This window comes from Desulfobacterales bacterium (assembly GCA_030066985.1).
Taxonomy (GTDB): domain Bacteria; phylum Desulfobacterota; class Desulfobacteria; order Desulfobacterales; family JAHEIW01; genus JAHEIW01.
In genome coordinates this window covers 1-57,671 of the sequence record JASJAN010000035.1, presented here as the reverse complement: position 1 = coordinate 57,671, position 57,671 = coordinate 1, and the positions used below count along the sequence as shown (strand labels likewise).

The following is a 57,671-nucleotide window of genomic DNA, read 5'->3' as shown; positions in this document are numbered from 1 at the left end:
TGCGCAGCCGACTGACGATCGCCCGAACCACTTTTCGTTTTCCCTTTAAAGAGCGGCAGTCATGCAGTCTAAAGGTAATCGTTCCAATTCCTACGACCATAGTCTTTTTATTCTCTGAAAGGGCCGCTGTGTTGTAAACTTAGGTTTTATCTTTAAACTCCCCACAAGAGGATCTCTGTCAGAAGCAATTTTTTAATATAAGTTAAAACTGTTTCAAGGCGTTTAGGTTTTGTTCGCTGGCAAGGCTTGATATGGTTCAAAAGCGGAGCGTACACGATAGTACGCGAGTATTTTGAACCAAATTATAACGCAGTCCAGCGGACAAAACATGAATGGCTTGAAACAGTTTTTATTCTATTTCGGGCCTAATCTCCTTCATATAATAACAATCAATCGTATCGCCGACTTTGATGTCATTAAAATGCTCTATGCCGATGCCGCACTCATAGCCGGCCTGGACTTCTTTGACATCATCTTTAAAGCGGCGCAACGAAGAATTTTTGCCTTCAAACACCACAACGCCATCTCTTAAAAGGCGCAGGTTTTGGCCGCGTTCAATCTTGCCATCGGTTACATAACAGCCGGCAATATTACCAATTTTGGGAATCTGAAAAACTTCGCGGACTTCCGCCGTACCCAATACCTGCTCCTCATATGTGGATGCCATCATTCCAGCCATTGCGCTTTTGACATCTTTGATAACATCATAGATGACACTGTAAAACCGCATGTCCACTTTTTCATCGTTGGCCAGAGCCTGGACTTTTGGCGTTGGACGTACATTAAAACCGATAATAATGGCATTTGAAACCGTCGCCAGGGAAATATCGGATTCGGCGATCGTACCACTGGCGGAATGAACAACGTTTACATTAACCTCATCATTGGAAAGTTTCGTCAGCGAATCGTTTAAGGCTTCGATTGAACCGTGAACATCGGCTTTAATGATGAGGTTTAAATCTTTGATTTCACCTTCTTGCATGCGCTCGTAAAGCTTATCGAGGCTCAAGCGGTTCGATTGGGCCAGCTCCTTTGATCTTTGTTTTTGCTGTCGATTTTCACTGACCTGCTTGGCATTTTTTTCATCATCTAGTGCAAAAAATTCGTCGCCGGCCATGGGCACACCAGACAATCCAACAATTTCAACCGGTATCGAGGGCCCTGCGGATTCAATCAAGCTGCCTCTGTCATCAAGCATTGCCCGGATTCTGCCATAATGCATACCGCAAACGACCGGGTCACTCGCGCGCAGCGTACCTTCTTTTACCAAAACGGTTGCGATGGATCCCCGACCTGAGTCGACTTTAGCTTCAACAACATGACCCGTGGCCAGTTTGTCGGGGTTGGCTTTGAGTTCAAGAACTTCAGCCTGAAGCGAAATCATTTCGAGTAGTTCGTCAATTCCTTCAGCCTCTTTAGCCGATACTTTGACATAAATTGTATCCCCGCCCCAATCTTCAGGTGTCAGACCGATTTCGGCAAGTTCACGCTGTACTTTATCGGGTTCGGCATTCTGTTTGTCTATTTTATTGATGGCTACGATGATGGGGACATCCGCGGCCTTGGCATGATTTATCGCCTCGTTGGTCTGCGGCATGACACCATCATCGGCTGCAACTACCAGAACTACAATATCGGTCACCTGGGCCCCGCGTGCTCTCATTGCCGTAAAGGCCTCGTGCCCCGGGGTATCTAAAAAGGCGATGTGCCCCTTATCCGTGTCTACAAGATAGGCGCCGATATGTTGCGTTATTCCGCCGGCTTCCATTTCTGATATTCGCGATTGACGAATGACATCCAGCAGAGACGTTTTACCGTGATCGACATGTCCCATGATGGTAACAACCGGTGGACGCGGTATCAGTTTGGCAGGGTCATCGGTTTCTTGCTTTATCAGGGCCCCTTCCTCGAAGCTGGCGCGCTCCACTTCATAATCAAATTCATTGGCGATGAGTGTGGCGGTATCAAAATCAATGGTTTGATTGACCGTGGCCATGGAGCCCATCCCCATCATAAACTTAATGATCTCACCAGCTTTAATTCCCATGCGTTTTGCCAGTTCCGATAGAACAATGGCATCATCAATTTTAATGCGTCGCTTGATCGCTTTGGCAACCGTTATCTGAGTCTTTTGACCGCCGGTAGGTTTCTTACCTTTACCCATCTTGCGCTGCTTGCGTGGTCGATATCCTGCCCCGTAAAGATCCTCTCCCTCGATTACTGCTTTTCGGCGGAATGAAATTTTCTTCTTAAGAAACTTCTTGTCGACTTCGGATTCTTCATACTTTTTCTTGCGTTTTCTTTTCTTTTTATCCGCCGTCGAAGGCTCATCTCCCCTCGCTGGAGTTTCAGCTATATCTTTGCGGGAAGGCAATGCTTGAATTTTTGCTTTCTGCGGAGCGGCCTTTTTCTCTTTTAATGGCTTTGCGGGCGGTTTGATTGGCAGTTTTATAATTTTAGCCGAAGGTTCTTTCTTGCGAACCTTGGGGGGTTTGGCCTCTTCTTTGACGACCAATTTTTCCTCAGAGACCGGTTCTTCCACCTTTTCGGGTTCAACCGTTTTCTCAGCAATCTCTTCTGGAGCAGCCTTTGCGTCCGCTTCTTCAGATACGGTATCCGCCTGGGTTTCAGCCGCATCAGTTTCCTGCGCCTCTGCCTCTGCATCTAAAGACTCGACCACTTCGACTTTAACTGTTTTGCGACGCCGCCGAATGACTGTTGGTTTTACCCGTGTTTCTTCAACGGTTTCTTCTTTGGCACCAAACAGAGAAGATTTGATTTTGGTAATGATGTCCTCTTCCAAGGCACTCATATGGCTTTTTACGTCGATATCCAAGTCATTGAGCTTGGCAATCAACACCTTGTTGGTCATATTCAAATCTCTGGCAAGTTCGTACACCCTGAGCTTGGCCATTGTTTCCCCCAAAAAGTTAGTTCTGTACCGCTATGTGGCTACTGTTTGGCAGCCGCACCCGGCGCTATAGTTGTTGGTTCAGTAATCGATCCATTCACTATTAATGGATGTTCTTATTTCTTGACGATCCTCACTAACGATCTTTGGTATCCGTTTAAGCCTTATCGGTTTCTTCATCGGAGCGCTCAGTATCGCTGGCACTATCGGTCTCGGAAATTTCAGCTGCATTACCAGGCGTTTCGTCGACCTCCTCTGATGCGGACTGATTATCCTGTGCTTCAGCATCCAACGGCACTTCGTCGCTGGAATCGTTGGTTTCGCTTGTATCCGTTTGGTTGACTGCTTCGGCTTCCCTATTGGCTGCTTCTTCAGCTTGCTCGCTCTCCTCAACAGGCGCCTGGTTAGCAGCATCGGCTTCATCGCTCTCGGTCGCATCTATTTCGGCGGTGTCCGCATCGTTGCTTACGGTGTCCTCTTCCAGTTCTTCAGCTTGCTCGGTTTCTTCGACAGCTTTTTGAGCGGCGGCAATCAATTTTTTGGCCGTTTCTTCTCCGATCCCCCTGATCTGAATCAAATCTTCCGGCGTAGCATTGCCGACCTCTTCGGCTGAATAAAAGCCTAATTCATAGAGCGCATCCGCCATACTGATGCCAACGCCCGGCAAAGCAACCAGTGAATCATATCCGCTTTGCATAGCAATCGTGTATTTGGTTTCACTTTTGACATCCAAATTCCAACTGGTCAATTTTGACGCCAATCGGACATTCTGTCCTTTTTTGCCGATGGCAATCGACAAAAACTCATCCGGCACAATGACCTCCATGGTCTGATTGGCTTCATCGATAATTACCCTGGAGATTTCAGCTGGCGCCAGCGCATTGCATACGAATTTGGCCGGATCGACATGCCAAGGGATGATATCGATTTTTTCACCTCTTAGCTCCTGGACGACATTTTGGACGCGGCTGCCTTTCATGCCGACACAGGCGCCGACGGGGTCGATATCTGAGTTATTGGAGGCCACTGCAATTTTGGCGCGGATGCCCGGCTCACGAGCTGCTCCCATAATGGTTACGATTGATTCCCTGATTTCAGGCACTTCAGTGCGAAACAGATGAATCAGAAAATTCGGATGGGTCCGCGACAGAATGATCTGTGGTCCGCGAGATTCATGCAGGACATCTAAAATGTATGCCCGGATGCGGTCTCCGCGTCGATAGGATTCTCTGGGAACCTGCTCGCGAACGTGAACGATACCTTCAGTGTGCCCCAAGTTGACAATGATGTCCCCTCGATCAATACGCTGCACAATACCGTTGATGGTTTCACCTTTGCGATCAACAAAACTGGAATAAACAGCATCTTTTTCGGCATCTTTCATCTTCTGGATAATGACTTGCTTGGCCGACTGCGCCGCTATACGGCCGAAGGTGCTGGTGTCCATTTTTGTGCCCAGGCTGTCTCCGATTTCACATCCCGGATCCAGCTTGCGGCCTTCTTCCAGACTGATTTCAAGGGCCGGTTCAGTCACGACTTCAGCAACATCCTTGAATTGAAAAACTTCAATCTCTCCGGAATCTTCATTATATTGGACCTCTATATCCATTTTGTTGCCGAATTTTTTCCGCGCGGCAGATTTTAATGCCTCTTCCAGGGCTTTGATCAACACTTTTCGTTCGATACCCTTATCCCGGCTGACCTGTTCAACAACACGTTTGATATCTGAAATTTGCATCAGATTTCTCCATCAGCATCGACAAGCCGCGCTTTGGCGATATAACCAAACGGGATGTCGACGGTTTTTTCATTAAATAACAATTTTATTTGTTCAGCAGATGTTCCCACAATAACACCGGTAAAGTTCCTTTGTTCATTAATCGGCAGCTGTGTCTTTATCTTCGCCTTGCGGCCTTTAAAACGCTCATAATCCTTTAACTTAGACAGAGGCCGCTCCGGTCCTGGTGATGTCACTTCCAATGTGTAAGGTCCGATATCATCAAGCTTCACATCGAGCAGATCATTTAACTGGCGACTGACATTGACACAATCGTCGAGGCTGACGCCTGCAGGTTGGTCAATATACAAGCGTAAGATCCTGCCACCGGATTCGCGCTGAAATTCGATGTGCACCAGCTCTAAACCCTCGCTGTCACAAAGCGGTTCGGCCAATGCCCCTATCTGCTTGATGATCTCTTTCTCGTTTTTGGGCCCGAATGACCTGTTCCGGTTGTCCGATTTTTTTTTCTTAAATTTACGCTGTTTCGTTTTCACCGAATCTATTTAGCTTAGCCTGAAAAAACAAAAAACGGGCTGACGCCCGTTTCCTTAACTCCAGGTAGACCTTTGCCTTTGCGCGGTAAAAGTTATCAGTTCATGACACCGACCATAAGGTAATAGTTAATTCCATCTCACAGTCCCTAAAAAGTCCTACCCTCGCCAACTAAAAGGAAACGAACCAAACTGGAGCGGGCAACGAGATTCGAACTCGCGACACCAAGCTTGGGAAGCTTGTACTCTACCAGCTGAGCTATGCCCGCTCTTCACCTTAAATGATTATGACAAAATCGGGCCGTTGTCAATATAATTCAATAAATATGAAACGGTTTACTTGGAATGAGGGCCGGTTTGAGGTAATACAGTTTAAAGCCAACCTCGAAAACACGAAATTGAGAAAGCGCGAAATTTTTTTATTTTTCGTGCTTTCGTGGTAAATTCGTTGCTTTCAGATTTTAGCGAAAAAACATTCAGAGCTCGAATTCAGTCGAGCATATCCCTGATGGATTTGAGTTCTGCATGCAAATCCGCCAGCAAGTGCTTTTCGGCTGCCTCATTTTTGCGCGATCTGACAGATAAATGCTGTCGGGCGCCCTGAATGGTAAACTTTTTCTCGTAAAGCAGTGTTTTGATTTTTAAAATCAGCTCGATATCAGCCCGGGAATACAATCGCTGACCTGCGGCGGTTCGTTTCGGTCGAATCCGAGAAAATTCACTTTCCCAAAATCGTAAAACATAAGCGGGGATTTGGGCTATTTTGCTGACTTCGCCAATCCTGAAATAAAGTTTGTCGGGTATGTCCATAGGCGTTGATTTTTGATCTTGCATTTTTAAGACCCTGTAAGGATTGTTGCGATCAGGTCGGTAAACTGGCATTAAATGTCTCAACCAACCTATCCGCAATTGATTGATGGATGGGCGTTACATCTTCGTCTTCAAGTGTTTTGTGAGCTGACCGATAGGTCACTCGCAGCGATACACTTTTATTGCCCGGAGCAATAGGAGCTCCCTCGAATACACTTAGCAAGTCGATGTCTTCCACCAGCTCATGTGGCTGTTTCCCGGCGGTGCTGACAATTTCTTGGGCTTCAAGTGCCTTGTCTACGATGATGGTGATGTCCCTGAAAACAGCCGGAAATTTGGGAATCGGTCTGGAAACTGTTGAATCCTTAAGCAGTGGTATCAGATGGTCGAAGTTGAGCTCAAATAAAAATGCTGTTTGCTCCAAGTCGAAAGTGGCAAGCACCCGCGGATGAATTTGCCCCACCAACCCCAACGGGATCTGGTTGCACAAGATTTGCGCGCTGTAGCCGGGTTGGGTATAGCTGCATTCATTATCAGACAGTCGACTGAACCGGACATCATCGATCTGCAGTGCGTTTAAAAAGCGTTCGACGACACCCTTGATGTCATAAAAATCACAGGCTGTCTCCTGACCATGCCAGGACGCATCATAACGGGATCCGGTCCACAGCCCGGCGACCATCTCCGTTTCTGTCGGTAGCTGTTGCGAATCTTTATGGATAAAAATTTTGCCAATTTCAAAAATTTTTAAATTTTTGATCTGCTGGGCCAAATTATAATGTGTGGTTTGCAACAATCCGGGCACCAAAGAGGTGCGCATGGCGGCCTGATCTTCGGTCAGCGGGTTCAAAATATGCACGAGCTTTCGGCGCGGATCAGCGTCAGCCACTCTCAAATGGTCACCCGATTGGAGATGGGCAAAACTGTAGTTAACCGTTTCGCGGAAACCAAACCCTTCCATAAGCTGACGGGCCCGGTTGCGCAATTGGATCTCTTTTGTAGATGATCGCCCGGTGGCTGGCATTTGCGGAAATGTCGTTGGAATATTGTTATACCCGTATAGACGGGCGACTTCCTCCATCAGGTCCTCGGGTCTTGAAATATCCACCCGGAAAGTCGGAGAGGTCACCTTGAGGGTATCTTTTTCAGTATCGCTGGGCTTTACCGCAAATTCTATGGACTTGAGAAGTTTTTCAATTTGCCTGCGTTGCAGACGTGTTCCCAACAAGCGGTTGGTCTTTTTGGTGCTGAGCTTCAGACTTTTGACAGTCTGTCGATTTGGATATTCGTCGATCAAACCAGAGATAATTTTTGCGCCACTGACTTCAGCCATCAGCTTGGCGGCCCGGTTGGCCGCCGCAATGGTTCCCCCCGGATCAACCCCGCGTTCGAAGCGATAAGAAGCGTCAGTACTCAGACCAAGCTGTTTTGATGTCCGACGAACACTGACCGAATTAAAATAGGCACTTTCCAGCAATACCCGGGTGGTATCGTTTTCAATCTCGGAATTGAGACCTCCCATGACCCCGCCGATGGCCACCGGTTTTTCGCCGTCACAGATCATCAGCATTTCTGCGTCCAGCAGACGCTCTTTTTGATCCAAGGTAATAAAAGTTTCGCCTTTGTTGGCGGTTCGCACCACAATTCTGTTTTGCGCCAGACGGTCAAAATCAAAGGCATGCAACGGCTGACCGGTTTCCATCAAAATAAAATTGGTCACATCCACGATATTATTAATCGGTCGCAGTCCAACAGATAAAAGTCGCTGCTGTAGCCAAAAGGGGGATGGTTTTATTTGAATATCCGCAAGTAAGCGGGCGGCATAGCGCGGGCAGTGGTCCGGTGCTTCAATTTGTATGGATGTTAGTTGGGATATGCGGTCGTCGGCATCATTGAGTTGAAAATCCGGATACCTCAGACGACTGTTTTGAATGGCTGCGATCTCGCGCGCCACGCCGAGGACACTCAGACAATCGGGGCGATTGGGGGTGATTTCGATTTCAAAAACGGTATCTGTCAGTTCCAGGGCGGAGGCCAACGGGTCGCCGACCGACAGCTTTGGGTCAAGCTGCATAATGCCGCTGCGATCCTCCCCCAGTCCCAGTTCACCTTCACTGCAAAGCATGCCCTCGGATGTTTGTCCACGGATAACGCTCAGTTCTAAAATAAAACCTTCCGGAAATTCGGTGCCCGGCAGTGCAATCGGTGATAACATTCCGAGCTCAGCATTGGGCGCGCCGCAGACGACCGTAACTTTTCCGCGACCGGTATCAACCCGACACAGGTGCAGTTTGTCCGCATTGGGATGCGGTTCGATCGCTTCAATTCGACCGACAAAGACCGTATCCAGATAACGGTAGCGTTCGGATACCGACTCAATTTCGAGTCCAACCATCGTCAGTGCATCCGCCAATTCCGACGGTGCCATTTTGATGCCTACATAATCATTGAGCCAGCTGAGACTAACTTTCATTTATTCAGTTCCTAAAAGAAGGGTCAAGACATCATCTAATGTCCGATAGCTGTGTTACCCAGGATAAATGGATTACACATCTATTTTTTATGAACACTAAGGTGTGCATCAAACCGATTCGAAATGCTCGAATACTAATCCGCCTGAGGCGGACTTAACTTTCGAATCGGTTTGCGCCTTGCTATCGAACATATTCTAATACCTTGAACCCGCTTTTGAGATTATTTTCTAAAACTTCTATTCCAGATTGTATGTTGTACGTTTTGTTTAATATTGGGATAGGAACCGCACATCATTTTCAAAAAATTTGCGGATGTCATCTATTCCGAATTTAAGCATGGCGATGCGGTCCACACCCATCCCGAAGGCAAAACCGGTATAGCGGTCGGCATCATATCCTACATTTTCATACAGGGCCGGATGAACCATTCCAGAACCGAGAATTTCCAGCCAGCCGGTTCGAGAACATACGCGACAACCTTTGCCCCGACACATCACACACAAAATATCGACCTCGGCACTGGGCTCGGTGAAAGGAAAGAATCCCGGCCGAAAACGCAGGCTTGTTTGCTCGTCAAACATCTGATGGACAAAGGCGGTCAGTGTGCCTTTCAGATCCCCGAATGATACATTCTCATCCACCAACAAGCCTTCCACCTGGTGAAACATAGGTGTGTGGGTCAAATCCGAATCGCAACGATAGACCTTGCCAGGCATGATGATCCGTACCGGTGGTTGCTGTTTTTCCATGGTGCGAATTTGAAGCGGAGATGTATGCGTCCTCAGAACAATATCATCGGAAACAAAAAAGGTGTCTTGCATGTCCCGGGCCGGATGATCTTTGGGAAAATTGAGGGCCTCAAAATTATAATAATCCAACTCAACCTCCGGCCCTTCAGCGATGTCAAATCCCATTTGGGTAAAAATGTCGCAGATGCGCTGATTGATTTGGGTAATCGGATGCGTTGAGCCGGACGGTGCCGGTCGGCCGGGCAATGAAACATCAATGCCAGCCTCGGCGGCTTTAGCGGTGCTTTCAAGCTTTTGGGCGGTCTCTTTACAGGCCTTCTCCAGCAGATGTTTAACCTGGTTTGCCTGCTGGCCGGCTGATGGGCGCTGTTCGGCGGGTAGGTTTGAAATGTTCCTTAAGAACTGAGTGATAACCCCTTTGCGTCCCAGATAACGGACGCGAATATCCTCAACTGCCTGGCGGTCTGTTGCCGTGTTAAGCCCGTCCAGGGCTTCCTGATAAATTTGATCAATGGAGTTATCCATTTTCAAAATTTGAAACGATCAATCATGGTTTAACCTGAAGTTTGCACGGGCCAGAGGTTTTTATGTGCGAGGCATTTAAGGGCGAGGTTATAGTTAACTATACCTCGGTCTTAATAACACAGCACATGAAAGCCTCTGGCTCGCCGCGTTGTTTTTAGGGTGAAAATTAATGAGATAAAATGATTTTTCTCCATGTAATAACCGGTATAAGCGACTACTTTACCGTTTTGTTTCTCATGCTACCAGCCAAAAGAATGGCAAGTTCTCATTAATTTTCATGCAAATTCAGGTTAAAGTTTTTGTGCAGCCAATTCCGCAATTTTAGTAAAACCGGCCGGATCCGTAATGGCCAGGTCAGCCAGAACTTTGCGATCCAGATCAACGTTTGCCAGTTTGAGACCGTGCATAAATTTGCTGTATGACAGCTTGTTCATCCTCGCGGCTGCATTAATACGCGCTATCCAGAGCCTGCGAAAGTCGCGCTTACGTTGGCGCCGGTCGCGATAGGCGTACATTAGGGATTTATCCACCGCGTCTGCGGCTGTGCGAAACAATTTGCTGCGACCACCGCGAAATCCTTTGGCTAATTTTAAAACTTTTTTCCGTCTTTTTCTGGCTTTGAAGCCGCGTTTGATTCTCATTTTATCCTCTCTATCGATAAATCATAAAAGCTATCGTCAAACTATTAACTTTTATAAAAAAGTAAAGTGGTTTTATAAGCCGCTCCCATGTTCGAGAGCCCCGCCCAGGTAACGGCGGGATTTCACATCTTGATCCTAAACATTAAGGTGTTCAACGAGGCGCCTAATCACTTTCACTGAAGTGAACCTGAAACACAAATTCTCTGATATTGGTTTAATTTCTAATTTATAAATGAGGGCTTTTTTCGGTGAGCAAGGCCGCACAAGGTTTTTTGCCTTCGGCGTACTTGAAGTACGTTGAAGGCGGAAAATCGCGGAGAACGAAGCTCATCGGGAAAAGAGCCATTTAGAAATTAGAAATTTTAGCCGTTGGGTAGCAATAATTTTATGGCCTTAGCATTGGTTCTGTCAACGATTCTGCCTTTGCGCAAAGAGCGTTTTCGTTTGGTCGTTTTTTTGGTCAATAAATGACTGGCAAAGGACTTATTATAAACGATTTTTCCGGTGCCGGTTTTGCGGAAGCGTTTGGCGGCAGCGCGATTGGTTTTTATCTTAGGCATCTAGGACACTCCTTTGGTCTTACTATTTTAAAAATAGATGGCGTGAGCAATCACACATCTCGGCTCACGCCACCCTGAGAAATATTCAGTTGGATATAGGGGCAACGCCCTTTACGGGTCGTATTTAGAACACTTTTGATATAAGATCAAGCTATTTCGGTGCCAGAACCATGACCAGGATTCGACCTTCAAATTTGGGCTCCTGCTCTATCATGGCAATTTCTTCGGTTTCATCAATTATTTTTTGAAGCACCGTTCTTCCCAGCTCTGAAAGTGTTATTTCGCGCCCTCTGAAGATAACACTGACTTTGACCTTATCTTTTTTGCCAATGAATTTTTTTATATGGCCGATTTTAACCTGCAGGTCATGCTCACCGGTTTTGGGGCGAACCTTTATCTCCTTGAGCTGAAAAGTACTTTGTTTTTTCTTGGCCTCATGTTTCTTTTTGGTTTGCTCGTAACGATAGCGGCCATAGTCCATTATTTTACAGACCGGGGGATTCGCATTCGGTGATACTTCAACCAGATCCAGGCCTGCTTCAGCTGCAGCTTCAAGGGCTTCTTTGGTTGGTATGATACCGACTTGGTTGCCTTCAGAGTCAATCAATCTGACTTCTTTTGCTCGAATTCTTTGATTAATGTTTGCTTTGTTCGTGCGTCTGGGTCTCTGAAATCTTCTGGGAACAGCTATGCGTGCACCTCCTCATCTATGGTTTCATTTGGGATGACGCCAGGTTGCAGTCAACACAGAATGGCACAAATCCCCATTCTTATTCAGGTTGGCAATCAGCCTGCCTTTATACCCGCTGGGTCATCTACATATTAAGTTTTAAATTCCTTCAAATCCAGTATTTTTAAAATCTCCAATATATAACAACATTAAGAAATGCAAGAAAAAAATGCAAGAAAAACGTGCTGTGATTAAGTTGAAATGTTGATCAAAATAACCCCATTTGCAAAGCGGTTTTCATTGGTCCAGGGTATAGGCGGCCAGGAAGCTGTCTTTTAAATAGGTATGTTCGGTTTGTGAAAAATAGGATTTCAATAATTCAAGACTGTCACTTCTCAATATGCCGGATATAATTTCGATCTGATTTTCTTTATACAATGGCGGCAGAGGGGCACAATCGCAACGGGTGCCCCCGCCCATCGCATCTTCATAGGCATAAACAATCCTGCCAATGCCGCTGATGACCAGTGCTCCAAAACACATCAGGCAGGGCTCGAGGGTTGAAAACACCGAGACCTCTTTCATATTTACGTTTCGATCCAGGCGACTCAGCTCTCGCAGGGCCATCATTTCGGCATGATCGACTTCATTAACGCTATCTCCGGTGGTGCCTTCCCGGGCGCCGGTCACCAGGATGTTGTTACCCAGCGCCATGACGCATCCGACGGGAAACTCGCCGTTTGACAGCGCCATGCGAGCCTGCTCCAATGCTTTGTTCATATAGAATTCGTCATCCATCAAGACATCCTTATGCTTGTGTGCCGGTTTTCAGTTCTTAGATCTTATCAAATAGTTGGTTTCAGGTTTCAGGTGTCGGGTGTCAGGCCTTCGGCAGCTATCTTCAAGTTCTTGCTACTCAGATGAGGTAACGGTTGCATGTTTTCGATGTTTCCTGACACCTGAAACCTAATAAAGCAACATTAGTGACTACTCCGGTTAAAAAATCATAACGAGTGACATGGGCATCTACAACCGACAGATATCCTCATCACATTCGCAGCTGTCATCAACTTCATAACAATAAAGGATTCTGGACTCCATTTCGGCTCGGTGTTTTGTTATCGATTCAAAGGTCTTGCCGGCCAGACGCTGTGTTAATTCCCGTTTAGAGGGGATCGCATCCAGACCCGAGTCGATGACGTCACCAGATGGCCCGCTGATGATTTCAGCATCCTGACCGTTGGTCATAACAACCACCGGAACCTGATACGGAGCAATCAGCCGCGATACGGCCAGTGCCGATCGCCGACGGGTGACTAAGGATCCGGGTGCATACTTGACGACCATCAAGATCTGTCCTGCTAGAGTGATGATAAAATCAACTTTCAAAACCGCCTTTTTGTCATCGGCTTGAGCCACCAATGCTTTGCGGGGCTCGATATCTGTTTTGGCATACCCATTTTGCTCGACAAGTCGGCGTGCGATATCCTGACGGTGGCGCTCGTCGTGAGTATCTTTTAAGACCTCGCCGGAGATATAATCGACCAGTTCGCCCAGTATGAGGTGATGACCTTCCATAGTTTATGCCTGACCCGATCTCAATATGGAAGCTATTGTTTCCAGTTAACAGGTAAATTAAATATTCCTTTACAAACCACTATACAGATATTTATATTAGCTTTTTGCTTAAAATTTCAAGGGTTCAAAGACAACTTGGCGAAATTATCAAATTCGCAGATCTTAAACGCCAAACCTTTTAAGGGTTTTTATATGTCCATTCGCGAAGAATATGAGCGCCGCGAGGAAAAATTCATGGCTCCTTTCGGGTGTTTGAGCTCCGATTCAAAGGGACGTGCTGTTGACGAAAAATCCTGCTCGGTTCGAACCGCATTTCAGCTGGATCGGGATCGAATTGTGTTTTCGAATGCCTTTCGACGCTTAAAGCATAAAACACAGGTTTTTCTGGCACCTTTGGGTGATGATTACCGCACCCGGCTGACGCATACGCTGGAAGTATCACAGATGGCAAGGGTTATGGCCCGAGCATTGTTTTTAAACGAGGATCTGGTTGAAGCCATCGCTTTAGGGCATGATCTTGGCCACACGCCTTTCGGTCATAGCGGTGAAACGGTTTTAAGAGAGATATATTCAGCTGATTTTTCCCACAATGTTCAGAGTCTGCGGGTGGTGGAGGTTCTTGAAAACAACGGAAAAGGGTTGAATCTCACATATGAGGTTCGCGATGGTATTTTAAAGCATTCCAAGGGGTACGGAAAGATACTGCCCGATGACCCGGACAAGATGGCCATTACGTATGAAGGTCGCATTGTCCGCATAGCCGATATTATGGCTTATCTAAACCATGATCTGGAGGATGCCATTCGCAGCGGTGTTATCCGCTCCGAACAGGTGCCGGGGATCTGCATGGATACGCTGGGCCGCACGCATTCCCAGAGGGCGGAAACCATGATTCGAGGGCTGATCACTTCCAGCAAGGCCCACAATGGAGAGCTGCATCTAAAGATAGATGATAAGATCTATGCCGCCATGACAGCATTGAGGCAATTTCTTTATGAAAACGTTTACCGCTCCCCGCAGGTGCATCAGGATTTTGAAAAAGCCAAAAAAATGCTGTCCGATCTGTACGCCTATTTTTTGGAACATGAGGAGATGCTCCGTCAAAAATTAAGCGAATTGCAGATGCTGGGGGGCAACAACAACAATCAGAGCAAAGAGCGCACCGTTTGTGACTTGATTGCCAGCATGACTGACCGCTACGCCATGAACCTTTATCAGAGTATATTTTTTCCATCTCCCGTCGTTTAGAACCCAGATATCTATGAAAGTAATGAACTTATCTCATGGAATAGAGCGTATTGAAGCCCCTGATCTGGCTGTTTTTATTCAACGGCTGCAGCAGATCTATGCCAGCATGGACGATGCTTATAACCGAGCGGCCAAACAATACGGCTTTACCTGCGATGGATGCCAGGACAATTGCTGCCGGACGCGGTTTTATCATCACACCGTCATTGAGGTTGCCTATCTAAAACAAGGCCTGATGACCCTCAAGGCCGATGTCGACGAACAGGTAAAACAGCGGGCTTTAACCGTGATTGATGCGATTGAAAAAGCCCACGACAACCCGGCAGCGATTAGAATGATGTGCCCCCTTAATGTTGATACGCGCTGTATCCTGTATTCTTATCGCCCCATGATTTGCCGCCTGCATGGACTCCCCCACGAGCTGCGAAAACCCGGTCAGCCAAACATTATGGGCCCGGGCTGCAGCACTTTTGGCGAGCGCTGTGGTCACCAGCGTTATGTTGGGTTTGATCGTACACCCGTCTATCGTGAGATGGCTAAACTTGAGCAGGATGTCAGGCGCTCAATGGACTTCACAACAAAAATTAAAATGTCGATAGCGCAAATGATTGTCTTGCATGCAAATGGCGCGGGGACTGGGGCACGGGGATAAGAGTTTGCGATTAAATGATTCCTTTCTCCATGCACCGGGCACTATGGGCCATGTGAGTCGCAAATATGAAGTATATCGATATAGATAAAAAAGATGATCTGCCGGGCAGACAGATTGACGAGAAGGATACGTTTTCATTTCGCTGCTATCCGGAAATTGGCTGTTTTAACCGCTGCTGCCGAAATTTAAACTTGTTTTTGTATCCTTACGACGTGTTGCGGTTAAAAAATTTTTTAAAAATTTCCTCGGATGAATTTTTAGAGCAGCACGTGGATGCCGTCCTGTGCCCGGGCAATTTTTTCCCGGAAGTGCTGCTGCGGATGTCTGAAGACCAGGAGAAAACCTGTCCTTTTCTGACGAATTACGGCTGCTCGGTTTATGCCGACCGCCCGGACACCTGCCGCTCCTTTCCCATCGAGCAGGGCGTTCAGTATGATGCCACCCGCAAAAAAGATACCCCGATCTTTTTTTACCGGCCGCCGGAATTTTGCCTGGGGCAGCACGAGGATGACCAGTGGGATGTTGCCAGCTGGGCCGAGGATCAGGATGCCCAGAGCTATCAACGGATGACAATCCGCTGGGCGCAATTTAAGCGACTGTTTATAGATGATCCCTGGGGTGTTGATGGACCGGAAGGATCCCGCGCCAAAATGGCATTTATGGCCACCTATAATATTGACCGCTTTCGTGAATTTGTCCTTAACAGCAGCTTTTTGCAGCGTTACAAGGTTAAATCCGCACTGCTTAAAAAAATAAAAACAGATGATGTGGCGCTGCTTAAATTCGGCATGGATTGGGTGCAGCTTTTTTTGTGGGGCATTAAAACCAAAAAAATCAGATTGCGTTAGAGACGACCTAAAAAAAATTAAAGGAATTCTATCGTTTTTATTTTTTCTCACGCAAAGCCGCCAAGTCGCAAAGAAAAAATCACTAATAGAAAAACTCTTGGCGTCTTTGCGCCTTTGCGAGAGGTTTATTGCTTTTAAAGGACGCCCTTGGGCATATCGGGCACGACCTCACCGCCGAGAATGTAGCCGCCATCAAGCCGTATAACGCTGCCGGTCATAAATGGGGCATCTGTGATGATAAAATTGACGGCCTTAACGACATCCTCAATGACGCCGGTACGCGCTAAAAGCGTGTGATCGATAATCGCTTTTTTTTGATCGGCTGTGAGCAACCCCCAGCCTCTGGTTTGCCGGGCGTGCCGGGTTTCAACAAAGCCGAGCATGATTTCATTAACCCGCACCTGTGGGGCACCCATGCGTGCCCAGGTCTCGGTTAGCAAAGACACGCCACGGTTGGCGGCAGCGTAGCCCTCGTTAAAGACCATGCCGGCAGGACCGGACCGACCGACAACACCGGCGATGGAAGACAGATTGATAACAACCGCATCGCCGCTGGCTTTTAAATGCGGCAGGGCAGTATCAAATACCCAGCGTTTGGCGCGCAAGGTGGTCTCCATTTCCAGATCCCATTGCTGCTGCTGATAAGGTCCATGCACCACCGGCCAGCCGCCGCGCTCAATATTGTTGATTAAAATATCCAGGCGTCCGAAACGTTCGATTACCGCATCAATCATTGCGGGTATGGCTGCGGTTTCAAGCAGGTTGGTCTTCAAGATGAGGTGATCGCTGCCTTCAGCGGTCAAATTCTTTTTCAACGCTGGCAGCTCTTCTTCCCAGTCAAAGTAGGTTAAGGCGACCTTCACCCCGGCCTGTGCCAGGGACAGAGCGATACCTTTACCGATACCCTTGATGGCGCCCAGCACTAAAGCCACTTTGTTCTGAAGTTCCATTTCGTCCACCGTGTTTATTTTATGTTTGTTAGGTGTCAGGTGTTACATATGTTTAATTAGTTTGATTTGTTTTATTGGTTCGGTTTTAACCAACCAATTCAACCAATGAAACAAATCAAACTAATGTAAAAAATCCTTGAACCTCTGAACCTATGAGTTGAACAACGCCTGCTTAACATAGGCCATGCCGATTTCCAGCAAGGCCGTATCATCGGTCCTGGCCGAAGCCAGTTTTTGCGGGTCCGCCTCAATCTGATCTAAAAGTTTGTTTTTAAATATCTGGGTTCTGAATCGGTCCAGATCGTAAAGCGCCATATAAAACAGCCGGCGGGATTTTAGATCCAGCCGGCCCGGCCGCAGCTGGTTTTTCAGACGGATGATATCCAGCATCTGATCATTGAAATGGTTGTAAATGGCAATTTCCTGGTCGTCTGTCCATTGCCTCGCGGTCTGCGATTTAGAGGCTTTAAAGCCCAAACAATGCAGCTCTTTAATCAACACGAAATGTTCGGTGACTTTTCCGGTTTCACGATTGCTGGCGATGGCCCGCGCCAGCGGATAAGTGCGGCAGGATGCGGGACGATCCGGATAGACATGGCATCCTTTGGGGGTAACAAACGGGCATATCCGCCGGTGCTCATCTGAGGCTTTCAGTGTCACCATTGGCAGCCCGGATTCGGGCCCGATGTGCTGGACTGTGTAGCGCTCCAGAAATTCACTGGACGATATTTCCAGTCCTTTTTTGAGGCGTAAGATATCGTAAGGGTATAAAAATTGATTCAAGTTCCGGCAGCATTCATTAAAACAAGCCACTTCAGGAGAACAAGCAAACCGGAATTTTCCGTCCGGCGGTATGGGATACAGGTGGTCGTCCAAAATATTCTTAACCTCCAATCTTATAGCATTAGCTTTCAGGTGTCAGATATCATCTGGGATCTTTTTTCCTCTGTTTAATTGGTTTGATTGGTTAAATTTGTTCAATTGGTTCGGTTTAAGCCAACCAATTCAACCAATTAAACAAACAAAACTAATTTAACATTTTCCCAAACCCCTGAACCTTGCGATATCAGGTTTCAACAGTGTATCAAAGGAATTTCTGATTTGAATTTTTTTTCAGCTGGATTTAGGGAAGCGAATACAACATATAGTAATAGATTAACCGGCCAAATACAGCCGATAGAAGTTACGAACATTGTCTCATAACTGTCTGAAATTTTGGTTTTTGCGGGGCCAAAAACCCTTGACAAGGTAAAAGTTCAATGATATGTTTTCCCCTTTGGACAAACTGTATCTTGCTGATTTTATAGGAAATATTTACTGCCTTTGGCCGTAAAAATCCCTGATTTTTCTCAAATATTAACCGGTGGGTACCGGTTCAACCGATAAATAGCCCATTAAATTCAATAAAAACTTAGCTATATGAAGGGAGGTGCAACCACGTAATTCTTCTTGACGGTTAAAGTTTGCCACAATTACTTACCACATTAATTTTAGGAGGTATGATAAATGCCAAGTTATGTAATAGACGAAAAATGTGATGGATGCAAAGGCGGGGACAAAACTGCCTGCATGTACATTTGTCCGAATGACCTGATGGTTCTTGAACCCAACGAGATGAAGGCTTATAACCAGGAGCCGGATCAGTGCTGGGAATGCTTCTCATGCGTCAAGATCTGCCCCACCCAGGCAATTGAAGTCAGAGGCTATGCCGACTTTGTTCCCCTGGGAAGCAGTGTTATGCCGATGCTGGGAACCGAAGATGTTATGTGGACCTGCAAGTTCCGTAACGGAACCATCAAACGCTTTAAGTTCCCCATCCGGACCACTCCCGAAGGACAGGCCAATGCGTATGCAGAGCTGAAAGGCAAGGATCTGGAAAGCGGCTTGCTGTCAACCGAAGAAGCCGACGGCTATACCCTTCCGACGCCACAAGCAACTGTCTAACGACGCGTGGTTAGTTAAATTAAAGTAAATGATCAATTAGCACTATAAATCAAGGAGGATAAGATATGGCATTACCGAATAAACCATTGGGGGAACTCAAAGCTGTAAGGGACCCTGAAGTTGAGGAGCGTGAAGTTGATATTTTGATCGTCGGTGGCGGTATGGCTGCCTGCGGCTCTGCTTTTGAAGCTAAAAAATGGATGTCTGATGACCAGAGCGTTCTGCTGGTGGATAAAGCGGCTTTGGAAAGAAGCGGCGCCGTTGCCCAGGGCCTTTCGGCCATCAACACCTATATCGGCGAAAACACGCCTGATGATTATGTGCGCATGGTCCGCAACGACCTGATGGGCATCGTGCGCGAAGACCTGATATTTGATCTGGGCTGCCACGTGGATGACTCCGTGCATCTGTTTGAAGAGTGGGGCCTGCCGATCTGGAAAAAAACCGAAGACGGCAAAAACCTGGATGGTAAAAAAGGCCAGAAATTGGGCACCCTGAAAGCGGGCGCCACGCCGGTGCGTACGGGCAAATGGCAGATCATGATCAACGGCGAATCTTACAAACGCATCGTGGCCGAAGCAGCCAAGCTGGCCATTGGTGAAGAAAATATTCTGGAAAGGGTCTTCATCGTTGAGTTGCTGCTGGATGCCAACAAAGAAAATCAAATCGCCGGTGCGGTGGGTTTCTCCGTGCGCGAAAACAAAGTCTTCATCATCAAATGCAAGACGATGATGGTAGCCTGCGGCGGGGCTGTCAATATTTATCAGCCGCGCTCAGTGGGTGAAGGAAAGGGCCGCGCCTGGTATCCGGTCTGGAATTCCGGTTCCACCTACACCCTGTGCATGAAAGTCGGCGCCGAGCTGTCCATGATGGAAAACCGTTTCACCCCGGCCCGTTTTAAAGACGGTTACGGCCCGGTGGGGGCCTGGTTCCTGCTGTTCAAGGCCAAAACCCTCAACGGTCTGGGCGAAGCCTTTGCCGGCAGCGATGCCGCCAAAGCCGAGCTGGAAAAATATGCGCCTTATGGAACCGCAGCCATTACACCGACCTGTCTGCGAAACCACCTGATGCTTTTTGAGATGAAAGAGGGCCGCGGGCCCATTATCATGGATACCGTTACCGCTCTGGCCGAGCTCGGCAAGACCATGGACAAAAAAGAGCTCAAGCATCTTGAATCCGAAGCCTGGGAAGATTTCTTGGATATGACTTGCGGGCAGGCCAATCTGTGGTGCGCCACCAATACCGAGCCTGAAAAGAAAAATTCTGAAGTTATGCCCACCGAGCCTTATCTGCTCGGATCCCACTCCGGTTGCTGCGGTCTGTGGACCTCCGGCCCGGATTTTGACTGGGTACCGGATGCATACAAGATCAAAGCTGCCAATGGTAAGGTTTACAACCGTATGACCACAGTAGATGGCCTGTTCACCGCCGGTGACGGCGTGGGCTGCTCCGGTCATAAATTCTCCTCCGGTTCCCATGCCGAAGGTCGAATGGCTGTCAAAGAAATGGTCCGCTATGCCAAAGACCACGCCGATTATTCCCCGGCCATCAGCCAGTCAGCTGACGAGCTGGTCGACATTGTCTACAAACCCGTACGCCATTATCTGGATAATTGTGCCTACACCACCGACGATGACATCAATCCCGAATACATCAAACCCAACGGCATGATGTATCGTATGATGAAGGCCACCCACGAGTATGGTGCCGGAACCTCCACTTACTACCAGACGACCTCCAAGAACCTTGAGATCGTCATGGATCTGCTGGCCACCATGCGGGAAGATAACGAAAAACTGGCTGCCGGTGATCTGCATGAACTGATGAGAGCCTGGGAGATTCAGCACCGCATCTGGACGGTTGAATCGCACCTGCGTCACATTCAGTTCCGTAAAGAGACCCGTTATCCGGGCTTTTACTATCAAGCCGATTATCCGGGCCAGGATGACGAAAATTGGTTCTGCTTTGTCAATTCCAAGTTTGATCCCAAAGAGCAGAAATGGGATGTCTTCAAGAAAGATTATGTCAAGATCATTCCGGATGCCTAATGGATCAGCTCAGAAGTAGACGAATCAATAATAATTAACCAACAGATGCCTCCAGGTGTCATCTGACACCTGGAGGTTTTTGTTGTTGGCGCTCGTGTGGCATTAATGCAATGCGAGAGGCTGACAGCATTTCTCTTTACTTCACACTTCATTAATAGGTTTCAGTGTTCAGGTGTCAGGTGTCAGTGAACAGATGTCGGAGAACAGAAAACAGAGGACAGATAAAGCGTCTCCATTACAAATTTTTCAATCTGTCTTCTGTCGTCTGACCTCTGTCTTCTGAAGACTGATACCTGACACCTGACACCTGAAAGTTAACATCAAATTGGGACACACAGAGAAGAAATTGGAGTTTATGTGGTGAAGGTTTGCCACACATAATCGAACTTTACTAAAAGTGCGGAGGGAAGTATGACTGACGAAAAAGCAGCTCCGGCAAGCGGAAGCATATTAGTCGTTGGCGGCGGTATCAGCGGTCTGACCACGGCAATTGAAGCTGCCGAAGTGGGGTATGAGGTGTTCCTGGTCGAGAAAAATCCGTATCTGGGAGGAAGGGTCGCACAGCTGAATCAATATTTTCCCAAGTTGTGCCCGCCCACCTGCGGCCTGGAAATTAATTACAGACGGATTAAAGATAATCCCCGAATCAAGGTTTTGACGTTGGCGGAAGTCGAATCGGTTTCCGGCGATGCGGGCAATTATGAAGTGGCCGTCAAAGTCAATCCCCGGTATGTAAATGAGAACTGTACCTGCTGTAATGCCTGTACCGAAGCCTGTCAGGCGGAAATCGACAGCGAATACGATTTCGGGATGCAAAAGATTAAAGGCGCATATTTGCCGTTTGAGATGGCCTTTCCGGCCCGGTATGTGGTGGCGCCGGAGATCATCGGCACCTCCGATGCCGCCCGGGTTCAGGAAGCCTGCAAGTATGATGCGATCGATCTTGAAATGGAAGCCAAAACCCTGAATTTGAACGTCGGCGCCATTGTGTGGTCCACCGGCTGGCAGCCTTATGATGCCGCCCAGATCGACAATCTGGGTTTCGGCGAATATCCGAACATCGTCACCAATATGATGATGGAAAGGCTGGCCGCGCCTAACGGGCCCACCCAGGGCAAAATTCTGCGCCCCTCGGACAACAAAGAGCCCAAAAGTGTTGCCTTTGTCCAGTGCGCGGGCTCCCGGGATGAAAATCATCTGCCTTACTGTTCCTATATTTGCTGCATGGCATCTTTAAAGCAGGCCACCTATGTGCGCGAGCGCTATCCGGATGCCAAGATATACATTTTCTATATCGATTTGCGGACCCCGGGTTATCGTTATGAACGCTTTTATGAATCGATTAAGGAGGATGAAAACATCTTTTTGATCAAGGGCAAAGTGGCCGAGGTCAGTGCGGACGCGGGTAACCAAAATGTAACCGTAGTGGCCGAAAATGCGGTAACTGGTGAAAAAGTCCATCAGGAAGTGGAGATGGTCGTTCTGGCCACCGGAATGCAGCCGACAGTGGCCGCTGGCAAACTTCCGGCTGATTTAATCTACAATGATGATGGATTTATCGTCAATGATTTCGAAAAGGGCGGTATGTTTGCAGCTGGCTGCGCCAATAAACCGGCTGACGTGGTTTCATCCAACCAAAATGCTACCGGAATGGCCCTTAAGGCGATTCAAACCCTGGTGAGCAGATAGGAGGAAAGTTAGACATGGATAAAAAATACGGTGTATATATCTGCGAAGGTTGTGGGATCGGAGACGCCATCGATATTGAAAAGCTGGGCGATGTCGCCAAGGAGGAAGGTCTCGCGGTTAAAACCTGCCCGATATTATGCGGTCAGACCGGGGTTGAACTCCTTAAAAAGGATATTGCCGATGAAGGCGTCAACACGCTGGTCATTGCCGCCTGTTCCCGTCGGGTGCTGTACGATGTTTTCCGTTTTGACGGCTGCATCGTGGATCGGGTCAACCTCAGAGAAGGGGTGGTTTGGACCCATCCGCGATCGAAATATCCGGCTCCCACCGAAGAACAAAAAGACGATGAAAATTTCGTCGATCACGTTCAACTGTTGGCTGAAGACTATTTAAAGATGGGTATGGCGCGGGTTGAAAAAATAGAGCTGCCTGAGCCTTATCTGCTGGAGGCGCTGAATAAAAAGATCCTGGTGATCGGCGGTGGTATAACGGGCATCTCCGCGGCTATCGATGCCGCCAAAATCGGGTATGAGGTCACTATCGTTGAGAAAGAAGCGTCTTTAGGTGGCAATGCCAACCGTTGGCGAAAACAGCTACCCGGCGCATATCCCTATGAGAATTTGATCCCACCGGCGATCGAATCAAAAATCGAGGAACTGGGCCAGTATGCCAACATCACCGTCAAAACCGAGACCGTGGTCGGCCGCATCGCCGGGGAACCGGGTGATTTTTTAGTAACCCTTAAAAAGCCAGGTGATAGGACCGAATTCGACGTTCCGTTCCCCCTGCCGGATGAGATGAAGGTCGATGAGAAGGGCCAGGAACTGGATGCCGAAAAAATGCACGAAGCCTTTATGGAATACAACAAGGGCAAGCAGGACATTTTGCAGCTGGATCCCAATGGCGAAAAATTCGGAGCTGTCATTCTGGCGGCCGGCTGGCGCCCGTATGAACCGGAAGATGATGAATTTGCCCATCTGGGCTATGGCCAGATGGCCGATGTGGTCACCAACCACCAGTTTGAAGAGATTGCCGCTGCCGGTAAAATTGTGCGGCCGTCAGACGGCAAAGAGGCCAAATCCGTTGTATTCATTCAGAGCCCCGGTCAGGGAGACGACAAAGACTTTGGTTATGCCGGTGCGGTGACCAGCCTGGTGGCGCTCAAACAGGCCAAGTATCTGCGCGAAGATTATGAAGACGCCAAATCCTATGTCTTTTACCAGCATATGCGTGCCGTGGGTTTGACGGAAAACTTTTACAAAAACATTCAGCAGGATCCGGGAATCTTTTTAACCAAAGGAGAGGTCACCAGCGTTTCGCAAAACGGTGGCGGTCTCATTGTTGAAGCCGACAATACCCTGCTGGGTGAAAAGGTTCAGGTCAAAGCCGATATAGTGGTGCTGGGAACCGGTATGGTTCCGGTAACCGCCGATGACCCGGTGATCAATCTGGCTTACCGCCAGGGACCCGGATTTCGTGATAACGCACTCTTTGACGAGTATGCGGATTCCAATTTTATCTGTTTCCCTTACGAAACGCAGCGAACCGGTATTTACGCCGCCGGGGCCATTCGGCGCAGTATGACCACCGAAGAAGCCGTAGAGGATGCCAGCGGAGCGGCCTTGAAAGCGATTCAATGTCTGGAATCGGTCAACCGCGGTGTTTCGGTTCATCCGCGATCAGGCGATATGACCTTTCCCGACTTTTTCTTTCAGCGCTGCACCCAGTGCAAACGCTGCACTGAAGAATGTCCCTTCGGCGCCATCGATGACGATGAAAAGGGAACGCCCAAGCCGAATCCGGCACGCTGCCGTCGCTGCGGCACCTGTATGGGCTGCTGCCCGGAGCGCATTATCAACTTTTCCGATTACAGCATTGACAGCATCGGATCGATGGTCAAAGCTATTGGCGTGCCATCTGAAGACGATTATGAGGAGCCGCCGTTGCGTATCCTCGGGCTAATCTGTGAAAATGATGCTTACCCGGCCCTGGATATTGCGGCGCTCAACCGGCTCTCATATTCAGCCGATGTGCGCTTCATACCGGTACGGTGTCTGGGATCGGTTAATGTGATCTGGATTAAGGACGCGCTGGCCCAGGGTATGGACGGTGTGTTTCTGCTGGGCTGCAAACACGGTGACGACTACCAGTGTCATTTCGTCAAGGGCAGTGAGTTGGCCGAAATCCGCATGAAGAAAATCGGCGATGCCCTGTCGAGCCTGGCGCTTGAAGAAGAACGCGTGGCCCAATTCCAGGTGGCCATCGATGAATATGACAAGCTTCCGCAGATCATTGATGATTTTGTGGCCTCTGTTGAGGAAATGGGTCCGAACCCCTTTAAGGGATTCTAATATTTGATGATGTTCGATTGAAAATGCTTCAATCGGGTTTAAACAATTTTTATAGGGTACAATCAATTTTCAATTGGTTGAGGAGGTAAGAATATGGCTGAACCTTATGTTATCGAGCCTGATTTGGAATTTATTAAAGAAGTTGGCGCCTTGGGGGGCGAAGACCTCAAAAAATGCTATCAATGCGCAACCTGTTCGGTGGCCTGCGCCATCTCGCCGGATAACAAACCGTTTCCCCGCAAAGAAATGATAGCCGCTTCGTGGGGCTTAAAAGACAAGCTGGTGGGCAATTCAGATATCTGGTTGTGCCACAACTGTGGCGATTGTTCTACCCGTTGTCCGCGTGAGGCCAAGCCGGCGGATGTTCTGGCTGCGGTGCGATCCTATGCGATCGAGGAGTATGCGCAACCGAAAATACTTGCCAAAGCCTTGAAAGATCCCAAGAAACTGCCGATCCTGCTGGCCATTCCCGCACTTTTATTCCTGGTTGTGGGTACCATCACCGGGTTGTTGGATTTCACACCGGATATGAGCGAAGGCATCAAACATTGGAAATTTTTCTCAACCTGGCTGGTGGACATGACAATGCTGCCGGCAGCCATTTTTGCCGTGGCGGTTTTTGCATTGGGTCTCAAACGGTTTTTGGGTGATTTGCATCAAAATGCGCTGGTTGAAGGTAAAACCAATAAAGAAACCATCGAGGTTCGCGGATTTATCGAATCGTTGATCAAGGTTATTCCGACCATTCTGTTCCATCGCAAATTTTCGGACTGTACTGAAAATAGGAATCGCGAAATTGCTCACTTTCTGACATTATGGGGTTTTATCGGGCTGTTTATCGTGACCAATATTTTCTTTGTCGTCATGTATGGGTCCTATTTGCTTCCCAGCGGCCCGCTGCATGGCCCCTGGTCCCAGATGAATCCGGTCAAATGGCTGGCAAACATCAGCGGTATCGCCCTGATTGTCGGAACCAGCTTGCTGATCAAAAATCGCCTTGCCAAAAAAGATCAGGTTTCCAAATATTTTGATTGGTATCTGGTTTACCTTGCCTTTGGGCTGGGTGTCACCGGCATGGGCGCCCAACTGACCCGGCTGGCCGACTGGGCCTTTATTTCCTTTGCCACTTATTTTGTGCATCTGATTTTGGTGTGGGCCCTGTTTGCCTATCTGCCGTTTTCAAAGCTGGCCCATCTGGTTTACCGGACGGTGGCGATGGCGTATAATGAATACGCTGGAAGAAACTTCTAAGAGATAAGCTTAAAACACAAATTGAAAGGGGATTGCTGTAAAGCATCCCCTTTTTTGTTGGTTTCAGGTGTCGGGTGTCAGGTGTCAGGGACACTTAGAAGGACAAACACCTGAACACTGACACCTGAAACCTCTATAAAAGAAAAGGGAGCGCGCCTTGCGGCGGCTCCCTTTTGATTTCTGCGCGTGTTTTAGATGATCAAATCAATCTCCGGTAGCAGCTCCGTGCAGCTTGATCTCAACTTTGTCGGTCAGGCCTTCGTAGTATCCACGCAGAATTTCAACGACTTCGTCACGCCCAAAGTGATCCGGCAATGCTTCGCCATCGGAAAGCATCTTTCTGAGCATGGTCCCGCTGAGCAGGACGCGGTCTTCTTTATCATGCGGGCAGGTTCGCAATGATGCCATGCCGTCGCATTTGTAGCAGTAAAAGGTCCAGTCGATTTTCAACGGTGTGCAAAGCAGCGCTTTGCCTTCTTCTTCCGGAGTCGGGATTTTGTCAAAAATGGTCTGGGCTTCGAACATACCGTAGAAATCACCCACACCGGCATGGTCGCGGCCGATGATCATGCGGGAGCACCCATAATTTTGCCGGAAAGTCGCGTGCAGCAGACCTTCTCTGGGGCCGGCGTAACGCATATCCAGCGGATAGCCACCCTGGACGACTTTATCTTCAACAAAATAATTTTTAACCAGGGTATCGATGCATTTAACGCGGACTTCAGCCGGGATGTCACCCGGTTTCAGATTTCCGACCAGCGAGTGGATATAAACACCATCGCAAACCTCAACGGCGATTTTGCACAGATACTCATGGGAACGATGCATGGGGTTTCTCAGCTGTAATGCAGCCACTTCACTCCAACCGCGTTCTTCAAACATTTTGCGGGATTCTTCCGGCCGCATATAGACACCGGCATATTTGGTGGGATACTCGGCTTCAGTGAGCACCTTGACCGGTCCGGCAAGGTTGACATCTTTCTGCTCCATAACCATCTGAACACCCGGGTGATCGTCTTTGGCAATTTTCCAAAACTCTTCAGCTGTGGCAGTGCCTTCACCCATATACACTTTTTCACACTCAAACTTTTTATCCGCCTCGGTCATTTCATATTTTTCGGTGACCGTCATAGTGGCCATGATTTCATCGCCTTCGGCGTCATACAGGGCAATCTCATCACCCTCACTGATGCTTTCGGCATCCTCTTTTGACGCCGATAAGGTCACCGGGATGGGCCAAAACGTCCCATCAGCCATCAGAAAGTTATCACATACGCCTTTCCAATCCGCTTTGGTCATAAAGCCGGTCAGCGGGCTGAATCCGCCGATACCCATCATGATCAAATCGCCCTTTTCACGCGGTGAAACCGAAATCTTCTTAAGGCCCTCAGCCTTTTTCTTTTCAGCTTCCAGCTCAGCGCCCTCGAGCAGGCAACAGGTCAGTCCTTTTCCGCCATGAGGTGGAATTAAATTAGCCATTTGTTTACATCTCCTTTCAATCTGATTTGCTAGTTTTAGATCGTCTCGCCTCTGCGAGCGATCTTAATTTTTTTGTATAAAAGGATATTGATTAATAGGGTTGACCGCTTTTGTCAAGCGGAATTCCACGCTTAAACCAAAGAATTAACGATATTTTGACACCTTTTTAAAAGCAGCCGGCTGAAGGCTTAAAAAGGTTGATTTATGAAATTTTAGCTTGATTTGGAGGCCTACCCCGGGTAATGAAAGCGGTACGTTTTATCCCACCGGCCAAGACGAATCCACATCAAATATAGATTAGCGTGCAAACCGAAAACTCTGTTTTTCAGAAGTCGGAGTGTTGATGATGCCAGCAGTTAAGATCTTAGCGGAGCGGCGACAGCAAAAACGGTTCAAAGCTGCGGAAGGTGCATTTGCGGCCCTGGTTGATCAGGAAAGCCGATTGGGTCAGATTAAAGATATCAGTATCCGGGGCCTTTCGTTCCGGTATATCGACGGCGATGAGAAGCTTGAAAGTGCGAAAGAGCTAAAGATCATTTTGGGTCGTGCGGGGCTTTATCTGGATAGAGTGCCCTTTAAAAAAATATCTGATTTTGAAATCAAGAGTGAATTCAGTTTCAGTAGCGTCAAAATGCGGCAAATCGGATTGAAGTTTGGAAAATTAACATCTGAACAACGCCTGAAATTGGATCGCTTCATTGAATATCATACTATCGGTGAAACTTAAAAATTATGCCTCGGAATCGCCTGTATTCGAATGCGATGTACCATCCGAACTGCCACATCCTTCTCGCCGCAGTGTTTCGTATTTTGCTACGAGGACGATATTAGAAGGTAAACAACCCACCTAATATTAAAATTACCAAAGCCAGTAAAATCAAAATAGCGATAATGACCTTTTGATGGTTTTTTGTCGGTTTTTTAGGGGAGGGTTCTGGTGGCGGTGGCTGGGCTTTTTTAACTTGCTTTTTGGTGGGTATGGGTGGCGGCGGATAATTCTCTGAGGGCGGGGTTCGGAAGAAACTGGACGGAGGGGGTTGAGCCGGCGGTTTGATGGAGGGTCGGTTTTGAGGGGTGATGGGTTGCGGCGCAATGGTATGATCGTCCAACCGCACGGCCTCAGCCAATTTATGGTCCGTTTTGGCCTTTGCATTATCAGGCTTTTGGTCTGCCGGCGGCAACGGTGAATCGGGCGGTATGGTCAAATAGGCCTCATCGAGTTTCTCTGGTTCAGGGGCCATTTCGGCTCCGCAATGCGGGCAAAAACGATACTTGAACGTTTTGACTTCCGGTAACGCCTGGTTGCATTTGGGGCATTTCAGGTTCATTTGTTTTGTCGCCTATATCCTTTGAATAGGAGTTGCCAAAATATTATTGGTATTGCGGTTCAATCGACTGGTTCAAAGGTTCAGGGTTCAAAGGTTGCTTGTTGAGGTTTTCAAGCTGCACCTTGTAGTATAAAGCGGTTAACGACTGGGACCGAGAAGCCAGTGGCCAAAATAACTTAACCCTGAACCCTGAACCTCTGAACCCAGAACCTTTCTATGGTCTCGTTGAATTTAGCCCCACAAAAGTGCCGCCGTTTTTGTGACACAAAATGCGCATCAGCGTCGCAAAGCGTTCTCCCGTATTTCCCCGCATGTTTGTTTTTCCCATTACCACCGGAAAGCCGACGGCATGTATTCGCACCCGCCGGGAACCGTCTTTTGTTCGCTTGTTGATACGATCTACGGCATCAACAACCGGCTGCATGCGCGGCCCACTGAATTCATCTCCAAAAACATACAGGCTTATTTTTTTGTCTGTGGCATAAAAGGTCCGAATGGCGGCTGTGATGCCTTCCACCGGGCTGGAGTTGCTGAAAGCGCGCCATGAACTGAGCCGCGAAATAATGGCTCGCCGGCGGGCCGGTGAATCTGGAATCCACTTGCCGCGATATTGCGAAAACATGTATTCACCCATATCATTCATGATCTGAATGCCTTTAACTTTCGGGTATACATTCAGCGTTTCTCTTAGTTTTCGCTGGACCAGAGACCACGCATTGCGCTGCATACTGCCGGATGTATCGATGATGAAAATGATGTACTCGCTGTCTACTGGAATGCCACCGATGGAACTTTCGATTTTACGGGGTTGTGTCTTGAGCAGACGCCGCATTTCTTCAGTTAATTCCTGCATTGCACGGGCCAACTGCCCCTCGATAATATTCTGGACCTGGGCCCGATCTTTTGATGCCGCATATTGACCCTTGATTTTGGATATGTCGCCCTGCAGACGAGCCAGTCGGATTTTTTCTTCTGACAACTGTTCTTTTTTCGCTGTCAATTCCCGGTTGAGTATCGCTGTTTCCCCCCGAATCTCGACGAGCTCTTCTTCCAGTTTAACAATCTTGGCTTCCAGATCTTCCTTAACCTCTTCAATGATCATGGGTTCGGCGAATTTAGATAGAACAAACAGCAAAATTACCGCACCGAAACCACAGCAAATGCAATCCAAGAAGGATAAGCTAAAAATCTGGATATTTTTACGAGGTCTTTTCATGATTTTAACTACTTGATTTCGATTTTCTCTTGAACAACCCCAACTGGTCCAAGGCACACGGCATACGGCCCAAGGCTAAAAATGTTATTGTTTTTACCGTCATCCTTGCGCCCTGAGCCTTTCGCCGAACTTAAGGCCAATCCTTTGACGGTGAAAAAAATGATCCGCGGGTGCGCTTGGCCAAGCGCCAATAGGCATCGGCCGCCAGAGGATCACCTTCCATCGGGTATAATATGACATTAACCGGCGCCTTTGGTAATTCACCAATGGCAGCTTTAAAAAGACTCAGGCGCTTATCGCTGGACACCCGTTTGCGCCAGGGTTTACCCTTTCCCATCGTCGGCAGGCCGTCGGTCAGCAAAAAAATATTGTCCGGAGCAGGCTTCATCGTGCGAAGGGCGGTGATGGCATTCAAAAGACTGGTACCCTTTTGCGGAATGACGCTGCGAATGCCGTTGGCGGCCTGGTTTAATTGGTCCACATTACCAGCATCCAACCAGGCTCCTGCCGTGCCAGCAAGTAAGGGACTGGCATCTTCATTAAAGGCGTAAATTTGAAACTGGCTTGTCGATGGCAGCTGTGTGGCAAGCCAGTTGACGGTGGCGACCGTCTGTTGCCATTTAGGGGATTTCAGTTTTTCTTTGGCGCTCAAGTTGCGGCGCCGGATGACGCCAACGACCGTTTCATCCAGCATGCTGGCGGAGGCATCCACCAGGATAAATATCCGCTTGCCGCCCATCTTCAGATCGGTTAAATACTGACGGTCTCCTTCTCCGGGGAATTTTCGCAGCCGGGAGCCTTGATCATCCTCGGTCTTGGCCCCGGCTCTCAGGCGTTTGAGCTCTTCCTCTATTGATTTCAGATCTGCTTTTAATTTATTGACATGTTCGGTGGTCGCTAGCGTATCTTCTTGACGATCAGACAACTCGACTTTTTTTTGTTCCAGTATTTCAATGATTTTGCGAGAAAGGCCCTCTGTACGCACCCGTTGCGCTTCGGTCTGCTCTAATGTATTGCGTGCGAGGACCAGCTCTTTTTTGGCATCGAGGACTTCCTGTTCAACACGCTCGGCTTCTGCACGAAAATCCGAGGTAATCGAATCCCGCTGGGCGGCGCTTTTGGCATTGACCAACACAAACAAAAGGATGACAGCCCCCAGCCCGCAGGTTATGATATCCAAAAAAGATAGGTTAAATACGTTGACGGCTCTACGTTTCATCGGTTTCGCCATCCAAACATGCAATTAATCTAAGATTTTCGCCCGGTGTGCCGACACGAATCACCTCGCCAAGCTCCAAGTTCTTTTTTCCAGCCACCGGTTTTTCGTTTACGTAAGTACCGTAGGTGCTGTGGTCATTTAAAACAACGGTATTACCACTCCGTTGAACCGAACAGTGTTTACGAGACACGCCGGCAATTTGACCGCGGATTTTAATGCCATACCCGTCTGGAGGTGTTTCTAAGCCAATTGGCAGCGGTTTCTGCGCAATCGGATAGGCGATGTCGCGATAAAGGATATGCGTGGGCCGCTGTTGCCTTTCAGCCGGTTGACGGGGCGCCTCAACCGAAATTTGCTGCTCATGCGGCAAGGGCCGGGTGATCAGAAACGGAGCGCTGCTCTCATGTCGTTGATCGCGCAGGGCATCCAAAAACCATAGGGCTCCCAGAGCACCCGCCCCGGCGGGCAACGTGATAACGTTGCGATGATGACTGCCGGTCAACACATTGTGGATTCCTGGTATACGAGCAAGTCGATCGGTGATCAACAAAACGCTTGCCGGGGCATGTTTACCATAGCGATCGCAGAACCGATCTATCAGGCTGCGGATTTTATCGAAAATAGGTGCTGCGACTTCTGAAAACAACTCTGTTGTCAGTGTTATGTGATATACCTTGGAACCGCCTGTCATTTCAAAATGAACTGAGGGCTTTTGGTTGAGCTGCGTGAGAATTCCAGGTAAGCGGTCGTATAACTCTTGCTCGGTGGTGGCCTGATGCAGGGGATCGAAACGGGTATGGCGGACAAATTCTTCTGCGATGGCATCCACCCATCTTCGGAATAGGGCACTCAGACCGCTGCCTTCAACGGACAGTGATTCCTCACGGCTTATTTGGTCTTTGCGCTGAAGATAGGTGAGTTCAAATCTCTGTAAATGCAGGTCCAGGTGCAGCAACAACCCCTGTGGCAGCTGATTCGGAACTGCGGCGACAGCGAGCGGAACAAAACCCTTTACAGGGATGGCCAATTCTTTCGTAATCCCCAAAATCAATCCCAAATGTTTGTGTGTATAAAACCCCGGCACGGCTATAATCATTTCGGATCCGTGCGGTTTGACGTTCTGAAAGATATGGGCAAGATGCTCGAAGGCAATTTCAGCGTGGTTGTGTGCAAATGGAATGTGCTGCTCCAGGGGTTCGGTATTTAATTGGTCCCAGAAATGATTGAGAATCTGACGGGGATATTGGTGTGCTTTTCTTTCAGCTGCTATGCCGACGACCAACCTTTTTTTTTCTGGTAGAGCAAACCCGGGGCTTTCAACGCTGTTACCATCGAGTTTTAGCAGTCCGGGTGGATCGCCTCCGGCGACCAGAATACCGGCATCGCTCAACTCTAATCCTAATACGCTCATGTTCATGCATTCGTTTCTTTAAGTTTTTGTTAGGTTACAAGCTTTAAACTCAGCATTCATAATTATGCCATTAGGTGTCAGGTGTCAGGTTTGATCGAGTTGAAATTCAGATATTTCTGATGCTGACACCTGAACACTGACACTTGACACCTCACTTAACGTATAGATGACTGATAAGGTTTTCATCGCAATAGGTTTGCGAATCCAGCACATAGCGCTCTTGCATTTGCTGCAATTGGTGCAGCAAAAACATCAAGCCAATGCTGATCAGCAGTGCTATTAGAGTTGAATTAAAGGCCACGCCCAAGCTGCGGGTGACATCAAAGATATCGCCTTCGATGGCCTTGTGGGCCTGGCCCAGTGCATCGCCAATGCCCCGCACCGTTCCAATAAAGCCAACCGATGGAATGGCCCAAGCGATATAACGAATCATGGATAGTTCAGACTCGAGACGTTCGGCCTCCGAATCGCAATAGGCGCGGGTGGCGCTGGCCACATCCTGAATATTGCGGGTAGTGCTGAATCGTTGCAAACCAGCCAACAACGCTCTGGGCAACAGCGCTTCGCGTTGCTGAGCCGGCAGGGCTTGAATCTGCCGGGATACATCCCGGGTGTCTTCCGGTAAAATGCGCACGCCCTCGGCCAAAGGGATCAGATCCATTTGAAGCAAAGCGCGCTGGCGTGACGTTTTAAAGGCCTTATATCCCATAATGGCCATTGCCCAAAACATCAGAATAAAACAAGCTTCCTGTTCGTAATCACGAATGAGGACGAACACCGAGCGCTCCATCACCTGTGATTTGTCTTCGGCCATCGCAATAGCCTGCTTTTCTAAAATGGCATCGGCTTTGGGCCGAATTACCGCCACATAGATGGCATGCACAATGATGACGATCACAATCAAAGAAAAAACTTGGTAGATTAACTCAAACGAAAAAGGGAATGTTTTTTTCATACTTTTTAAACCATAGGTTATATTATGGGTTTCTAAACCTCATATTTTGCCCGATGGCTGTGTTGCCCAGGCTAAATGGATTGCACATCTATTTTATGTACATCAAAGGCGTGCATCAAGACGCTTCAAAATGCTCACCTACTGACGTGTACGCTCCGCTTTTTCATCGTCTTGTGCCTTGCCCTCGAACAAAATCTGAGGTTTTCGGTCCAAAGTTTTTTTAATTTATATCGGGTTGTTTTCAAAATAGAAATGAGAATTTTTTTTGATGAGCTCGGCCGCACAAGTTTTTAAGCTTTCGGCGTACTGGTCGTACGTCGAAAGCTTAAAAACGCGGAGAACACAGCTCATCGGGAAAAAGGCCATTACTATTTGAAAACTAAATGTCATAGGGGAAGTCCACTGCCTGCTCCGCTTCGATTTTTTCTGAGGGGCGGAAATCCTTTAGTTTTCTGTTTTTGGTTGCGTTCGTTTCTTTTTCTTCTGCTGCTTTCGATTCAGTGGGCTGACTTTCAGATGACGATGTTTCCCCCTCAGGTGCGGTTGTTTGGTTTGTGCTCTGTGCGACGATCACCTCTGCAGCAGCGGCCGGAAGAAGTTGATATGCCATCACCACAAAAGCCACTGCCGTAAACATGACGATGGCCAACCATTTGAAAGATGAACGTTTTTTTGCGTCCATATCTTTGTACTCTCATCAACGCTCAATTTAGGGTCTAAGTTGAGCGCTTGTCGAGGTCGAAGATCCGCCTCTGGAGGATTGCCGCAGCTACACGGCAGATGTTGTTCCGCTATAGTATACTATGCGGAACGGCATCTAATCCGCCTGAGGCGGAGTAAGATCAGCAACCCCGCTGGGTTTCAAATTAAAAATGTTAAATCGATAGAATTCCTCAAAGAAAAGTATTCTCCATATTTTTAATTTGAAACGCTCAATTTAGATCATTTTGCGTACCGGCATACACGAAACCCCAGATCCGGGCGTTTTCCATTGCTATATCCGCGATAGGCCAGCCTCAAATTGCTTATGCTGGCATGTTTCCAGCTCGATCCTTTGACCACATGATGGTTTCCCTGTGAGGGTCCGGTGGGATCGACATCGGTCTTACTGCTATTATAGGTATAAATCGAGTAAAAGTCATGGCACCACTCGGCTACATTGCCACCCAGGTCGAACAACCCCAGGTCGTTGGCTTTAAATTTGCCCGGTGGCGCCGATCCCGGGAAACCGTCATTGTATTTTTCGAGCACAGTGGCCAACAACTTTTTGGCAGATGCGTCGGCATAATTGCCCGAAGGCGTCGTCGGTGGAAATAGATTTCCCCATGGGTATTTGAGGCTGGCTGAATTACCTGAGAAGCGGGCACAATACTCCCATTCGGCTTCGGTGGCTAGCCGGTATCCGATGCCAATAGGGTCGGCAGCGACGAGGCGACCGCCCTTTTTCACGTATGCCGGCGGCAAAGACTCCTTCGCGCTCAACCAGTTGCAGAATAAGGCTGCTTGCTGCCATGTAATCTGAACGACCGGATGATCTTCCAGGGATAACGGTTGGCCGTTAAAGGCCCCGGAATTGTGACTGGCTAAAAACTGTTTAAACTGCCGGTTGGTTACTTCTTTCAAGCCCATATAAAACGGCCGCTGCAAATTTATATTGCGGAGGGTTTCGTTGGTGCGCCGGCCCTGTTCGCGTCGCGATGATCCCATGATGAACGACTGCGGTTCTACCAGTTTTAGCTTGTAGCCATTTTGGGCCGTGATAACGCCTTCCGGATCCGCAGGAGCTGAATGGCTTCGCTTCAAGGTGATGTTTACGATTTGCGGAAAGCCAGGCCGGGGGGTGATCCGGGTTCGGAAGGTTTCATATCCTGGTTTTTTGAGCTCCAGCTGGTGACCGATTGCCAACAAATTTAATTTGGCCGGTACGGGACCCTGATTCTTCCCATCGACAAAAAGTTGAGCATCAGGTGGCTCAACCACAAATTGAATAACCCCGAACTCCGGTTTCAATTGAATGGCCAGTGTTTTCTTTTTGCCGGTTGCCACCTGAACAGTTCGGGCCAAGTTTTCATAACCCGCCTTGGAGATTTGAACTTCATGCTGGACATCTGCCTGTAGAGAAATGGTTAAAGGGGTTTTCCCGGCAAATTTCCGGTCAATGGTCACATTGGCCCCGGATGGTGTGGTTTGCAAAGCCAAGGTGCCGTCGGCCGGTTGCAATTGGACATCTTTTATGGATTGGGGTTGATTGGGCACCACAGCCAGTTGCTTTTGCCAGGGTTTAAATCCTTCAGCACTTATTTTGAGGCGATAAGTGCCCTCGGGCAACTCCACTTTTATAGGCGTGTTGCCGGCGGGCTTGCCGTCTATCGATACCGCAGCGCCCTCTGGAATCGAGCTGATGAACACATCCGACCAGCCGGGGATCAATGTATATTCAAACGTCTGTTTCTCTGGGCAACCGATAATTTGCTCTTCGGTTTTGACATCCTGATAATTATCGGCCTGAATTTCCAGCACTCGCCGACCCGCTTTAACCGCCAGGTTTAAAATTGGGGTGGCGCCAACTTCTTGTCCGTCAATTATGAGCCGTGCACCGGTCAGCGGCACACCCGCTTGGCCCTCTGGATAGGCCTGTACGGAAATGCGTCCGGGAAGTTTTTCCATTTCAAATTGGACTGTTTGGTTTTTTTCGGCTCCCACCTCGAATGCCTTTTTCATGTCAGCATAGCAGTCTTTAGTGGCAATGAGGGTGTATTTGCCTGGCCTTAGCAGAAAGTGGCCGCCAAAGCGAGGGGCTAGCAGACTGCCGCCGATCGAAACTTCCTCCGGCTGTGGCTCAATTTGAATCGTAATTTGACGGGCGGTAAAAACAAACCAGCCGATTGCCAGCAGTAGGAGTAAACACAGACCAACCGCCATGCTAAGCCATCTGCGATAGCGATGTATGGCTCCGGCGCGTCTTTGTCTTCGTTTGGACCGAAAGGACACAGGGTCGATTTTCAATGCCTTTTCAGGTGAGCGGATGCTGTCCGATGTTGGGGTCGGCACATCTGCCATTTTTTGGCCCGCAACTCGGATGATAAAATCATTGCCACGGGCTTCAAATTGTATTCTGCAGCTGCCGACCTCAAGCCGGTCACCATGCATCAGCCAGACACTGTCTTTTAATTTTCGCCCGTTGTAGCGGACGACCACATCGCTGTGGCCCGCCTGCACGAAGGGTCGCTGCTGCGATAGACCGATGAAGGCAGCCTCAGTCGCCTTTTCAACATCTGAGATGATGATCGCAGCGGCCGGGCCTGCACCAATGACAATCGGAAAATCTTCCGTCGCAACGGTCCGATCGCCGCTGTGGTCTATGATTTTATAAGTTCGATTCAAATTTTAACCTCACATCGAATAATGACCCGTATCGGCCCTTGCTCGGGTTTGACGATGATTTTTTTGCGCACATCCTGGTATCCGTTCCGCGTCCCCACAACGGTATAAGAGCCGGGTCGCAGACGCAGCTCTCGGCTACTAAAACGGCCTAGCTTGCCAACTTTATATACGGCAACATCGGTGAAAGTATCGGATTCAAGGACTATCTTTACCGGCGTTTTAGCCGCATTAACGATACCTACCAGCTGATTAAATTGTTCTCTAAGGCGCGGCCCGGGCGTTTTCAGCGCCTCAATTTCGGCAACTAGCTCAAGAGCATTTTCAAGCTGACGATCCGATTCCAGAGCAGTCGGCTGTTGCAGAAAGAAATCGAGGCGTTTATTAATACGCATATGTTTCGATGCGCGTTGTTTGCCCTGCACGGCAAACGCTACATTAGGGTCGATTTCCAAAACCTTCTGGTAAGCGCTAAAGGCCTGCTGCCAGTTTTCAGACTTTTCTGAAGCAGCGGCCTGTCTGCGATAGGTTTCAATCTGTGACAGACGGATAGACTGATCCACCTGGGCAAGGGATTCTCTGGCTTCACGCGATTCTGGCCGGATTTTCAGGGCTTGGCGCAATTTTTGGCGAGCCAGTTGATGGTCTTTGCGATGGACGGCTGTCAGACCTTCTGACATTAATTGTTGGTATTTTTGCTCACGGAGCTGTTCGTCGACCCGTGTCAGAGATGCCTGGGCTCTCTTTGAAGCCGGATCCAGTTTGACCGCGTCCTGGTAGTCGGTTGAGGCGGCAGCAAGATTACCTGCAGCTTCATGGCGGTTTCCGGATTCGAGCAACTGCATAATGGCCTCGGTGTTTTTCGCGCGTTGCAAACTTTTTTTGGCCGTTGCATTGGACGGATCTATTAGCAAAGCGATCGAAAATTTTTCTTCAGCCAACTCACCGTTGCCTTCTTCGAGTGCATCTTGACCTTCGATTAGCAGTCTTTTTAAAACCGGCGCCATCTGGTTGACCAACTCTTGCGCTTTAGCCGAAGCGGCTGCATATTTTGCGGCTGCCGGGGCATACTGTTTTTCGATTAAAAACTGATCAGCTTCATCTGCCAATTGCGACATATCAGCATAAATCTGGTTACCCCATTGAGAAGCACCTTTGGTCTCCAATTTCTGTTTAAGCTGCATATATTCGCCCAGCTTGTTATCTGCTTTCTTTTTATCAGCAGCCAACTGTGGCGGATGCGGCGTTTTTACCGGTGCCTTCTCAGTCTGTGTGGACGTCTTTTCAGATTCCGCTTGTTGTTGCTTGCTCACCGGGCTTTTCGGTGGGGTTGATTTTTTGTTCAGACCGCCCAGATATTGCCACAACCAAAATCCACCGGCCAGCAGCACGACAAAAGCAACCATCAAGGCCGCCCCTTTGACCAAATTGGCGTGTGGTCTTTGCCGCAAACCCTTATGGTGTTTTATCGGACTTACGCTCACCGGCGCAATCATTTCCGCAGGATCTGAAGCTGGCCTCGAACTGATGACCTTTGGCGCTGGACTTCGCGGTGCTATCGTTTGACTGATCACAGGGCTCGACATCCGATCAAAGAAGGCTTCAATTTCCTGCATGCGCGCCGGGCGATCAGCAGGATTTTTGGCCAACATCTCGGCAATCAAGTTTTCCATTGAATCCGGAATAGTTGCATCGATGGCAAGTTGCTGTAGCCGTTGATTGACGGGAGCCGGAACCTCATGCCGAATTCGCTCTCGGGTGATATCCGGATAGAACGGCGGATATCCGGTCAACATTTGATAGAGCAGCACACCGAGGGCATACATATCATCGGATGGAGCTGGGCGATGATGTCCCAATTGTTGCGGGCTCATGCAAAACAGAGAGCCGCCGGAGGTAATTTCCATTGCCTGCTGGCCTGACTTGAAAACGCCGGCGATGCCAAAGTCGGTCAGGCGTGGAACATGCTGCCGATCAATTATGATGTTGGCGGCTTTGACATCTCGATGAACCAGACCCATTTCATGGGCATACCCAAGGGCATTGATGACAGGCTTTATCAGCTTGATGAGCTGCGAAAAGCTGATGTGTTCCAATGGGCTGCGGTAATCGTTCAGATTTTGGCCGTCCACATATTCCATGGAGATGAAGGCCAAATCGGCGGATCGATGAAAATCAAATACGCGTACAATATTAGGGTGCGCCAATCGACGGGTATTGCGACATTCATTTTTTAATAGTTTGACGCGATTCTGATCGGAGACGATCTGCGGGTGCAAAATTTTTGCGGCAATTTGGATTTCAAGCTCTTGATCCCAAACTAGCCAGACCTGTCCCATGCCGCCCTCGCCGATCATCTCCAGCAGGCAAAAGCGGGAAAGCAATACTTGGTCTTTTGCTAAATTCAACATGCGATAGACATCTGCAGTTCAGTTATCGAGTGTTGTTTGAGGTTTTTGTATGGGTTTCAGATAATATGTTTACCAAAAGGCCATACGCTCTTGAAGGAACAACTATATAAAAAATCACGAAAATATGAAAGGCCTGGGATTAAGCACAGCCATTTTCGTGATTTTAGGAATTGGTTTCGGATACTGGTTTGCGGCCGAACGTCGTATTGAACTTCACCGATCGCCGACATTCCTTAACAAAATGAAAATGCAAAAATATCAAAGCTTTTGGTCTTGTTCCGTTTCCGCTTGATCGGTTGGAGGGGTTGGATCAAAGCCTGTTTCGGCAAAATAAATCTGGCGCAGCATGGTTTTCCAAGTTTTAAACTGTTCTTCGGCGGTTCCAGTCAATTTGTATTGCTGCCCTTCAAATTCCATGGTTACCGGCTGCATTTCGGCACCGAATGATTCGCTGAGCTCTTCGATGGCGGCTTTATGCATGTCGGCTTCTTTTGACACATTCCAGCCGCTTATAAACACCTGCCCCCCGATAAGCACCATTGCCGGTGCCATCGCACGGGCCATGTTGGCATCCCGTGAACCGGCCGCTATCGCTCCGGCAACCAAAAGTGCGCCGACCAATTGACGGGTCATTGCTTCCCGTTTGATCTTTTTAACGGCTTCGCGCTCGGTTAAATTCAACTGACGCCAATTTTCGTAAGCGGGCCACATTTCAGCATAAAAGTTTTCATACTGCTGGTTGAGCGTATCCACATACATGTATTCTCGCTCTCTAATTTGCAGCAGGCGCTCCATCATGGGGTCATAGTCCGCCGGCAGGCGATTGACGCTCAAACGCTTTTTTTTATCTGTCGTCAAATAACCTTCAAATGCATCCGGCGCAAACTCCTGCGCGAATTTGAGCTTAGCCACCGTGCGGATATTTTCAATTTGGGAAACTTTGAGCTTCATTTTGTATTTGGCCATATCATTTGCAATGGTATTGTACAGGTCCTGGTAAGCATCTTTTTCTCCCGCCCTGTTCCCGGAATAATACGTTTCCGACGCTTCGGCGCGGTACGTCCTTTTAAACCAGCGCATGTCGGTGGCATCCACCACATCAATTTCCAGTACCAGATGCTCACCATTGGATTCGAGGATTTTGCCTTTAACCAATAAATCAACACTGTTTGTCTCAGCCGGTACTACTTGGATGGCACCCCAGTGGCTGCTCTGGTGCAGTGTGTTTTTCAGATGATAAGGAATAAAATGCGTTTCAGCATTGCGGATATTTGAGTTGGTGCCCTCTTTTTTTGCCACTTCCGGTGTGAGCTCTTTGGATTCAAAAACCATTATACCAACGTCAAGCAGCTGCGCTTCCGGAATTTCCGTTGTGGCTTGCTCAATTGCGGTCGGGCCCACCTTTTGGGCATTGTAAGTGGCGCAACCCCATGGCGCAATGAGGATCACCAATATGAAAAGGCAATATAGCGCATTTTTTTTCATTTTATATTTATCCTTACCAGTGCTCCGTGTCGCGCCTCAGAGCGACTTTGCCGGGCATGGAAGCGCTGTTATGTTTATGGTTAATGTTTCTATCAGCCTGATTATTGTGTGTTTTTCTTGTAGTCTTCATATTCTTTCCAAAGCTTTTCTTTGAGCTCTGGATCAGTTTCATTTTCAGCAGCCTCGCGCAGCTGCCGGGCAACGATATCATCGTCCTCTTTGCTGTAACGACTCCCCCGGCCCCCCTTTGGACCCGAACCTTCGCCTAACGGTTGATCACTGGCGGCCACTGCACCATCGACGTCACCCTGTTCGGTTTCTGAGCCATCTTGTTCGCCCGATGCCTCTTGATTCTCCGCACTTTCCTCCGAAGTCCCATCCGATGATTCCGATTCTTTACTTCCCAGATCGATACCTTTTGCCTTTAACCGTTTGGCAGCCTCAGCTGCTTCTTGCGCCAGATCTCGCATTTTGGCTTCAGACTGAGTTTCAATCGTTTCCATCTCTTTGAGTAGCATGGTATCAAATTGGCTGAGAGAGGCGCTGAGCTGACGATCCAGTTCGGCCACTTGATCCTGGCTGTATTGCCCCTCCGGCATGGTCTCATCCGAAGCAGACGGCCCTTTGCCGGCTTGCGTCTGAGATGATGGTTTTCCTTGTGGCGTATGCTGGCGATAAGCGCGCTCCATATCTTCTACTCTCTTACGATGTTCGGCCACCATGGCCTCAACGCGTTCATGATAGATTTCATAATTGCGAATATCCTCGTCTGAGGCACTGCCGGATTTTTTGAGCTGTTCCAGCTTGTCCGCGATTTTTTGTTCGGTGGCTTCGCTGACGCGCAAATCTTCCCGGGCCATGTCCAATTTACCTTTTGCGGTGGTTGGCGCTTTGGGTTGACCGGCGTCCGCTTTTTGAGTGGATTGCGCTGAACGGGAAGGATCTGTCTGTTTGGATGCTGCCGGCTGAGAAACCGCAGTTTCTGTTGACGTTTGCTCAGGAGGCTGCTTGGATTCATGACTGCTTTTCTGACGCGCCTGTGACTCCTGCTGTGCTCCGGCTGAATCCGGCTTGCGGTTTTCAGATGCTGGTGGCGCTGGTGCCTTCTGGTCGGTCTCTTGAGTCTGCGGCTGCGGAATTGTCGGCGAGCTGGGCTGCGGTGTTGTTTTACAGGCCGTAAACCAGAAAGCTGCCAATATAGCTGAAACTATGCCAATTGATTTTATTTTTTGTATTGATTTCATCACAGTTTCGCATCCTTAAATGCAAATATGCACACGGTAAACATAAGATTTGGCCAATTGGGTGTCAAGCAATGCAAAATGGCCACTGTTACTGGTTTTGTTAGACCTGTGTGTGGCTGTTTTTGTTTACAAAGTAAAGGACAAGGCAACGATTAAAATCGGGGAAATTGAAATTTGGGATTTGACATATCATTGCGTGTTTCGTGTTACGTGTTACGTGTTTTGCACCGCGGTATCCATTTCTATTGGTCAACTCGCAACCCGGAACTCGAAACACGTAAGCTTGAAATTTTATTACATCTTAACAACTAAGCGAAGGTATTGATGTTTTGTTGATTTGCCCTCAGTTACGTAGAAAAATTGTTTGAATAATCAATCCGCCAATGCTAAATCAGGCCAATCACATTAAACCGGACACCGTTATCAGGTAGTTACGGTTATCCAATCGCCAAAGCAAAAAGAGAGAAGACCTGATGCAAATATCGGTTATTATACCTGTATACAATGAGGAACAGACGATAGCAGAAATTGTTGCGCGTGTGCAAGCGGTCGATCTGGAAACGGAAATTATCATTGTCGATGACGGCTCCAGCGATGGTACCCAGGAAAAATTAAAAAACATTGATTCCTCATTTGCGAATACGAAGGTTTTGTATCACAAGAAAAATTGCGGCAAAGGTGCAGCCTTGCGGACCGGTCTGGCTGCAGCCACCGGGGATGTGATGATTATTCAGGATGCCGACTTGGAATACGACCCGCGTGACTATCAAAACCTGCTGGTACCCATTTTAGATGGCAGGGCGGATGTTGTTTACGGTTCCCGGTTTTTGGGGGGACCCCAACGTGTGCTGTTCTTCTGGCATTATGTCGGTAATAAATTTTTAACGCTTTTGTCGGATGCATTTAGCAACCTAAACTTATCGGACATGGAAACCGGTTACAAAGTATTTAAAAAAGAGGTGCTTAACGACATAACCCTTAAATCCAATCGCTTTGGTTTTGAACCGGAATTTACCATGAAAATAGCCAAAAAAGGCTTCCGGATTTACGAAGTTCCGATCAGCTATAGCGGCCGCACCTATGAAGAAGGTAAAAAAATCGGATGGGTAGACGGTCTGTCGGCGATATTTACGATCCTGTGGTTTCGGTTTTTTGATTAATATCGATTTGAAGGATCCCTGGGAGTAATGATGGCAAAAAAGATCTTGCGAATAGCGGGCCCGTTGCTGTTACTGGCCTATTTTGTGACCCTTATTCTGCATGTTTCCAGCCACGCTGATCAATATCAATGGGATTTTCGAACCCACCGCAAAGCCGCTGAGATTTTTGCTGCCGGAACCAATCCCTACCAGCCCGATGTTTTACTCAGTCAAAAAGAGGCCAATTTTTTATACACTTACCCACCCTTTACGCTTTTTTTTTACGCATTGTTCAACCAAACAGATGATCATACCGCGTTCCATATTTTTCTGCTGGTAAAAAGCGTTTTGCTGATCGGGCTGGTTATTTTCTGGCGAAGCGCAATACTGGGGCCTGCGGGCGATTCATTATTTTTTCTGTTTTGCTTGCTGGCATTTAACAGTGCCCTTTTTGCCGACTTTATTGCCGGCAATATAAATCTGCTGGAACAAATCCTGCTCTGGGTCGCTTTCTTTTTCTACTTAAAACGAAAACTGGTTCTATTTTGCGTTTTTGCGCTCTTGGCCGCCAGTTTTAAAATGACGCCGCTTTTTTTCATTGTTTTGCTGCTCATTTCCGATCATCCCAAAAGATGGCTTTATTTTGGCTCTGCAGCAGGGATTTTTCTGGCCTATCTGTTGATGCAATATCTTTTTTATCCGGATATGTTTACCGGTTTTATCCGCAATGCCCTGACGGTCGTCGGCGAAAGCGGTGTTGTCGGACCATCAACTGAAAAATTTGTCAAAGAAATATTTGCATTGATATCGCAATTGTTGGGGCCGGTCCCTCCTGCCGTCACATCCGTGGTCGTTATCGGACTGGCGCTCCTGGTGATATATCTGAGCGGCAAAGCTACTCTGATGCTCAAACGCGGCCTTATCGACCATCCGGACCGCGAAAAAATTGCTCTTTTTCTGGTTTGCCTGGTTTACGCTCTGATCCATCCGCGCTTCAAGGATTATGCTTATATGCTGCTCATAGTGCCATCATATTACATCATGAAAACAACGCGTTTGGAAAAGGCCTTTCCGTTTATATTTGTTCTCTCCATTTTGGCCGCTCCCCACCTGATGCTACCCGGATTCGATTTCCTGTCGTCGCTGATGTGGCGCTATTATCCATTGATGATCGCCTACACCATCTGGGTGCTTTACCTTTATGAAATATATTCAGCCGCGCCACACAATGCATCTGAAATCAAATCTTAGTCCTAATTAATGTCTAGCTGTGAAATAAGAAATTGGAAACGCGATCAATTGCATTTTGTTTCTTAGACTATCTCAAAATAAAGAGCCGATTTTCCAGATAGAAAATCGGCTCTTTTCATAACTATGGTGGAGAGAGAGGGATTCGAACCCTCGATGGAACTTTCGCCCCATACTCGCTTAGCAGGCAAATACATGATTTCATATAGATAGTAATGCATTGTGTTTTCTATGTGCAATCAATATCAAAGATCTATCTTGTGTTTATCAAAATCTGTAAAATGGAGATAGAATATAAAAAAGGGGTACGGTTAGGGGTACGATTCGGGGGGAGACCGGATCTAATATGCACACCCTTATATCGACACACAGTCGTCCCGCTTGTCACACTTAGCCGCACTAAAGGATGAAACAAAGCGCAGTGGGCTTTGAATCCAGTGGTTATTTTTGTAGGGGTAAACACAGCACACACGGGAAAAGAAAATTTTGAAGAGCTAATGGGTAGGGTGGATTGGTGCGACGGGGTACACGTTGATAATTTGAAATGTTGACATTGAGAACTCAACTAAATTTCGAAAACTGCACTAATAATACTGAAATTATTGATGATTTCTACTCAGGTGACATCAATGTAAGAGGTGAAAAAATAGGTAACTAAACTAACGTAGTTATATAAAGTGTTTATATGGATTAATTGTGTATTGATCTTATTGCTACTTCCCTTTTGTAGCCATGGTAAAAAATATAAATAAATTAAATTTGTTAGCCAATATTTTTTTAAAAAAATGGTCAGTAGATATATCAGAAAAAAAGCCGCTATTTACATTTGCTGGTAGAGATAGTTGGAAGCATAGCGTCTCCTGTGGGCATCTGCACTATCGTAATTCGAAAAAACAGGAATTGAAATAGGCTCTTTGACAATTTGCGGGGATAGAGTCGTTTATGGCTCTGTCCCTACTTCCTTCCTCAGTTGTGATATAAAATGAGTATCACAGGTTTTGGGACAGGTTCAGAAGTTTGGATATGTTGGATCGCAACTTTTTTAGTTCGAAGATATTTTGGTTTCCCAGATGATACATGCAATTGTTTGCGATTGCGTCTTCATAGCCGAAACCTAAAATCCAGCCAAAATGTGGGATGCAACCATTAATATAAAATCTTGAAAAGATGCTGTTTTAGCGGATTATCTCACCTGTGATATAAAATGAATATCGCAGGTTTTTAAGTGATGCAAAACCTTAGATATGTTGGAGCTGTCACAGGTTGAACTTTTGAGCTTACCTGCCGTCCGGCTTATACACCCAGCCATCCTTGCCAACTTCACCGCCGATAGCCAGGTTGCAGCTGATTTCGTATGCGATATGGCGACCAGGTGCAGCGATCACAAATTTACATTCCCACACCTTCCCCCAAAATAAAGACAGAGCTAAAACAGCTCTGTCTTCATTTATTATCAGATTGTTAATTTAAAAAAATTATAGGATCTTAATTTTCAAAGTAACCCGGTATCAGTGAAATCCCTTGTTTTGGTACCTGATTAATCGGTGGAAAATGCTTCATCAAACAGACGCCCCGAAGGCGCGAAATCAATCTCTTTTACAAATTCCGCAGCTTCTCTTGCCCCGGCCTCGCGATTCATGGCCGCATCTTCCCACTCCACTGACAGCGGTCCATCGTATTGGATTTCATTTAAGGCCCGAATGATTTCTTCAAAATTAACCTGGCCCCTTCCTAAAGATCGGAAATCCCATCCTCGTCCGGGCTGACCGAAGTTCAAATAGCTGCTGAGAATCCCCGAACTGCCATCAAGTGTAACGACGGCATCTTTCATGTGCACATGATAAATTCTATCCGGAAAAGTCTTTATAAATTTAACAGGATCAACACCCTGCCACTCTAGATGACTCGGATCAAAATTGAAGCCAAAGGCTTCTCGACGACCAATGGCTTCAAGGGCACGTTCCGCTGTAGCGATATCAAATGCAATTTCTGTTGGATGAACTTCTAAAGCAAATTTTACACCGTTTTGATCAAACACATCGAGAATAGGATTCCATAGCTCCGCGAAATATTGGAATCCCTCTTCAATCTGCGCTTCGCTGACAGGCGGAAAAGAGTAAATCAGGTGCCAGATCGAGGATCCAGTAAAACCGTTAACGACCTTAAGCCCCATATTCTTGGCGGCTATTGCGGTCTGCTTCATGGTCTCCACAGCCCAGGCCCTTTTTTTCTCGGCATCTCCCGCACAATCGCCAGGTGCAAAGGCATCAGACCTTTCATCGTTGTTTAGATCACAGACCAGTTGTCCGGCCAGATGATGGGAGATCGCATAGACATCTAAATTATTTTCTTTGAGTATATTTTTTTGCTGTTCGCAATAGGCTGTATCAGATGCGCCCTTGGCCGGATCGAAATGATCTCCCCAACAAGCGAGTTCAAGCCCGTCATATCCCCACTCACTGGCCTTTTTAGACAGTTCCGTAAGTGGAAGATCAGCCCATTGTCCTGTAAATAAAGTTACCGGTCTTGCCATGATTGCGCCTCCTTTGTCGTAATTTTGGGGTACTATTTAAAGCTTTTCATCGGAAACCATTTCTCTTTGCTTTTACTGCTTTCCACCGCAGATTCTATGAACGCCAAGCCTCTTGCGCCGTCAATAACATTCGGAAAATCCAGTTCCAGCTCGGTCGGGTCTTTATCAAGAAGTTTTGCACGCATCGTATCCGTCACGTTCATATATATATTGGCGAATGCCTCAATAAAGGCTTCAGGATGGCCCGGAGGTAACCGGGTGGCTCTTTGAGCAGCTTCACATAAATACCCATTTCCCCTTCTGTAAAGCTGAGCCGGTCCATCATTGGTTCTAAACCATAAATGATTGGGTTCTTCCTGGTGCCATTCCAAGGCGCCTTGGGTGCCATAGACCCGGATGCGCAAATTATTCTCTTCCCCGGCTGAGAATTGTGAAGCATATAGAATTCCACAGACATCTTTTTCCAGGCGCAGCAAAATATTGCCGTCATTGTCCAATGGTCGGTCTAAAATACTTTTCAGATCAGCACAAATTTCCGATATTTCCAGCCCTGTAATATAATGCGCTAAATTTTCACAATGGGAACCGATATCTCCAATACAATTGGAAACACCGGATTGCTTGGGATCTGTTCTCCAGGAGGCTTGTTTTTGTCCATCTTCTTCAAGGGCCGTCAAAAGCCAACCCTGCGGATATTCAACCACAATTTTTAAAATGTCTCCGAGTTCACCACTCTGCACCATATGGCGTGCCTGCTTAACCATCGGATAGCCGGTGTAATTGTGAGTTAAGCCAAAAATAATGCCCGAATTGTCAACGATACTTGTAAGTTTTTTTGCCTCCGCCAGGGTATAGGTCATCGGTTTGTCGCATACGATGTTAATTCCGGCTTCTGCAAAGGCTTTGGCGATCGGAAAGTGCATAAAATTAGGCGTGACGATAGAGACGAAATCGATTCGTTGACCTTCTGGAAGTTTTGACTCCGTTTCAACCATTTCCTGCCAGGTTGCATAAGACCTGTCTTCACTAATCAGCAGATCCTGCGCCGATGCTTTTGCTTTCTCCGGATCCGAGGATAGAGCGCCGGCAACAAATTCGACCTTTCCGTCCATTAAGGCTGCGCTTCGATGTACTGCGCCGATGAAGGCGTCTCTTCCGCCACCTACCATTCCCATTTTTAATGTTCTATCAAGTTCCATAGCCTCTCCTTTCACAAAAATATGAATGTTGGGACGTTGATATAATCAGAATTCATGATTTTTCTTACCAGAGCACGAGATGGGCGGTTCATTTAGCATTCCGGGAACCCGAACAATCTAAGGGCGTAATAGGATACTCTGCATAGAAGTATGATCTTGTCGGAAAGTCGCAATGGCCTTTTAATTCATTTAGTGAATCAAATAAACACATTTGAACTTGCATCAATGCCATTTTTTTGTCAAGATGATTTTGTTTATAGGCCCTATTTCCATAAAAATAAGGTAGTAATAGCTATTTTAATGGGCAGGAAGTTTGGCTGACCGATCACGTGAGAAACCAAAAATCTGTAGAATCATCTAAATTAATTTAATGATAGAATCAAAAAATGGTAAATCTCCTATGGAAGTCGCAGATCGAGAATTAACCAAAACCATCAATCAATTCAACATTTTAAACACCATCCGCAAAGCAGGCTTGATTTCCCGCGTTGAAATCTCAGAGTTAACCGGGCAGAGTCGTGCCGCTGTGACCAATATTACAGCTCGCCTTATAAAGGAAAAAATGATTTTTGAAAAGGAAACCGAAGCATCTTCTTCCAGAGGGCGACGCCGGATACTGCTGGCACTTAATCCGGAAGCAGCTCATGTGGTTGGGGTCAAGTTGTCCGCTTTCCAGGTAAGCTTTGCGGTCACCAATTTACAGGCCGATGTTTTGAGTTCATTGATTGTGCCCGTTCGCACAGGTAAAAAAACCGTCGAATTTATGGCAGATCTGATTGAAGAAGGCATCCGCCATTGTGTTGCCGAAGCGCGCTTGAACATGAGAAAAATTTCCGGAATCGGCATCGGTATTCCCGGTCTTATTGACAGCGAGAAGGGAGTTGCCTACTGGTCGCCATTGTACAAAAGGGGCAACACAACGCTAAGGAATCTCATTCAATCTCGTTTTAAAATCAAGACGTATATTGAAAATGATGCAAATACAGTTACATTGGCCCAACAATGGTTTGGTGAGGGCAGAGACGTCGATAATTTTATCGTCGTCACAGTTGAGCATGGCATTGGTATGGGTATTGTTGTTAAAGGACAGATACACCGGGGTGTGAACAGAATCGGTGCCGAATTTGGACACCTGGTTATTCGACCTGGGGGCGCACCATGTCGTTGTGGTAAACGCGGATGTATCGAGAGTTATGTTGCCGATTATCGCATTCTGGCAAATGCCATAGAGGCCTGTAAGGCTGGAGATTGGAAATGCAATAACATTTCCTCTTTGACCATTGAAGAGGTTACCGATATTGCCAAGCGCGGGGAGCCTGCACTTCGCAAAATTTTTAAAAAAGCGGGGGAAATTCTGGGGTTAGGAATTTCTGGCCTGGTTCAAATCTTCAATCCTGAAAAAATTATTATAGCCGGAGAGGGTGTCCGGGCGGGCGAACTTCTGTTTATGCCCATGCAAAAAATGATCAAAAAACATACGACGCCTCAAATGCTTGAAACACTCCAGATTGCAATTCAAAATTGGAAGGACACCGATTGGGCTCGCGGTGCAGCCAGTCTGGTTTTGCAGGAATTGTATAAATCGCCGCTTGACCGGATCCGGCTCGTGATTTAGTCGTTTGGAAAAAAGGATAGGCGTGAAAAAATAGAACGTTGAGTTTGCTGTACGGCGAATCTCTTCACGCTGGTAATATTCAATAGCCCCCTTTATTGCTCAGCCGGTTGACAGTATACCGTTACATTGAATATTGCCTTAAAATAAAGGCTTTATTATATTGTTTAACCGTAAATAATGCTGGTAAATATCAGTATAACGGGAGGCATTTGAAGCATCAGGCTCGGTTCGAGTCGTTTCATCCAGCGCTATAAATTGATCCGTAAGGCTACTGATTGAAACATTTCCTTCCTGCTGGCGCAGGTAACACCACATTGCCTGCAAGGCAGCCCCCACAGCGCCTGCTTCAGAGGATTCCGGGCAGACAACCGGACAATTAAACACATCTGCAACCATCTGGCGCCATAGCGGGCTTTTAGCGCCCCCGCCGACTAATCGTATCTCGGAGGGACCAATTCCAAGCTGCTTTAAAACATCGAGCCCATAACGCAACCCAAATGTCGCCCCTTCCATTGATGCCCGAGCAAGGTTCCTTGAATTGTAGTTTGTGCTGGTTAATCCGAAAAAGACAGCTTTTGCGTTTGGTAGAGCAGGGGTTCTTTCTCCGTTGAAGTATGGGAGAAGAAGGATGCCGTCGGCACCCAATTCCGCAGTAGATGCGACCTTATTGAGATCCGAGACACTCAATCCGAGCAACTCGCGCGTGAGCTCAGTCGAAACCGTCACGTTCATAGTACACACCAGGGGCAGCCAGCCGCCGGTACTGGAGCAAAAAGCCGCCAACTCGCCATTCCGGTCGATGATGGGCTTGTTCGAAAAAGAATAGATGGTACCGGATGTGCCCAGGCTGGCGGTAACGATGCCGGGTTTCACATTGCCGGTTCCAATAGCGGCCATCATGTTGTCGCCGCCGCCGGATGAAACCAAGACATCTGGATTGAGCTGAAACTGTTCGGCAATTTCGGCCCTGATTTTGCCAACAGGCGCATCAGGAGGAATCAACTCTGGTAAACAATCCTGCAATTTCCCAGAATCATCAATTACGTCAAGAATGGCCTTCGACCAGGTGCGAGTTCTGACATCAAAATAGGCCGTACCGGAGGCATCACCAAATTCTGTTTTTACCTCACCTGTCAGCCAAAAGTTGATGTAATCGTGAGGCAACAGAACTGTGTCAAGCCTCCCATAGTTTTCGGGCTCATGGTCTTTTAGCCAGAGAATTTTTGAAGCCGTAAAGCCTGCAGCAATCGAATTGCCGATGAGTTCAATGACTTTTTCCGAACTCCCAATCTCTTGCGTCATGTCAATGCATTGTTGTGAGGTTTCTGTATCACACCATAATTTGGCCGGCCGAATCACGCTACCGTCCGAATCGAGTGCCACCATTCCATGCTGCTGTCCCGACACCCCGATAGCGCGAATCAACTGCTTAGAAACTTTACGCTCTTTAAGCACCCTGCCGATCACGGCTGTGGAAGCTTCAATCCACCAAACTGGCTCCTGCTCACGCCGGCCTTCTTGGCTTTCAATGATACGGTGTTCCGCATAGGCTTCGCCTATAATCTTCCCCTGTTCACGGCTGAAGACAACGGCTTTAGTGCCCTGTGTACCGCTGTCGATACCGATAAATAATTGGTCCTCAGACATGGCTGATCCTAAATGTAAGACGCTATAATGTTTTCCAACATTTCCTGGCGACCGCTTTTAAGATCCGGTTCGCCTTCCTGGGTTACATATTTTTCCAAAGATTCAATAGTCTCCTGGCCGTTCATGATCCTCTTACCAAGCCCTTCGGAATAACTGGCATAGCGTTCTTCAATAAAATTATCCAGGATCCCATCTTCGATGATTTGATTCGCCGCCACCAAACCCCTGGCAAATGTATCCATCCCACTTATATGCGCATAGAACAAATCGGTTTCATCGAACGAACCCCGCCGGGGTTTTGCATCGAAATTGAGTCCCCCCTTGCCGAGTCCTCCCTGGCTTAAGACGACCAGCATCGCAAGGGTGCACATTCTCGGCTCGGTGGGGAATTGATCGGTGTCCCATCCCAAAAGAGGATCACCAACGTTGGCATCGATACTCCCCAACCGCCCGTTGATCGCAGCTACGGTTAGATCATGCTCAAAAGAATGACCGGCCAGGGTGGCGTGATTGGCTTCAATGTTAAGTTTGAAGTGATCAAACAAATCGTATGCACGCAAAAAGCCAAGTACGGTAGCAGCATCGAAATCATACTGGTGCTTTGTCGGTTCCATGGGCTTAGGCTCTATCAATAACTGACCTTCAAAGCCGATTTTTTGGGCATAATCGACAGCCATTTGAAAAAAGCGGGCCATTTGTTCCTGCTCTCTTTTCATGTCGGTATTCAACAATGTCTCATACCCTTCTCTTCCTCCCCAGAAGACGTAGCCGGAACCGCCGAGTTCTTTGGTGGCTGCAATCGCATGCTTTACCTGAGCGGCAGCATAAGCGAAAACATGGGCATCAGGATTTGTTGCTGCACCGTGGGCGTACCGCGGATGACCAAACAGATTAGCTGTACCCCAGAGCAGTTTGATGCCGGTTTCCTCCTGCAATCGTTTTGCCTTCTCCACCATAATTTCCAGATTTTTGCAGGATTCTGCAAATGTCTCGCCTTCGGGCGCCAGGTCCCGGTCATGAAAACAGTAAAAAGGGACCCCCAATTTTTGAGCAAACTCAAATGCAGCCCGCAGGGTCAATTCAGCCATTTCCAGGGGAGTCTCGGCCTTTATCCAGGGTCTGTTAAAAGTCGGGCCGCCAAAAGGATCCAGACCTGTCGCTTTGAACGTATGCCAGTAGGCAACCGAAAATCTCAAATGCTCTTCCATTGTTTTTTGGCCAACAACTTGTGTGGGAAGATAATACTTAAAAACTAAAGGGTTTTTTGACTCAGGCCCCTCAAACGGTATTTTCTCTGGTAACTCCGGGAAAAATTTATTCATTTTATGCTCCCTTTGCAGTGAATTAAGCTTTCTTGTATCGTTGTGAATAAGACGTTTGTTTTAATCATGAAACATAGAACTTAAAAATAGATGTTTGCCGGTATTGCTTTTTCGGGCCCAGCATCACAGAGGGAAAGCCAGGTTGATGCGGGGAGTCCGGGAAATGCTGAGGTTCCAGACAGAAACCATGTCGCCGGCCATATTCATGCCTTCTCTTGCCCACAACAGATCGTTGGATATTATTACCCGAATAAAACTGGAGGCCCGGCTCGGTCGTATAGACCTCCATAGTTCTACCGCTGACGGGTTCATAAACTTTGGCAGCGAATGTGAGTTTACCGCCGACTTGATTAAGCACCCAATTATGATCATACCCTTCCCCATAGAAAAGCTGCTCATCAGAATGATCGATACGGGTACCAATCGGTGTTTGTTGGCTAAAATCCAGCGGGGTGTCTTTTACATGCCGCAGTTCGCCGGTCGGTATCAGATCTCTTTTAACCGGGGTAAAAAGGTCCGCATTGATCCAAAGCTTGTGATCCAATATGTCGCCGGAGCCTTCCCCTGCCAGATTAAAATAAGAATGATGGGTCAGATTAACAATCGTCATCTGATCCGTGGTGGCAAAATAATCGATTTTCAATGAATTATCGATGGACAGGGTATAGACCACCGTCACATTTAGATTGCCGGGGTAGCCTTCTTCGCCGTGGCAGCTGAAATAAGAAAGCCTGAGACCGATACTACCGGGGCTTCGAAATTCTTCAGCCTGCCAAATAACTTTATCAAAACCCTTAATTCCACCGTGGAGATGATTTTCACCATCATTTTGCGCCAGGTGATATTGCTCATCTTTAAGTAGAAATGAGCCTCCGGCAATCCGATTCGCATAGCGACCAATAGTTGCGCCGAAATAGTCATTATGGCTAAGATAATCAGCGAGTGAATCGTAACCTAAAACAACATCGGCTTTTTTTTCGTTTCGATCTAAAACATCCAGTTTAACAAGGGTGGCACCGTAGTTTGTAATGCCCACATCAATACCACGATTATTCGACAGGCGGTAAAGATCTGCTTGCTCATCATGATCTGTATAGCCGAAATTTTGTTTTTCGCTCCTCATGCGGCGACGCCTTGATTGAAGACCCGTTGGTCATCAGAACTCCGGCAAATTGATGACTTCCCCCCCCTTCAGGGCCGACTCATGCGCCAAAATACCCACACAAGTCCAATTTGCCGATTGCGCTGCATTCGGGAATGGGTCACGATCCTCCACCAGGCTCATTACAAATTCATGCGCCAGATGTGGATGCGAGCCTCCATGACCGGCACCCTGGGTAAAGGAGAGATGCTGGTGTTCATCCAAGTCATAAACGCCTTTCGTCGTAAACATCTGAATCGGCTCCGGCAACAGATGGGCATAATCCGGTACTTTTACAGGTTCAGGAATATCCGGCTCCGGTTTTTTAGCTGTATGAATGACAGGCGATTCACCCTCGATAAGGGGCCATTCAAATGCTTTTTTACTGCCATAAACATCGAAACTTTCGCGATATTGACGGGCAGTGTCAAACAACGAGCGATAAATACGGGCGCACAAATCAGAATCCTTAAGTTTGATGTGAGTCGTTTCAACGGCAAATGGTGAATTATACTCTGGAATCAGTTCGTCTCGAATGGTCCCGGACCCGAAACAGGACACACGTTCTGCCATTGCACCCGTCAGCGCCAGGCAGGGACCCACGCAATGGGTCGCATAATACATCGGCGGTAAACCCGGCCAGTAATCCGGCCACCCGTCCATATCCTGCTGGTGGCTTGCCTGTAAGAATTGAATTTTTCCAAGCTCCCCTTTTTCGTAAAGCTCCTTTACGAATAAGAACTCCCGGCTGTATACGACGGTTTCCATCATCATATATTTTTTGCCGGTTTCGCGACTGAGCTGAACGATTTGTTTACATTCCTCTACTGTTGTAGCCATAGGAACGGTGCACGCAACGTGTTTGCCGGCTTCTAATGCCTTGATGGATTGGGGGGCATGATCGGGAATCGGAGTGTTGATATGAACGGCGTCAATTTCCGGATCTTTCAAAAGTTCATCAAAATCCGTGTAGCGTTTTTCGATTCCAAGTGAATCTCCAATTGCATTGAGTTTGCTTTCGGTGCGTTGACAGATACTGTGCATATTTGCATTGGGGTGGCGCTGGTATATCGGTATGAACTCGGCACCAAATCCAAGGCCGACAATGGCAATGTTTTTTTTGTCACTCATAAGTTCCCTCCTCACATTTGCTTACCATCGTTTGGCAACTTCTTCTTTTAAGAATTTGAGTCCATCACTTGCCAGTTGTCCTTCTGTTTCATACATACGACGCCAAATTTTCGTAGCGGCAAGCAGATCTTCGAGTGATTGACCAAAAGCCTCTATCGTGAGCCATCCGTCATAGTCGATTTCCCTCAATGTATCAAAGGTAGCAGCCCAGTTAACACCACCGGTACCCGGTGTGCTGCGATCATTCTCCGAGGTGTGCACAAGAATGAGATGTTGGGCACAAGAACGAATCGCACCCGCAATATCCTTTTCTTCAATGTGGGCATGAAAGGTATCATACATCATACAGCAGTTCGGATGATCGATGGCATTAACAAATTTCGCTGCATCCGCGGCACAGGTGAGAAAATAGGTTTCGAAGCGATTTAGGAATTCGATACCCAATTTTACACCGCACTGGCCCGCATGTTCCGAAACTTTTTTCAAATTTTCGACACCCCATTCCCATTCCTGTTCACTGGGAGCTTTGCCGCTGAACACGCCCAGACCTGAATGTAGCGGCCCGACAAGGGCATAGGCCCCCAGAGCCTGACAGCAATCCAATGTTTTTTTCAATGTGTCCACGCCCTGAGAACGAGCGGAGGGATCTTGACTGATCGGATTCGCCTCTTCATTGCAAACTGTCACGGCAGTTCTTTCCAGACCGAGATCATCTAAACGCTTAGCCCAGCTTTGCCACTTTTCAATGTTGAGATCAAAAAGGGGAACCTCTATGCCATCAAAGCCTATCAGCTTTATTTGTTCCAACAATGGAATCATTTCATCATGCATGTCGTCGGCCCAAAGTAGCAAATTCATTCCGTATTTCATTTAAACACCCCCTTTCGTGTATTAAAGTGCCAGAAGATTTTCACCTGTTGTTTTGTTGAAAAAGTGGAGTTTGTCTTGATTCATTTGAAATCGGATTATCGTATCGAGGTCGATGTCTATATCTGCATCGACGGTCACCTTGAGAAGAAAGTCTGCTAGCTTAAGTGTAAGGATTTTTGCCATTCCCATATTTTCGATACCGTAAATTCTGGCTTCAATACCATTTTCGTCAAAAAGCGTGATATCTTCGGATCGGATACCGATGTCGATTTCTCCATCAAATCCTTTAAGGCGATTTAGCGTCTCTGGGGTAAGGGTGGTTTCGAATTTATCTGTGGCAATTATCAAACGGCCATCATGTATTATACTGCTGAATAAGTTCATCGACGGGGTCCCGACAAACTCTGCTACGAATCTATTGACCGGATTGTTGTAAACCTCATAGGGAGTTCCAATTTGCAATAACTGCCCATTGTGAAGCACTCCGATGCGCTCTCCCATGGTCATGGCCTCCACCTGGTCGTGTGTTACGTAAAGAAACGTGGCACCCAGATTCATCTGCAGGCCTTTTAATTCGGATCTTAATACCTCTCGCAGTTTAGCATCTAAATTAGAAAGAGGTTCGTCCATTAAAAATATTTTCGGATCCCTTACGATGGCCCGGCCAATTGCGACCCTTTGCATCTCGCCGCCACTGAGCTTATCTGTTTTGCGGTTCATTAGATGGTCGATTTGAAGCGTTTTAGCCGCCTTTGTTACCCGCCGGTCGATCTCCTGGGTGCTAAAATTTCTGATCTTGGACTTTAGCGGGAATTCGAGATTTTGTTTGACCGTGTAATGAGGGTAAAGTGAATAGTACTGGAACACCAGTGCGACATCTCTTTCCGCAGGTCCCCGGCCATTGACATCCTGCTTATCGATATAAATGCGACCTTCATTCAATTTTTCCAAACCGGCAATACACCGCAGCGTAGTGGTTTTGCCGGCGCCGGTAGGGCCTAAAAGAACAAAAAATTCTTTATCATGAATCTCGAGATTCAATTTTTGTATAGCCGCAACACGGCCGAATCGCTTGGTTAAGTCTTCCAGTTTTACGTGCGCCACCTGATACCTCTAAAGGTTAAAAGTTCAAAGACGTGCCGCTTTCTTTATCAAAGAAATGGGTCCTTTTTTCGTCCAGCTGAATCCAAACCGCCTCTCCGGGTTTTTGAATATAGTTAGACGCACTTTTGACACGCATGAGCTGTCCGCCGACCTTAATATCGACGATGTCGTAGGGCCCCAGGGGTTCTATGACATGGACCTCTGATCGAATGTAGTTTTCGGTTGCCTGTCTGGTGAGCCGAACTGCCTCCGGTCGAACACCCAATGCCAGTTTGCCGTTGAGTGCGGCTTTCGATTCGATTTGATGATATAATGATTTTGAAAACCGCATGGCAGATTCATCTTCCCCTACGAAACAAAGAGTATGATTCTCATCTGTATCCAGTGTGCAGTTCAGGATATTCATGATAGGACTGCCGATAA

At 47.6% G+C, this 57,671-nt stretch carries 46 protein-coding genes and 1 tRNA gene (1 of these 47 running past the window's edge); 12 read left to right on the top strand and 35 right to left on the bottom strand.

What is annotated here, in order from left to right:
- The 13 genes from QNJ26_17220 to QNJ26_17160 form a co-directional block, all read right to left on the bottom strand.
- Positions 1–100: the 5' end (the start) of a DUF503 domain-containing protein gene (locus QNJ26_17220; protein ID MDJ0987283.1), read on the bottom strand. It extends 188 nt beyond the left edge of the window; 100 of the gene's 288 nt are visible here — the first part of the coding sequence; the start codon lies at positions 98–100; its stop codon lies beyond the left edge, outside the window.
- A 249-nt stretch (positions 101–349) separates the two neighbouring features.
- Positions 350–2,914 (bottom strand): translation initiation factor IF-2, encoded by a 2,565-nt coding sequence (gene infB / locus QNJ26_17215; protein ID MDJ0987282.1) that lies wholly within the window; start codon positions 2,912–2,914, stop codon positions 350–352.
- 154 nt (positions 2,915–3,068) lie between these two features.
- Positions 3,069–4,649: a transcription termination factor NusA gene (gene nusA / locus QNJ26_17210; GenBank protein MDJ0987281.1), complete on the bottom strand. Its 1,581-nt coding sequence runs from the start codon at positions 4,647–4,649 to the stop codon at positions 3,069–3,071.
- Entirely contained in the window at positions 4,649–5,185 is a 537-nt protein-coding gene (gene rimP / locus QNJ26_17205) for a ribosome maturation factor RimP (protein MDJ0987280.1), read from the bottom strand. Before rimP ends, nusA begins: the two co-directional genes overlap by 1 nt.
- Positions 5,186–5,375: 190 nt before the next feature.
- Positions 5,376–5,451: transfer RNA gene (locus QNJ26_17200), tRNA-Gly, on the bottom strand.
- Between the two features lie 220 nt (positions 5,452–5,671).
- Entirely contained in the window at positions 5,672–6,016 is a 345-nt protein-coding gene (locus QNJ26_17195) for a MerR family transcriptional regulator (protein ID MDJ0987279.1), read from the bottom strand.
- Between the two features lie 28 nt (positions 6,017–6,044).
- On the bottom strand, positions 6,045–8,465 hold the full coding sequence (pheT, locus tag QNJ26_17190; protein ID MDJ0987278.1) for a phenylalanine--tRNA ligase subunit beta: 2,421 nt from the start codon (positions 8,463–8,465) through the stop codon (positions 6,045–6,047).
- A 267-nt stretch (positions 8,466–8,732) separates the two neighbouring features.
- Positions 8,733–9,740: a phenylalanine--tRNA ligase subunit alpha gene (gene pheS / locus QNJ26_17185; protein MDJ0987277.1), complete on the bottom strand. Its 1,008-nt coding sequence runs from the start codon at positions 9,738–9,740 to the stop codon at positions 8,733–8,735.
- Positions 9,741–10,030: 290 nt separating this feature from the next.
- Positions 10,031–10,381: a 50S ribosomal protein L20 gene (rplT, locus tag QNJ26_17180; GenBank protein MDJ0987276.1), complete on the bottom strand. Its 351-nt coding sequence runs from the start codon at positions 10,379–10,381 to the stop codon at positions 10,031–10,033.
- A 362-nt stretch (positions 10,382–10,743) separates the two neighbouring features.
- Positions 10,744–10,941 carry a 50S ribosomal protein L35 gene (gene rpmI, locus QNJ26_17175; GenBank protein MDJ0987275.1) on the bottom strand — a complete coding sequence of 66 codons (198 nt, stop codon included), beginning with the start codon at positions 10,939–10,941 and terminating at the stop codon, positions 10,744–10,746.
- 151 nt (positions 10,942–11,092) lie between these two features.
- Positions 11,093–11,632, bottom strand: a complete 540-nt coding sequence (gene infC / locus QNJ26_17170; GenBank protein MDJ0987274.1) for a translation initiation factor IF-3 — start codon at positions 11,630–11,632, stop codon at positions 11,093–11,095.
- A 276-nt stretch (positions 11,633–11,908) separates the two neighbouring features.
- Positions 11,909–12,409: a nucleoside deaminase gene (locus QNJ26_17165; protein MDJ0987273.1), complete on the bottom strand. Its 501-nt coding sequence runs from the start codon at positions 12,407–12,409 to the stop codon at positions 11,909–11,911.
- Between the two features lie 228 nt (positions 12,410–12,637).
- Entirely contained in the window at positions 12,638–13,189 is a 552-nt protein-coding gene (locus QNJ26_17160; GenBank protein ID MDJ0987272.1) for a type I restriction enzyme HsdR N-terminal domain-containing protein, read from the bottom strand.
- A gap of 192 nt (positions 13,190–13,381) precedes the next feature.
- On the opposite strand from QNJ26_17160, the gene QNJ26_17155 reads away from it, so the two are divergent.
- From QNJ26_17155 to QNJ26_17145, 3 genes are all read left to right on the top strand, one after another.
- A complete protein-coding gene (locus QNJ26_17155; GenBank protein ID MDJ0987271.1) occupies positions 13,382–14,437 on the top strand; it encodes a deoxyguanosinetriphosphate triphosphohydrolase in 1,056 nt (351 codons plus the stop codon).
- Between the two features lie 22 nt (positions 14,438–14,459).
- Positions 14,460–15,089 (top strand): hypothetical protein, encoded by a 630-nt coding sequence (locus QNJ26_17150; protein ID MDJ0987270.1) that lies wholly within the window; start codon positions 14,460–14,462, stop codon positions 15,087–15,089.
- A gap of 65 nt (positions 15,090–15,154) precedes the next feature.
- A complete protein-coding gene (locus QNJ26_17145) occupies positions 15,155–15,937 on the top strand; it encodes a YkgJ family cysteine cluster protein (protein MDJ0987269.1) in 783 nt (260 codons plus the stop codon).
- A gap of 134 nt (positions 15,938–16,071) precedes the next feature.
- Here QNJ26_17145 and QNJ26_17140 read toward each other — a convergent pair whose 3' ends face one another.
- Positions 16,072–16,887, bottom strand: coding sequence for an SDR family oxidoreductase (locus tag QNJ26_17140; protein ID MDJ0987268.1), 816 nt, complete (start codon positions 16,885–16,887; stop codon positions 16,072–16,074).
- Between the two features lie 150 nt (positions 16,888–17,037).
- Complete coding sequence (locus QNJ26_17135) at positions 17,038–17,763, bottom strand: YkgJ family cysteine cluster protein (protein ID MDJ0987267.1); 726 nt, start codon at positions 17,761–17,763, stop codon at positions 17,038–17,040.
- A gap of 630 nt (positions 17,764–18,393) precedes the next feature.
- Between QNJ26_17135 and aprB the strand changes: the two genes are divergently transcribed.
- From aprB to qmoC, 5 genes are all read left to right on the top strand, one after another.
- Positions 18,394–18,831, top strand: coding sequence for an adenylyl-sulfate reductase subunit beta (gene aprB / locus QNJ26_17130; GenBank protein MDJ0987266.1), 438 nt, complete (start codon positions 18,394–18,396; stop codon positions 18,829–18,831).
- Between the two features lie 65 nt (positions 18,832–18,896).
- Positions 18,897–20,879: an adenylyl-sulfate reductase subunit alpha gene (aprA, locus tag QNJ26_17125; protein MDJ0987265.1), complete on the top strand. Its 1,983-nt coding sequence runs from the start codon at positions 18,897–18,899 to the stop codon at positions 20,877–20,879.
- A 411-nt stretch (positions 20,880–21,290) separates the two neighbouring features.
- Complete coding sequence (locus QNJ26_17120; protein ID MDJ0987264.1) at positions 21,291–22,568, top strand: CoB--CoM heterodisulfide reductase iron-sulfur subunit A family protein; 1,278 nt, start codon at positions 21,291–21,293, stop codon at positions 22,566–22,568.
- A gap of 14 nt (positions 22,569–22,582) precedes the next feature.
- Positions 22,583–24,919: an FAD-dependent oxidoreductase gene (locus QNJ26_17115; GenBank protein ID MDJ0987263.1), complete on the top strand. Its 2,337-nt coding sequence runs from the start codon at positions 22,583–22,585 to the stop codon at positions 24,917–24,919.
- 93 nt (positions 24,920–25,012) lie between these two features.
- Entirely contained in the window at positions 25,013–26,170 is a 1,158-nt protein-coding gene (gene qmoC, locus QNJ26_17110) for a quinone-interacting membrane-bound oxidoreductase complex subunit QmoC (protein MDJ0987262.1), read from the top strand.
- A gap of 204 nt (positions 26,171–26,374) precedes the next feature.
- Here qmoC and sat read toward each other — a convergent pair whose 3' ends face one another.
- Positions 26,375–27,649 carry a sulfate adenylyltransferase gene (gene sat, locus QNJ26_17105; protein MDJ0987261.1) on the bottom strand — a complete coding sequence of 425 codons (1,275 nt, stop codon included), beginning with the start codon at positions 27,647–27,649 and terminating at the stop codon, positions 26,375–26,377.
- Between the two features lie 343 nt (positions 27,650–27,992).
- On the opposite strand from sat, the gene QNJ26_17100 reads away from it, so the two are divergent.
- On the top strand, positions 27,993–28,376 hold the full coding sequence (locus tag QNJ26_17100) for a PilZ domain-containing protein (protein MDJ0987260.1): 384 nt from the start codon (positions 27,993–27,995) through the stop codon (positions 28,374–28,376).
- Between the two features lie 100 nt (positions 28,377–28,476).
- On the opposite strand, the gene QNJ26_17095 is transcribed toward QNJ26_17100, so the two are convergent.
- The 10 genes from QNJ26_17095 to QNJ26_17050 all read right to left on the bottom strand — a co-directional run bounded on the left by QNJ26_17095 (position 28,477) and on the right by QNJ26_17050 (position 42,299).
- Positions 28,477–28,977, bottom strand: a complete 501-nt coding sequence (locus QNJ26_17095) for a hypothetical protein (protein MDJ0987259.1) — start codon at positions 28,975–28,977, stop codon at positions 28,477–28,479.
- Positions 28,978–29,191: 214 nt separating this feature from the next.
- Entirely contained in the window at positions 29,192–30,193 is a 1,002-nt protein-coding gene (locus tag QNJ26_17090) for a hypothetical protein (protein ID MDJ0987258.1), read from the bottom strand.
- Between the two features lie 130 nt (positions 30,194–30,323).
- Positions 30,324–31,412, bottom strand: coding sequence for a hypothetical protein (locus tag QNJ26_17085; GenBank protein MDJ0987257.1), 1,089 nt, complete (start codon positions 31,410–31,412; stop codon positions 30,324–30,326).
- Positions 31,402–32,823 carry an FHA domain-containing protein gene (locus tag QNJ26_17080; GenBank protein ID MDJ0987256.1) on the bottom strand — a complete coding sequence of 474 codons (1,422 nt, stop codon included), beginning with the start codon at positions 32,821–32,823 and terminating at the stop codon, positions 31,402–31,404. The genes QNJ26_17085 and QNJ26_17080 overlap by 11 nt, the downstream gene beginning before the upstream one ends.
- A gap of 151 nt (positions 32,824–32,974) precedes the next feature.
- Positions 32,975–33,778 (bottom strand): MotA/TolQ/ExbB proton channel family protein, encoded by an 804-nt coding sequence (locus tag QNJ26_17075; GenBank protein ID MDJ0987255.1) that lies wholly within the window; start codon positions 33,776–33,778, stop codon positions 32,975–32,977.
- Positions 33,779–34,157: 379 nt separating this feature from the next.
- On the bottom strand, positions 34,158–34,460 hold the full coding sequence (locus QNJ26_17070; GenBank protein ID MDJ0987254.1) for a hypothetical protein: 303 nt from the start codon (positions 34,458–34,460) through the stop codon (positions 34,158–34,160).
- A gap of 260 nt (positions 34,461–34,720) precedes the next feature.
- Complete coding sequence (locus QNJ26_17065) at positions 34,721–37,162, bottom strand: PEGA domain-containing protein (GenBank protein MDJ0987253.1); 2,442 nt, start codon at positions 37,160–37,162, stop codon at positions 34,721–34,723.
- The gene (locus QNJ26_17060) at positions 37,159–39,570 is read right to left on the bottom strand and encodes a protein kinase (protein MDJ0987252.1); all 2,412 of its coding nucleotides are present in this window, start codon (positions 39,568–39,570) and stop codon (positions 37,159–37,161) included. The genes QNJ26_17065 and QNJ26_17060 overlap by 4 nt, the downstream gene beginning before the upstream one ends.
- Positions 39,571–39,828: 258 nt before the next feature.
- A complete protein-coding gene (locus tag QNJ26_17055) occupies positions 39,829–41,055 on the bottom strand; it encodes a hypothetical protein (protein ID MDJ0987251.1) in 1,227 nt (408 codons plus the stop codon).
- A gap of 101 nt (positions 41,056–41,156) precedes the next feature.
- Entirely contained in the window at positions 41,157–42,299 is a 1,143-nt protein-coding gene (locus QNJ26_17050; protein MDJ0987250.1) for a hypothetical protein, read from the bottom strand.
- A gap of 473 nt (positions 42,300–42,772) precedes the next feature.
- Between QNJ26_17050 and QNJ26_17045 the strand changes: the two genes are divergently transcribed.
- The gene (locus QNJ26_17045; protein ID MDJ0987249.1) at positions 42,773–43,459 is read left to right on the top strand and encodes a glycosyltransferase family 2 protein; all 687 of its coding nucleotides are present in this window, start codon (positions 42,773–42,775) and stop codon (positions 43,457–43,459) included.
- Positions 43,460–43,486: 27 nt separating this feature from the next.
- Positions 43,487–44,689 (top strand): glycosyltransferase family 87 protein, encoded by a 1,203-nt coding sequence (locus QNJ26_17040; protein MDJ0987248.1) that lies wholly within the window; start codon positions 43,487–43,489, stop codon positions 44,687–44,689.
- Between the two features lie 1,534 nt (positions 44,690–46,223).
- Here the strand turns inward: QNJ26_17040 and QNJ26_17035 are convergent.
- Positions 46,224–47,219 (bottom strand): sugar phosphate isomerase/epimerase, encoded by a 996-nt coding sequence (locus QNJ26_17035; GenBank protein ID MDJ0987247.1) that lies wholly within the window; start codon positions 47,217–47,219, stop codon positions 46,224–46,226.
- Between the two features lie 32 nt (positions 47,220–47,251).
- Positions 47,252–48,433 (bottom strand): Gfo/Idh/MocA family oxidoreductase, encoded by a 1,182-nt coding sequence (locus QNJ26_17030; GenBank protein MDJ0987246.1) that lies wholly within the window; start codon positions 48,431–48,433, stop codon positions 47,252–47,254.
- Between the two features lie 385 nt (positions 48,434–48,818).
- Here QNJ26_17030 and QNJ26_17025 point away from each other — a divergent pair, with 385 nt between their 5' ends.
- On the top strand, positions 48,819–50,033 hold the full coding sequence (locus tag QNJ26_17025; protein MDJ0987245.1) for an ROK family transcriptional regulator: 1,215 nt from the start codon (positions 48,819–48,821) through the stop codon (positions 50,031–50,033).
- A 138-nt stretch (positions 50,034–50,171) separates the two neighbouring features.
- Here the strand turns inward: QNJ26_17025 and xylB are convergent, their stop codons facing one another.
- From xylB to QNJ26_16990, 7 genes are all read right to left on the bottom strand, one after another.
- Entirely contained in the window at positions 50,172–51,680 is a 1,509-nt protein-coding gene (xylB, locus tag QNJ26_17020) for a xylulokinase (protein ID MDJ0987244.1), read from the bottom strand.
- An 8-nt stretch (positions 51,681–51,688) separates the two neighbouring features.
- Positions 51,689–53,002, bottom strand: a complete 1,314-nt coding sequence (gene xylA, locus QNJ26_17015; GenBank protein MDJ0987243.1) for a xylose isomerase — start codon at positions 53,000–53,002, stop codon at positions 51,689–51,691.
- A gap of 64 nt (positions 53,003–53,066) precedes the next feature.
- Positions 53,067–54,125: an aldose epimerase family protein gene (locus QNJ26_17010; GenBank protein MDJ0987242.1), complete on the bottom strand. Its 1,059-nt coding sequence runs from the start codon at positions 54,123–54,125 to the stop codon at positions 53,067–53,069.
- A gap of 33 nt (positions 54,126–54,158) precedes the next feature.
- Positions 54,159–55,274 (bottom strand): Gfo/Idh/MocA family oxidoreductase, encoded by a 1,116-nt coding sequence (locus QNJ26_17005; protein ID MDJ0987241.1) that lies wholly within the window; start codon positions 55,272–55,274, stop codon positions 54,159–54,161.
- A gap of 21 nt (positions 55,275–55,295) precedes the next feature.
- Positions 55,296–56,144: a sugar phosphate isomerase/epimerase gene (locus QNJ26_17000; protein ID MDJ0987240.1), complete on the bottom strand. Its 849-nt coding sequence runs from the start codon at positions 56,142–56,144 to the stop codon at positions 55,296–55,298.
- Positions 56,145–56,165: 21 nt separating this feature from the next.
- Positions 56,166–57,248 carry an ABC transporter ATP-binding protein gene (locus QNJ26_16995; GenBank protein MDJ0987239.1) on the bottom strand — a complete coding sequence of 361 codons (1,083 nt, stop codon included), beginning with the start codon at positions 57,246–57,248 and terminating at the stop codon, positions 56,166–56,168.
- A gap of 16 nt (positions 57,249–57,264) precedes the next feature.
- A partial coding sequence (locus QNJ26_16990; protein ID MDJ0987238.1) for a TOBE domain-containing protein occupies positions 57,265–57,671 on the bottom strand: 407 nt, incomplete at its 5' end.

What these genes read in the sequence shown, in the direction of transcription:
- QNJ26_17060 (MDJ0987252.1), bottom strand. Translation starts at nt 39,570, where the DNA reads ATGTTGAATTTAGCAAAAGACCAAGTATTGCTTTCCCGCTTTTGCCTG.
- infB (MDJ0987282.1), bottom strand. Translation starts at nt 2,914, where the DNA reads ATGGCCAAGCTCAGGGTGTACGAACTTGCCAGAGATTTGAATATGACC.
- QNJ26_17090 (MDJ0987258.1), bottom strand. Translation starts at nt 30,193, where the DNA reads ATGAAAAGACCTCGTAAAAATATCCAGATTTTTAGCTTATCCTTCTTG.
- QNJ26_17165 (MDJ0987273.1), bottom strand. Translation starts at nt 12,409, where the DNA reads ATGGATGACGAATTCTATATGAACAAAGCATTGGAGCAGGCTCGCATG.
- QNJ26_17115 (MDJ0987263.1), top strand. Translation starts at nt 22,583, where the DNA reads ATGGATAAAAAATACGGTGTATATATCTGCGAAGGTTGTGGGATCGGA.
- xylB (MDJ0987244.1), bottom strand. Translation starts at nt 51,680, where the DNA reads ATGTCTGAGGACCAATTATTTATCGGTATCGACAGCGGTACACAGGGC.
- rplT (MDJ0987276.1), bottom strand. Translation starts at nt 10,381, where the DNA reads ATGAGAATCAAACGCGGCTTCAAAGCCAGAAAAAGACGGAAAAAAGTT.
- QNJ26_17080 (MDJ0987256.1), bottom strand. Translation starts at nt 32,823, where the DNA reads ATGAGCGTATTAGGATTAGAGTTGAGCGATGCCGGTATTCTGGTCGCC.
- QNJ26_17155 (MDJ0987271.1), top strand. Translation starts at nt 13,382, where the DNA reads ATGTCCATTCGCGAAGAATATGAGCGCCGCGAGGAAAAATTCATGGCT.
- QNJ26_17100 (MDJ0987260.1), top strand. Translation starts at nt 27,993, where the DNA reads ATGATGCCAGCAGTTAAGATCTTAGCGGAGCGGCGACAGCAAAAACGG.
- QNJ26_17070 (MDJ0987254.1), bottom strand. Translation starts at nt 34,460, where the DNA reads ATGGACGCAAAAAAACGTTCATCTTTCAAATGGTTGGCCATCGTCATG.
- QNJ26_17000 (MDJ0987240.1), bottom strand. Translation starts at nt 56,144, where the DNA reads ATGAAATACGGAATGAATTTGCTACTTTGGGCCGACGACATGCATGAT.
- QNJ26_17095 (MDJ0987259.1), bottom strand. Translation starts at nt 28,977, where the DNA reads ATGAACCTGAAATGCCCCAAATGCAACCAGGCGTTACCGGAAGTCAAA.
- QNJ26_17040 (MDJ0987248.1), top strand. Translation starts at nt 43,487, where the DNA reads ATGATGGCAAAAAAGATCTTGCGAATAGCGGGCCCGTTGCTGTTACTG.
- nusA (MDJ0987281.1), bottom strand. Translation starts at nt 4,649, where the DNA reads ATGCAAATTTCAGATATCAAACGTGTTGTTGAACAGGTCAGCCGGGAT.
- QNJ26_17195 (MDJ0987279.1), bottom strand. Translation starts at nt 6,016, where the DNA reads ATGCAAGATCAAAAATCAACGCCTATGGACATACCCGACAAACTTTAT.
- aprB (MDJ0987266.1), top strand. Translation starts at nt 18,394, where the DNA reads ATGCCAAGTTATGTAATAGACGAAAAATGTGATGGATGCAAAGGCGGG.
- aprA (MDJ0987265.1), top strand. Translation starts at nt 18,897, where the DNA reads ATGGCATTACCGAATAAACCATTGGGGGAACTCAAAGCTGTAAGGGAC.
- QNJ26_17085 (MDJ0987257.1), bottom strand. Translation starts at nt 31,412, where the DNA reads ATGAAACGTAGAGCCGTCAACGTATTTAACCTATCTTTTTTGGATATC.
- QNJ26_17010 (MDJ0987242.1), bottom strand. Translation starts at nt 54,125, where the DNA reads ATGAGGAGCGAAAAACAAAATTTCGGCTATACAGATCATGATGAGCAA.
- QNJ26_17025 (MDJ0987245.1), top strand. Translation starts at nt 48,819, where the DNA reads ATGGAAGTCGCAGATCGAGAATTAACCAAAACCATCAATCAATTCAAC.
- qmoC (MDJ0987262.1), top strand. Translation starts at nt 25,013, where the DNA reads ATGGCTGAACCTTATGTTATCGAGCCTGATTTGGAATTTATTAAAGAA.
- xylA (MDJ0987243.1), bottom strand. Translation starts at nt 53,002, where the DNA reads ATGAATAAATTTTTCCCGGAGTTACCAGAGAAAATACCGTTTGAGGGG.
- QNJ26_17120 (MDJ0987264.1), top strand. Translation starts at nt 21,291, where the DNA reads ATGACTGACGAAAAAGCAGCTCCGGCAAGCGGAAGCATATTAGTCGTT.
- QNJ26_17160 (MDJ0987272.1), bottom strand. Translation starts at nt 13,189, where the DNA reads ATGGAAGGTCATCACCTCATACTGGGCGAACTGGTCGATTATATCTCC.
- QNJ26_17140 (MDJ0987268.1), bottom strand. Translation starts at nt 16,887, where the DNA reads ATGGAACTTCAGAACAAAGTGGCTTTAGTGCTGGGCGCCATCAAGGGT.
- QNJ26_17005 (MDJ0987241.1), bottom strand. Translation starts at nt 55,274, where the DNA reads ATGAGTGACAAAAAAAACATTGCCATTGTCGGCCTTGGATTTGGTGCC.
- sat (MDJ0987261.1), bottom strand. Translation starts at nt 27,649, where the DNA reads ATGGCTAATTTAATTCCACCTCATGGCGGAAAAGGACTGACCTGTTGC.
- pheT (MDJ0987278.1), bottom strand. Translation starts at nt 8,465, where the DNA reads ATGAAAGTTAGTCTCAGCTGGCTCAATGATTATGTAGGCATCAAAATG.
- rpmI (MDJ0987275.1), bottom strand. Translation starts at nt 10,941, where the DNA reads ATGCCTAAGATAAAAACCAATCGCGCTGCCGCCAAACGCTTCCGCAAA.
- QNJ26_17075 (MDJ0987255.1), bottom strand. Translation starts at nt 33,778, where the DNA reads ATGAAAAAAACATTCCCTTTTTCGTTTGAGTTAATCTACCAAGTTTTT.
- QNJ26_17145 (MDJ0987269.1), top strand. Translation starts at nt 15,155, where the DNA reads ATGAAGTATATCGATATAGATAAAAAAGATGATCTGCCGGGCAGACAG.
- QNJ26_17050 (MDJ0987250.1), bottom strand. Translation starts at nt 42,299, where the DNA reads ATGAAATCAATACAAAAAATAAAATCAATTGGCATAGTTTCAGCTATA.
- QNJ26_17055 (MDJ0987251.1), bottom strand. Translation starts at nt 41,055, where the DNA reads ATGAAAAAAAATGCGCTATATTGCCTTTTCATATTGGTGATCCTCATT.
- QNJ26_17150 (MDJ0987270.1), top strand. Translation starts at nt 14,460, where the DNA reads ATGAACTTATCTCATGGAATAGAGCGTATTGAAGCCCCTGATCTGGCT.
- pheS (MDJ0987277.1), bottom strand. Translation starts at nt 9,740, where the DNA reads ATGGATAACTCCATTGATCAAATTTATCAGGAAGCCCTGGACGGGCTT.
- QNJ26_17045 (MDJ0987249.1), top strand. Translation starts at nt 42,773, where the DNA reads ATGCAAATATCGGTTATTATACCTGTATACAATGAGGAACAGACGATA.
- QNJ26_17035 (MDJ0987247.1), bottom strand. Translation starts at nt 47,219, where the DNA reads ATGGCAAGACCGGTAACTTTATTTACAGGACAATGGGCTGATCTTCCA.